The organism is Comamonas sp. C24C, assembly GCF_053345995.1.
On record NZ_JBKFBC010000005.1, the window covers coordinates 247449 to 292808 of the forward strand.

Below are 45360 nucleotides of genomic sequence, written 5' to 3' on the forward strand. Positions count from 1 at the left end.
CCATCAGTCCCATGACCGTATGGAACAGGTTGTCATGCGAGAGGGGCTGATCCAGTGTCTTGCTCAGGCAGCTCTGATTCAGGCCGGTACGAGCACCCAGCGTTCCCAGCCAGGCAATCATGGGCACATGTTTCTGATCATCGGGTGCCATGGCATAGGGCATGCCATGCAGATAGACACCGAGTTCGCCCAACGACTCGCCGTGGTCGGACATGTAGAACATGCCGGTTTCAAACTGGCTTTGCTGAGTCTTGAGCCAGTCTATGGTCTGGGCCAGGAAATGGTCGGTATAGCGAATGGAGTTGTCGTAGACATTGACGACGTTTTGCTGTGGGCAGCTGGACAGGGCATTGGTGGCGCATTCGGGCTTGAAGGCCTTGAGGTCCGGGGTGGAGCGCTTGAAGTACTCGGGGCCATGACTGCCCATCTGGTGCATGACCAGAACCAGACCCTTGGCGCGGCGCGCGGGGTCCAGTTTGGCGATGCGCTCGTCCAGGCCGGCGAGCAGCAGGGCATCCAAGCACTCGCCATCCTGGGCGCACAAGGCCTTGCCGGCAGGCGTGTTCACACTGTCGGCGGTGTCGGCCATGGGAATGCGTTTGCACACGCCTTTGCAGCCGGCCTGGTTGTCCACCCAAAGCACGGCCAGTCCGGCGGCCTGCAGCACGTCGAGAAGGTTGTCATGCTCGACCTTGGAGGCGTAAAAGCCTTCTCGGCCCAGGTTGGAGAACATGCAGGGCACCGATTCGCGGGTGCTGGTGCCGCAGGAGCGGGCGTTGCGCCAGCTCAGCACATCGCGCTTGGCCAGTTCGGGGTTGGTGTCCCGCCCATAGCCGTTGAGGCTGAAGTTTTTGGCGCGCGCCGTCTCGCCCACCACCAGCACCAGCAGCGGCGGCTTCTGGGCCGCAGCATAGCTGGCACCCAGGGCAGCGCCGCCCGTGATGCTGACAAAAGGCCTGGGCTTGTTGATCAGGGGATCCAGTGCCACCGAGGCTGCGGACAGCACGGGGTTGATCGGGTTGATCATGTAGCGCAGCCAAAGATTGTTGCGTACCACCGGGGCCAGATCGCGGTAGGACACGGCCAGGGAGGCGGCTATCAGGGCAACGCCGCCCAGCAGCAGCAAGGCGGTGCGCAGCATATTGCGCCAGGCGCTGCTGGCGCGTTTGAGCGGGGTTTTCCACAGCCAGATGGCAGGCAGTACGGCGATGATCAGCACCTCGGCCAGCAGCTTGATGCTGAAAAGGTCTGAGCTTTCGCGGGCATCGGTCTGCAGAATGTTGTGGATCATGCCCTTGTCCATCACGGTGCCGTAGCTGACCATGAAGTACTGGGAGCTGGCAGCCACCAGCAGCAGTGCAACCCAGAACGGCTTGGTAAAGCGCGGCCAGGCGAACAAGGAGGTCAGCAACAGGCTGGCGCCCAGCACCAGCGGCGCAACCCGCATGGCCAGCATGAGCAGGCTGCCTTGATAGCCATCCAGAGAGGGCAGGCGCAGCCACAGGGCCCAGTTGGCGGTCAGCGTCAGCCATATGGCCAATGCCAGAGCGATGAACTGAGGGGTGCGAGGTTGAAAAAGCCCCTTGAAAAAGGGTGCAGAAACAGAGTCTTGGGTAGCCACGGCAGACGGCAAAAAAAGGTATCGGATAAGTCTGGCGGGACTTTCTTAAAAAGCGCTGAAGCCTCCTACATGGTTAACCCTTGTAAATAATTGTTTTATGTCAGTCTGAAGTGTTTATTGGCACTGAGCAGCTGTTTTCGCCGTTTCTCCCCATTGGGCACATAGCCGCAGCTTGCGTTCTTCAGCGGGCAGGACCGACAGATCGCGCATCTGCGCATAGAAGCTGCGCCAGGTTTCTCGCGTGGCCGGGCCATCGCCGCGCAGCTGCAGCCACCAGCTGGTCATGGCAGGGACCCAGTCATCGTAGGCAGCCAGGGCACCGAAGCTGGCGTTATTGGCCTGCGCCACCCATTCATCGGTCTGGGCCAGGCGCCGCTCATACTGCTCGCGCAGGGCTGGGCTGGTCAGCAGGGGCTTGTCAGTGGCGATCCATTGCGCTCTGAGCTGTGCATAAGTGCTGCGAAATTCTTCAAAGACCTTGCTTTTGATGGCGGGCAGCGATTGTGCATCAACCGGCTGGGTGCCCTCAGTCTCGTAGACCTGTTGCAGGCGTTGGCGGGCCTCGCGTGTCAGCTGCTGCCAGTGCTCGCGTCGCTGCAGGCCTTGCTGCCAGCGTTGCTGTGTGGCTGCGCTGGCATGGCCCTGCAGCCATAAAGGCGTGGCCATGCGTTCCACCGTGGTGGCAAAGGACTCGTTGAAGGCCGTGTCGTTCTTCATATACAGCAGCTGGTGGGCCAGCTCATGGAACAGCAGACCGGCGAAGTCGCCTTCCTGCCAGAAGGTGAAGGTGCTGAGCAGGGGGTCGCCGCCCAGCCAGTTCAGATAGCCAAGCGTTGAGTAGGCCGGCACGCCATAGACGCTGGTCTCCAGCCCTTGGGCCTGAAGCCTGAGCGCTTCTGCCTGCGCGCCTTCCTTGCTGAAATAGCCTCGGTAGGCAATGCAGCCGGTGATTGGAAAGCACCACTGGTGCATCTCCAGGCTGTAGGCCGGGGCTGCCACCACGTTCCAGACTGCAAACGGACGTTGCAGCTGGGCATAGCGGGTGTAGCTGGCGTTGTCGGGCAGTGCCAGCTCCTGGCTGGCAAAGCGGCGCATCTGCTGCGCGGTCTGCAGGCGCTGACGCAGCGCCGCAGAGGTGCTGTCCTCGCTCAGCCAGTCTTCGACGGGCCGCGCGGCCTGAAGAATCTGCATCTGGCCCTTGAAGCCCTGCCAGTAATAGCCGGCGCTGCTGCAACCCGTCAGGCCTGCAATTGCGACGCTAATTCCCAGCAAAGCCCTCAGGCTGACTACACTCATCCTTTCTCTCATTGCGCTTGTCCGCCTGTCTGGTTTCGCTTCATGGATTTTCTAACGCTCGCCATCATTGTCACCACCGTGCTCTACGTGCTCAAGAAGCAGGAGCAGCGCCAGCACACCCAGCTTCTGGCCCAGCACCTGGCACGCTTTCAGATCGAGAAGCTCATGGCCAACCTGATGGAAGGGTATCTGCGGGTCATCGGCGAGAAGGATGCCCAGCGACGTGAACAGATCTGGCCCGTGCTGGCCAATACCGAGAGCAGCCTGGTGAGCCAGTTTCAGCGCTTTGCGGAAGAATTCGCCACCTTGCCGGCCGAGCAGACACGTGCCAGCACCCTGCCGCTGGCGCTGCCCTATATGACCCGCGTTCTGCCATCGGCCACCATGGATGTGCGCGAGGCCATGAAGCTGCACGCCCAGGCGCTGGCGGCTGCGCGTGTGGGTGATGCGGCCGACGAGGAAGAGCGCAAGCGCCGTGCCTTCACCATGACGGCCGAGCTGATGCTGATGCAACACACTTGCCACTGGTTCTGCCGCAGCCGCACCGTTGCCTCCATGCGCTTGCTGGCGCGGCACAAGACGGCCTATGAGCAGGTGCTGCAGTCCGTGGCCCCCGGCACTCTCAAAGCCTACGAAAAACTGATGCAGACCAGCAACTGAGGTCCTGTCAGACCCAGGGCCGTTCGGGGTTTGGAGAAGTTTCCCGTCTTGACCCTGCCATAGTCGATGTGAACAATGGTTTTCATGAAAAACCTGTTGAGCACATTGGAGCCGCTGCTAGCAAGACTTCCTGTGACGGCATCGGTAGAACTTCCATCGGGCGAGCGCATCGGGACTGAACACAGTGCGGTGCAGCTCATTTTCCGCTCCCCCAAGGCCCTGGCGGCTTTGCTGGACGGCCAGATCGGATCGATCGGCTCGGCCATCGTCGAGGGGTGGGTGGAGGTCAAGGGCAGCTCCCGCGACATCATGGCTGCTGCGGCCGGGCTGCTGCGCGGCGATCCGGTCAGCCACGCACCCTCATGGCTGGGCCAGACGGTTTCCAAGGCCAGGTCGCTGGCCATGCACACGCTGACGCGCGATGCCGAGCAGATTCAGTTTCACTACGATCTCTCCGACGACTTCTACGCGCTGTGGCTGGATCCGCGCCGTGTCTATTCCTGTGCCTACTACAAGGAGCAGGGCATGAGTCTGGCCCAGGCGCAGGAGGCCAAGCTCGATCACATCTGCAAAAAGCTCAAGCTCCAGCCTGGCGAGCGCTTCTGGGACATTGGCTCCGGATGGGGCGGGCTGATCTTCTGGGCGGCAGAGCATTACGATGTTCAGGCCCATGGCATCACGCTGTCGCGCAACCAGTTCGATCATGTGCAGCGCCTGATTGCCGAGAAGGGTCTGCAGGGCAAGGTTCAGGTCGAGCTGCGCGACTACCGGCAGATGGGTGATGTGGAGCCGTTCGACAAGATCGGCTCGGTCGGCATGTTCGAACATGTGGGCAGCGCCAATCTGCAGGAATACTTCGAAACCATTTACTCCATGCTCAGGCCTGGCGGACTGGCATTGGTCCATGGCATCACGGCGGGCGGGGTCAGCAATGTGGAGCTGGGCGCCGGCATGGGCGAGTTCATCAACCGCTACATCTTTCCCGGTGGCGAGCTCATGCATGTCAGCCGCGTGCTGCATGACCTGGCTGCCAGCGGGCTGGAGATGGTGGACACCGAGAACCTGCGCCCGCACTATGCGCGCACGCTCTGGGCCTGGTCGGATGCGCTGGAGGCCCGGCTGGGTGAGGCACAGGCACTTTTGCAGGCCCAGTATGACGAGGAGAAGGCCGTCAAGGCGCTGCGTGCCTACCGCCTCTATCTGGCGGGGTCGGCCATGGGCTTCGAGCATGGCTGGATTGCGCTGCATCAGATGCTGTGCTGCAAACCCGATGGCGATCTGCGCAGCGGCGCGATGACCGGGGCGCAGAGCGGCTATCCTTTTAACCGCGAATACATCTACCGCTGAAGGAACCGCTCATGCCCTACAAATTCAAATCGCGTGCCACGGCAGACCTCATCATGCTGGACGCCAATGGCCGCAAGCTGCTGGAAATCATCGGCAAGTCGCCTGACGAGGTGCACGGCATCATCACCGTGGAGCAGATTCCGGCCGCCATTGCCGCGCTGGAGGCTGCTGCTGCCGAAGAGGCCGCCAGGCGCAAGCAGCCGGAGGACGACGCGCAGGACGAGGATGCGGCGCCTGCGAGCCAGGACAGCGTGGCCCTGGGCCAGCGCATCGTGCCTTTTGTCGACATGCTCAGGCGCAGCGCGGCCGATGGCAAGGAAGTGACCTGGTAAGTCCCGCCACCTTCCGGCCGCCCCAAAAAAAAAGCCTGCATCTGCAGGCTTTTTTTTTGTTTTGACGAGCTCGCGCCCTATCAGTCGGCGTAGATGCCGGCGGCCTTGATGACCTTGCCCCACTTGGCGATTTCGGATTCCACAAACTTCTTGTGGCCGGCAGGGTTGGTGCGGTCATCCGTGGCAATCACGGCACCCAGGGCTTCCTGGCGCTTGATGAACTCGGGGTCCTTGAGCGAAGCCTTCATGGCCTCGTTGATCTTCTGCACCACATCGGCAGGCGTGCCCTTGGGTGCGTACAGACCGTGCCAGATGGTCACGTTGAAGTCCTTCAGGCCCAGGGACTGCAGTGTAGGCAGGTCCTTGAGTGCAGGCGTGGTCAGCGGCTTGGCTGTGGTCACGGCATAGGCCTGAACCTTCTTGGCAGCAATCTGCGAAGTGGTGTTGGTGGTCTGGTCGCACAGCAGGTCCACCTGGTTGCCCATCAGATCGGCAATCGCAGGAGCCGCACCCTTGTAGGGCACAGGCGTCATATCCTGCTGCAGCGAGGCCTGGAACATCAGGCCGCACAGGTGCGAGGCAGAGCCCACGCCGGCGTTGGCCAGATTCACCTTGCCCTGGTTCTTGCTGACCCAGTCCTTGACTTCGGCGAAGTTCTTGGCGGGCAGGGTGGGGCGGCCGATCAGTGTCATGGGCACATCGTTGATGATGCCGGCGTACTCAAAGTCGTTGAGCACGTTGAAGGACAGCTTGCGGTACAGCGTCGGGATGGTGGACATGCCGATATGCGTCAGCAGCAGCGTGTAGCCGTCATTGCGTGCACGTGCGGCCTTTGCCGTGCCAATCGTGCTGCCGGCACCGTCGGCGTTGTCGATCACGATGGTGGCGTTGTTCAGCTGCTTGCGCATGGATTCGGCGAGGTCGCGTGCCACCTTGTCGGTGGGGCCGCCTGCCGTGAAAGGCACGATGATCGTGATCGTCTTGCCAGCTGCTGGGTAGCTGTCGGCATGGCTGCTGATGGCGGCGGTGGCGGCCAGAGCGATGGTGGCGATCTTGAAAATAGTTTTCACAGTGTCTCCCTAAAAATAATGTGCAAGCAGACCAGGACGGTTGGCTTGTCGTGACGTAAAGCCGGATTCTAGGGAGCGCTAATCTGTGGGGTTTTTGTTATTTTCTAAGTGTTATCCCTTGATGGAGCTGGGGATCACATTGCATTTGCGCTAAAGCAAGCCGGTGAGGTGTCGCGAATTGGCGACAGCTGCGGCGGAGTTTTGCATCAGGCCGTAGCCGTCGCGCAAAAGCCTGACGGCCGCAGAGCCGGCTGTCAGCCGCTCTGCGGAGCTTCATTGGTAGGAGCGTGCGTCCTCGATCACCTTGCCGTCGTTGGGCAGGCTGCCGGGGGCCACCATCTGTACCTCGCCGCGCAGCTTGGTGACCTCGCGCAAGGCATCGATCACCTGCAAGGCAAAGCCCGGCGAGGTCTCCGTGGTTTCCACGAGCAGCTGCATCTGGTCGTTGGCCATCTCGCCCGTCACCACCAGTCTGGCCCTGGCGATCTGTGGGAAGCGCTTGACGACCTCGGCCACCTGTTTGGCATGCACGAACATGCCGCGTACCTTGGTGGTCTGGTCGGCGCGGCCCATCCAGCCCTTGATGCGGGCATTGGTGCGGCCCGTAGGGCAGGTTCCCGGCAGATAGGCCGAGAGGTCGCCCGTGCCGAAGCGGATCAGCGGATAGTCGGGGTTGAGCGTGGTGATGACCAGCTCGCCCACCTCGCCTTCGGCCACGGGGTCGCCGGTGCCAGGACGCACGATCTCCACGATCACGCCTTCATCCAGCACCAGGCCTTCGCGGGCGCTGGTTTCATAGGCAATCAGGCCCAGATCAGCGGTGCCATAGCTCTGGTAGGCATCGATGCCATGTTCGCGCATCCATTGGCTGAGCGAGGGCGGGAAGGCTTCGCCGCTGACCATGGCCTTGGTCAGGCTGGGCAGCTTCACCCCCATCTCCTGGGCTTTTTCCACAATGATTTTCAGAAAGCTGGGCGTGCCCACATAGGCGGCTGGTCGCAGATCGGCCATGGCCTGCACCTGCTGCTCGGTCTGGCCCGTGCCGCCCGCAAACACCGTGCAGCCCAGGGCCTGGGCTCCGGTTTCCATCATCGAGCCTGCGGGCACAAAGTGATAGCTGAAGCAGTTGTGCACCAGCTCGCCCGATCGGAAGCCTGCAGCGTACATGGAACGGGCCATGCGCCAGTAATCGGTGCGACGGCTTTCGGGTTCGTAGATGGGGCCGGGGCTGGCAAACAGTCTGGGCATGTCGTGGCCCAGGCCAATGGCATTGAAGCCTCCGAATATCTGGCGCGGTCGCTGCGCAGCCTGGCGTTCCAGCAGTTCGCTCTTGCGGGTGACGGGCAGCTGGGTCAGTGCGCTGCGGTTCGTGATGCTTGTCGCATCCACGCCCTTGAGGATCTCGGCAAACGCAGCCGAGCGCTGCTGGGCATGGGCGATCTGCGCGGGCAATGCAGCCATCAATGTCGCTTCGCGCTCATCAGGGCTGCGTATTTCCAGGGAGTCGTAGAAGTCACTCATGGCAAATCCTGTAGGGAAAATTCAAGCGGTAAGGGTGTAGCCTTTGAAACTGGCGAAATCTATGAAAGAGGCAACGAGCAAGAGCCTTGGCGGCCCCGCCGCCTCACGGCGAGGTTCTCGTTCCCTCTGGGGAAGTGGCGAAACCGCTCAGGGGGAGTTTTTCAGGCCAGCCAGCGCTTGCGGCGCTTGTAGCTTTTCACGTCCTTGAAGCTCTTGCGTTCGCCGCCGCCCACGCCCAGGTAGAACTCCTTGACGTCCTCGTTGCTGGCCAGATCCTTGGCGGAGCCGTCCATGACGATGCGTCCGCTCTCCATGATGTAGCCGTAGTCGGCGTACTTGAGCGCCATGTTGGTGTTCTGCTCGGCCAGCAGGAAGGTGACTTTTTCCTTGCTGTTGAGGTCTTTGACGATGTGGAACACCTCATCCACGATCTGCGGGGCCAGGCCCATGGAGGGCTCGTCAAGCAGCACCATGCGCGGGTTGCTCATCAGCGCGCGCCCGATGGCGCACATCTGCTGCTCGCCGCCCGAGGTGTAGGCGGCCTGGCTGGTGCGCCGGGTCTTGAGACGCGGGAAGTAGTTGTAGACCTTCTCGAGATTGGCGGCAATCTCGCCCTTGTCGGTGCGTGTGTAGCTGCCGGTGAGCAGGTTCTCCTCGATCGTCAGGTGGGCAAAGCAGTGACGCCCTTCCATGACCTGTACCACGCCACGCTTGACGAGTTCGGCCGGCGAGAGGTTGGCGATCTGCTCGCCTTCCAGGGTGATGCCGCCCTTGGTGACTTCACCGCGTTCACCCTTGAGCAGATTGGAGATGGCGCGCAGCGTGGTGGTCTTGCCCGCGCCGTTGCCACCCAGCAGGGCCACGATGCTCTGGTGCGGCACTTGCAGAGAGACGCCCTTGAGCACCAGGATCACATGGTTGTAGATGACCTCGATGCCATTGACTTCCACCAGGGGCGTGGCCTGAGGGGAAGTGGAAACTGTGTGCGCGTTATCGGTCATGCGGTCACCTGGTAACTCAAAATAGATAGCTGTAAGCGCTTTGTAGGTAAGCGATTGAGGCTGATTTTTAATCCGGTTGCGGCGAGGCGAGCCTTGGCCGGAGACATCAGGCAGGGCCGATGCCGGCCGCTTGCCTCGCAGCGAGGATGTCGCCCCCTCAGGCGCTAGGCGCCAGTGAGGGGGAAGGCGCGAACCGCACTCAGGGAGTGCAGGTCCTTACCTTGACGTTCTTTTCCTTGGCGTACTTGTCCGCGAACTCCTTGTAGAGTGGATCGACCATGGACTTGTCGGCCTGGTACCAGTCGGAAGTCACCTTGAACTTGGCGCCGTCCCAGGTGGCAATACGCGCCCAGTCGGCGCCCAGGTGGTTTTCGCAGCTGGTCTTGAAGGGGCGGATGATCTTGCCGAAGCCCAGCTCGTTCAGGCGCTCCTGCGTCATGTTCAGGTTCTCCAGGCCCCAGCGCACCTGTTCGGGTGTCATGACCTTGCCCTTGCCGAACTTCTCCTGTGCGGTGCGGATGGCTTCGACCTGCAGCATGGAGATCACCATGCCGCGGGTATGTGCCAGCTGCCCCAGCTCCTTGGCGTCCTTGGCAGTGCCCTGACCCTTGTCGTAGAGCATGGACTTGATGTCGCCATGCACCTTGTCGCTTTCGGCCGTGTTGTGGATGGTCACCGTGTTGTAGCCCTTGGCGCCGGCACCGATGTCCTTGACGTCATGGTCGGAGCCACCCCACCACACGGCATACATCTTCTCGCGGGGGTAGCCTGTGGCCTGCGCCTCACGCACGGCCGTGGGTGTCATCACGCCGGCCGACCACAGCAGCACATAGTCGGGGCGGTTCTGGCGAATCTGCAGCCAGGTGGATTTCTGCTCCACACCGGGCGCGGTCACAGGCAGCTTGATCAGCTCGAAACCTTCCTTGGCAGCGCGCTTTTCCAGCAGCGGAATGGGTTCCTTTCCGTAAGGCGAGTCGTGATAGACGAGAGCAATCTTCTTGCCCTTGAGGCTGCCTTTTTCCTTCTTCAGAATGTCCTGCACGATGGAGTCCGCGGCGGTCCAGTAGTTGCCCAGCAGCGGGAAGTTCCACTCGAAGACCTTGCCATCCACGGACTGGGACAGGCCATAGCCCGGAGTGACCACCGGCACCTTGTCCCCAGGGGCCTTGTCGGTCACGGCAAAGGTGATGCCGGTGGACTGGGTGTCAAAGCCTGAGGCACCGCCGTCCTTGTTCTTCAGGCGCTCGTAGCATTCCACGCCCTTGGCCGTGTCGTAGGCGGTTTCGCATTCCTCGAACTTGATCTTCACGCCGTTGATGCCGCCCTTGGCGTTGACCAGCTTGAGGTAATCCTGCTTGCCGTCTGCCCATGGAATGCCCAGGGGTGCGAACTGGCCTGTGCGATACACCAGCAGGGGCACAAACTGCTCCTGAGCCTGAGCGGCCGGCGAAGCCATCAAGGCTCCCATGCCTGCAGCAACAGCAGCGGCAGCAATCGCAACTTTCTTGAACATCATCGACTGTCTCCTTGGGTTGTATGGGACGCTGTCCCGGTTGCAGGCACTCTGCGGTGTCTTGAAGAAAAGAATACTGAGGTAGCTCAACGGTCCATGAACCTGCATGACTCGCTGCGCGGCATCGAGCAAGGATGCCGGCTCGCAGCGTTTCGGCAGATGCTTCATGCTCAATGCGGGAACGGCCAGACACGCAGCTTCTGACGGGCCGTGGCCCAGAGCTTGGCCAATCCGTGGGGTTCCACAATCAGGAAGAACACGATGAGTGCACCAAAAATCATGTGCTCGAGATAGGTTGCCGTGGCCGTGGACAGTGGCAGCCCCAGCCAGTGGGGCACCTGGTTGAGCAGCAGGGGCAGCAGCACGAAGAAGGCGGCGCCGAAGATGCTGCCCACCACAGAGCCCAGGCCGCCGATGATGATCATGAACAGCAGTTGCAGCGAACGATCCAGGCTGAAGGCAGCGGGTTCCCAGGCACCAAGGTGGACAAAGCCCCAGAGCGCACCGGCCACGCCGACGATGAAGCTGCTCACGGCAAAGGCCGAGAGCTTGGCGTAGGTGGGGCGGATGCCGATCACGGCAGCCGCCACGTCCATGTCGCGCATGGCCATCCATTCACGCCCTACCGAGCTGCGCACCAGATTCTTGGCGGCTAGGCCGAGCAGGCACAGGATTGCCAGGCAGAGCAGGTATTTCTCCATGGGCGTGTCGATGGCCCAGCCCAGAATGGCCAGCGGCTTGGCGCTGACGGAGCCGGACGAGGAGTTGTTCGTCACCCAGGCCGCACGGGTCGCCAGCCAGTCCACAAAGAACTGGGCGGCCAGCGTGGCCACGGCCAGATACAGGCCGCGAATGCGCAGGCTGGGCAGGCCGAACACCACGCCGAACACCATGGCCACCACGCCGCCGCCGATCAGCGCCACCAGCAAGGGCATGCCTTCGATGCGGGCCTGGAGGTTGTAGGCCGCATAGGCTCCTACGGCCATGAAGGCGGCCGTGCCCAGTGAAATCTGGCCGCAGTAGCCGACGAGGATGTTGAGACCCAGCGCCGCCAGCGACATGATGACAAAGGGAATCAGAATCGCCTGGAAGGTGTAGTCGCTGGCAATGAAGGGGATGGCCAGGAAGGCAAAGGCCAGGATCAGCAAGATGACCCAGCGGTCCTGGGCGACGCCGAAGATCTGCTGGTCTGCCGCATAGCTGGTCTTGAACTGGCCGTTTTCACGATAAAACATCTGTCAGTCCTCCGGCCTTAAACGCGGTCAATGATTTTGTCGCCGAACAGACCCTGGGGCCGTACCAGCAGGAAGCAAAGGGCCAGGCCATAGGCAAACCAGGTCTCGATGCCGCCGCCCACCATGGGGCCGATATAGACCTCGGAGAGTTTCTCGCCCACGCCGATGATCAGGCCGCCGATGATGGCGCCGGGCAGCGAGGTCAGGCCGCCCAGAATCACCACGGGCAAAGCCTTCAGGGCCACCAGCGACAGCGAATACTGAACGCCCAGCTTGCTGCCCCAGATGATGCCGACGACCAGAGCCACGCCGCCGGCCACCGACCAGACGATGACCCAGATGCGCGACAGCGGAATGCCGATGGACTGCGCGGCCTGGTGGTCGTCGGCCACGGCACGCAGGGCGCGCCCGGTCTTGGTTTTCTGAAAGAAGATGCTCAGGCAGATCACCAGAATGGCGGCGATGCAGGCCGCATACAGGTCTTCCAGGCTGATCATCACACCGCCCTGAAACAGGCTGTCCATGATGAAGACAGGGTCCTTGGGCATGCCGACGTCAATCTTGTAGACCTCGCTGCCAAAGACCATGGGGCCCAGGCCGTCGAGCAGATAGGCAATGCCCAGCGTGGCCATCAGCAAGGTGATGGGCTCCTGATTGACCAGATGGCGCAGGGCCAGCCGCTCGATCACCCAGGCCACGCCCACCATCAGGGTCAGAGTGACGACGATGGCCAGCAGGTTGCCGACGAGACCGGGCTCCATGCCCAGCCAGCCGGGAATCCATTGCGAGAAGCGCGCCATGGCCAGGGCCGAAAACAGCACCATGGCGCCTTGCGCAAAGTTGAAGACGCCCGAGGCCTTGAAGATCAGCACGAAACCGATGGCGATCAGTGCGTACAGCGTGCCCACCATGAGGCCACCGAACAATGTCTCTAAGAAAAATCCCATGACTACTCCTTCAGTGGCCAGCGCCCAGATAGGCGCGGATCACGTCTTCGTTGTTCCGTACTTCATCGGGAGCGCCGTCGCCGATCTTCTTGCCGTAGTCCAGCACCACGACACGGTCTGAGATGTCCATGACCACGCCCATATCGTGTTCGATGAGCACGATGGTGGTGCCGAACTCTTCGTTCACATCGAGGATGAAGCGGCACATGTCCTGCTTCTCTTCCACGTTCATGCCGGCCATGGGCTCGTCCAGCAGCAGCACCTGCGGCTCCATGGCCAGGGCCCGGCCCAGGTCCACGCGCTTTTGCAGGCCGTAGGGCAGCTGGCCCACGGGAGTCTTGCGATAGGCCTGGATCTCGAGGAAGTCGATGATGTGTTCGACGAACTCGCGGTGCTGCATTTCCTCGCGTTGTGCAGGGCCGATACGCAGGGCCTGCATGAGGATGTTGCTCCTGATCTTGAGGTTGCGGCCGGTCATGATGTTGTCGATCACGCTCATGCCCTTGAACAGCGCCAGGTTCTGGAAGGTGCGGGCCACACCCATCTCGGCCACCTGGCGGCTGTTCATGTGGCTGAAGGTCTGGCCGCGAAAGGTGATGGAGCCTTCGGACGGCGTGTAGACGCCGTTGATGCAGTTGAGCATGGAGCTCTTGCCTGCGCCGTTGGGGCCGATGATGGAGCGGATCTCGTGCTCCTTGACATTGAACGAGATGTCGGTCAATGCCTTGACGCCGCCGAAGCGCAGGCTGATGTTCTTGATATCCAGGATCACGTCGCCGCTGGTTCTTGTAGTCATGAAAATTCCTCTCAGGCGGCAGCCTTGGCCGAAGCCGGGTGGCGCTTGGCGTCGACGATGGTCAGCGTGGCGCTGACGCTGCCGGTGCGACCGTCCTCGAACTTCACCAGGGTCTCGATGAACTGTTGCTGCTTGCCGGTGTAGAGCGCCTCCACCAGCACGCCGTACTTGTCTGCGATGAAGTTGCGGCGCACCTTGCGGGTGCGGGTCAGCTCGTCGTCATCGGGGTCCAGTTCCTTGTGCAGCACGAGAAAGCGCGCCACCTGGGTGTCGGCCATGCCGGGCTCGCTGGCCAGATCGGCATTGACCTTGTCTATGCATTCGGCCACCAGCTCCAGCACCTTGGCCTTGCTGGCCAGGTCCACATAGCCGCCATAGGGCAGGCCCTGGCGCTCGGCCCAGTTGCCCACGGCTTCGTAGTCGATGTTGATGAAGGCGCAGACCTCGTCCTTGCCATGGCCGAAGCACACGGCCTCCTTGATATGCGGGAAGAACTTGAGCTTGTTTTCTATGTAGTTGGGCGCAAACATGGCGCCGCGGCTGGTCTTGCCCACGTCCTTGGCGCGGTCGATGATGCGCAGCTGGCCGTTGGCGTCGATCACGCCGGCATCGCCGGTATGGAAGTAGCCGCTGGCGTCGATCACCTCTGCCGTGGCATCGGGGCGTTTGTAGTATTCCTTGAGCACGGACACGCCCTTGACCAGCACCTCGCCGTTGTCGGCAATCTTGAGCTCGATGCCCGGCGCCGCCTGGCCCACGCTGGAGAGTTCCACCTGACGGTCGCGCTGCAGGCAGACATAGGCGCAGGTCTCGGTTTGCCCATAGAGCTGCTTGAGGTTGATGCCGATGGAGCGAAAGAAGCGGAACAGCTCCGGTCCGATGGCGGCACCTGCCGTATAGGCCACGCGGATGCGCGACAGACCCATGGCGTTGCGCAACGGTCCATAGATGAACAGGCTGCCCAGCTGGTATTTGAGGCGATCCAGGGCTGCGACGTTCTTGCCGTCCAGAATGTCCGAGCCTACGCGGCGCGCGACTTCCATGGCCTTGGCATACATCCACTGCTTGAGCGGCGACGCATCTTCCATGCGGATCGAGACCGAGGTCAGCATGCCTTCGAAAATGCGTGGCGGCGCAAAGTAGTAGCTGGGTCCGATTTCGCGCAGATCGATGGCGATAGTCGAGGCGGATTCGGGGCAGTTGATGGTGAAGCCCGCCACCAGCCATTGCGCAAACGAGAACAGATGGTCTCCCACCCAGGCCGGCGGCAGATAGCAGATCACATTGTCCGAAGCATTCAGGCCATCGGTCTGCACGCCGCCGCGGGCGGATTCGCCAAAGCTGGCATGGGTCTGGCACACCCCCTTGGGCTTGCCCGTGGTGCCCGAGGTATAGAGGATGACCGAGACATCGTCTGGCGAGACGGCCTGGACCATGGCCTCATAGGCTCCCGCGTGCTGCGCATCCCACTCCTTGCCCTTGGCCAGCAGTTCCTCGGTGCTGATGAGCCCTGGCTGCTCGTATTTGCGCAGGCCGCGCGGGTCGTCATAGATGATGTGGCGAATGCCAGGCACGCTCTCGCGCACTTCAAGCAGCTTGTCCACCTGTTCCTGGTTCTCGGCGAAGGCAAAAGCAATCTCCGCGTCTTCCATCACAAAGCGCATCTCGGCGGCCACGGCATCCTGGTACAGCGGAATGGGCACGGCGCCGCAAGCCTGAACGGCCAGAAAGCCCATGTAGACATGGGGCCGGTTGTCGCTGATGAAGGCCAGGTTCTGGCCGCGTTCAAGCCCCAGCGCGCGCAGGCCGCAGGCCATGTGGCGCACGGTCTGCGCGGCTTCGCGCCAGCTCCAGCTTTGCCAGATGCCGTATTCCTTCTCGCGCAGGGCGGGCGCATCGGGGCGTTCTGTCGCGTGCTTGAGCAGCAGTTGCGGGAACGTGGTTGTCATGCCTGATCCTCTTGGTTGGGGGCGGAGCCGCAGCGGCTACCCTTCACGAAAGTCTTGCAGGCATGCTATGGGTGACTTTGACGTCAGGATGTCTGTTTGATGACAATTTGAGGGAAAGTCTGCATAGTGGAAATCCGCTGTAACAAATGCTGCTGAAAATGGCGCATTTGCTGCCTCGTGGAAATCCCGCTGTTGCGCCAGCGCGGGTTTGGCAATGCTGCTGGGCATGAGTCAAGAACTGTCCCTGCACCAAAGGCGGCGCAAGCCTTTGAGCTCAGAACTCGATGGAATTCCCTGGTGGCCTGTCCTGCTGCCGCTGGAGCGTGAAAATGTGGCGCGCGTGCTGCTTGTCGGCGATGCCGAGCCCGGTGACTATGTCTGCCGCACCGGTCGCCCACCTACCTACTGGTTTGGGGTGGTCGACGGTTTGCTCAAGATGAACACCGAAAGCGCCGACGGCGTCAGCATGACACTGGCCGGGTTGCCGCCCGGAGGCTGGTTTGGCGAAGGCACGGTCATCAAGCGCGAGCCCTATCGCTACAACGTGCAGGCCATCCGAAGGAGCGTGGTGGGCGGTCTGCCCATAGACATGTTCCACTGGCTGCTCGACCACTCCATAGGCTTTAACCGGTTTGTGATGAATCAGCTCAACGAGCGACTGGGGCAGTTCATCGCGGCGCGCGAGATCGACCGCATGAGCAATCCCGATCTGCGCGTGGCGCGCACCCTGGCCGCCTTGTTCAACCCCTTGCTCTACCCCGGTGTGGGGCAGATTCTGCGCATCACCCAGCAGGAGCTGGCCAATCTGGTCGGCCTCTCGCGGCAGCGTGTGAACGAGGCCTTGTCCGTGCTGCAGCGCGAGCGCGTGATCCAGATCGAATATGGCGGCCTGCGCGTGCTGGACCTGGAGGCGCTACGCCATGGCGAGTTCTGCGCGTCGCGCAAGGCGCTTGCCTGAGGCCCGTCCTATAACCTAGCCCCGCGCTGGAATTGTGGATAACTCTCGCCTCGCGCCCGCGCGTCGCGAGACAATTACGCCCAAATGTCAGTCAAACCTCCTAAAGAGTCCGGCGCCCCAGGTTCCGGCAATTCCTCCGCGCCCTCCGATGCATCGTCGGCGCGCCCTGTTTTGCGTGCACCGGCCAAGCCTGCCAAGGCGGAAAAGCCGGCGGCAGCCCGTGGCCCCCGGCCCGCAGGCGGCTTCGATCGCGGCTCGCGCGGCGAAGGCGCTCGCGGTGAGCGTGGCGCACGCCCTCAGCGTGAGCGCGACGAGCGCCCCCGTGCTTCCGGCTTTGGTCGCCCCGATGGCGGCCGCCCTGCTCGTGACGACGGTGAACGCCGTGGCGGCTTCTCGCAGCGCGACGAGCGTCGCCCCCGCGTTGATCGCGATGACCGCTTTGCCGAAGGCGGCGAGCGTCGCTTTGGCGGCGGTGATCGCGGCTTCAGGCCCTACGGCGAGTCGCGTGATGGTGATCGCGGTGGCGAGCGCCGCGAGTTCCGTCCCCGTGACGACCGCCGTGATGACCGTCCGCAAGGCGGCCGTGACTTTGGTGACCGTCCACGTTCGTCCGGTTTTGGCCGCCCCGACCAGGGCCGCTTTGAGCGCTCCGAAGGTGCAGAGCGTCGTGAATTCCGTCCGCGTGGCGACCGCCGTGATGACCGTCCGCAAGGCGGCCGTGACTTTGGTGACCGTCCACGTTCGACCGGTTTTGGCCGTCCCGACCAGGGCCGCTTTGAGCGCTCCGAAGGTGGCGAGCGCCGTGAATTCCGTCCTCGTGACGGCGAACGTCGTGGCGGTGATCGCTTTGAAGGCCGTCGTGATGAGCGTCCTCAAGGCCGTGACTTTGGTGACCGTCCGCAAAACCGCAGTTCTGGTCGCCCAGATCGCTCCGAAGGTGGCGAACGCCGCGAATACCAGTCCCGTGATGGCGAGCGCCGTGGTGGCGATCGCCCGCAAGGCCGCGACTTTGGTGATCGTCCACAGAACCGTGGCTATGGTGACCGTCCCGAAGGCCGCTCATTTGATCGTGGTGACCGTCGCGGTGATGACCGCCGCAACGACGAGCGCCGTGGCGAACGCCGCGACGAGCGTGGTGGCGAGCCTGAAAAGCGTCATATCCCCGGCTCGTTTGTGTCGGAGGCCACACGCCGCCCGACGACCGGCATCCGCACCTACCGTCCCGCTGCCGATGGCTCGGACCGCGCAATTCCCGTCAAGCGCGCACCCGAAGCCGAAGCGCGCCAGGACGACCGTCCCGGTGCTGTGCGCATCAACAAGCGCATTGCCGATATGGGCCTGTGCTCGCGTCGCGAAGCCGATGAATGGGTGGAAAACGGCTGGGTCACGGTCAACGGCGAAGTCGCAACCATGGGTCAGAACGTGGTGCCCGGCGACAGGATCGAGATCGACCAGAAGGCTCAGGACCGCCAGGACCAGCAGGTCACCATCCTGCTGAACAAACCCATGGGCTATGTCAGCGGTCAGGCCGAGGACGGCCATGAGCCCGCCGTGGTGCTGATCACCAACGAGAACCGCTGGAACGAAGACCGCAGCAAGACGCGCTTCAACTTCAGCCAGCTCAAGGGCCTGGCTCCCTGCGGCCGTCTGGACATCGACTCCGTGGGTCTGCTGGTGCTGACGCAGGACGGCCGCGTGGCGCGCCAGATCATTGGCGAGGACTCTGAAGTCGACAAGGAATACCTGGTGCGAGTGACCTTTGGCGACCGCGACGTGGATGTGCAGTCCGTCTTCCCCGAAGAGAAACTGGCCTTGCTGCGTCACGGCCTGTCGCTGGACGAGCAGCCGCTCAAGCCGGCCCAGGTGGACTGGCAGAACCCCGAGCAACTGCGCTTCGTGTTGACCGAAGGCAAGAAGCGCCAGATTCGCCGTATGTGCGAGCAGGTCGGCCTCAAGGTCGTGGGCCTCAAGCGCATCCGTATCGGCGGCGTGACTCTGGGTAATCTGCCCACCGGCCAATGGCGCTATCTGGCTGCGCATGAGAGCTTTTGATACCCCCTGAGCGGCTCCGCCGCTTCCCCCAAGGGGGACGGGCAGCTTCGCCGCAAGGCGGCTTTTGCTCGCTGCCCCCCAGATAAGGGTGATGCTATTTTAAGTAAAAATGGCCTCTAACCCTTTTCTGATAAGCGCAAGTAGCTATTCTTTTTGAATAAGCGCTTGCGCTTTTTTCATGGCGATATGAACGGGGACTGGTCCTCAATAAAGGACGTTGACAAGCACGTTGTCGGTGTACGAGCCGGGCCTGACATTGCCATTGTTGATGCGCCCGTAAATGTTGATGGGGTTGGCGGCGTACGAGCCCGTACCGGTGCCACCGAGGGTATTGCTGTTGCTGACATTGCCCCAAGGCAGGCTGCGTCCGGCGTCGCGATATAGCCCGTAGCTGACATAGGTGTCCGGGTTATTGCTTGCCGTGCCGGCATTGCGCAGCATGCCTTTGCCATCGGTGGGCGTCGGTGTTCCGCCGGGTTCCAGCGCGATGTTGTAGGGCGTGGTGCTGGTGCAGCGGGCATTCAGGCTGCTGCTGGTGTCAAAGGGGCCCGTAGTCAGCGGATTGATATTGCCAAAGTCCATGCTGCTGGCGCCGCTGATCTGGATCTGGCAGGTTTTTTGCACCGTCGCCGTGACACTGAATGGCAAGGTGGTCTGGCTCAGCGTGACGTTGGCACTGCTACTGGATTGGCCTGTGCAGGTCACCGTGTTGCTGCTGCCCGTGCGAACAATGATGCTGGCTTGGGTTCCGCTGAAATCGCTGCGGTAGTCCCCGGGAATCGTGGTGCTCTGGCCGGAACCGATGCTTGCCGTAAACGGCAGGGTGGCTGATTTGTAATTGTATGAACCAAAGACACCATTAACCAGCCAGGCTGACGGTAGTTCCAGCACGATCTGAGGGGGCGACGAGCCCGCCAGGTTGTAGGAGCCCCAGACGGCGCCATCGCTGCGGTAGATCTGGTACTGCAGCGGCGTCAAGTTTCCTGTCGTGCTCATGCTGCGTGCAGCAGCCGTTCCACCTGCACTGCCAGCACCAAAATTGATGCAAATGGCCGCATAGATGGAGGTGATTCCCAAGAGGCTAATAGTGGTGTTGTAGCACTGAAAGGAAAGCTGCCCGCTGGTGCTGGCGGGCGCATCAAATGGCGTAAAGCTGCCGAAATTCACATTCGGCATGCTGAAGGTATTGCACACCACGTTCTGCGCCCTGGCGGTTGTTGGCACAAGCAGCCAGGCCATGCAGATGACCGGAAGGCTGAGAAGCATGCGAACGGTGGTCTGCTTCAGCAGAGAGGTAAGGAATGCCATGGCGCAACCTTTATCGGCAGGTGATCGGGCCTATCACGGGAATTTCATTCACTGACTCAGCGGTATCGGGCCAGCGGGCATGGGCAGTGCATTGACCTCCATCGGGCAGGTTGACCGTGATACGGTTGTCGGCAGCCAGTTGCTCGAAGTACACCATGCCGTCATAGCCCACGATGCTGCTGATCGTTGCTGCGTCCCTGCTGTGATCTTGTACGACGGCACGGCTGCCGGTGACAACCGGCTGACCTGAAGCATCGTGCAGCACGATGCTGGCTGAGCGAATGCGCTGCAGATCGAACTTGACCAGTGTTCCCGCCCTGTCTGTCGGGACGATGTTGAGTTCGGGCTGGGGCACTTTGAACTGCGCGGGAAGCTGCATGGGGTCAATGGAAATCTTGTTGTTGCGATAGGCCCCGAGCTGCGTGACCAGCAGCAAGCCTTGCTCGCTGGTCTGCCCTGCAGAATTGTTTTCCCGCCTGATGGGGACGTTTGCAAGTCCATTGGTGCTGACGAGAGCAAAGCCGTCGTAGATGCGACGACTGGCCAGCAGATGCCCGTCCATCAGTACGAGCGATCCGGATGCTCCGGCGGAGGCGCTGCTGATGCCTCGGTTGCTGGCGATGGATGCGTTGGCTTCGAAATGCTGGGCCAGATAATCGGCTCGTGCCTGGCCAGAAGTGCCATCGCCGTGCTGGGCGGCAACACTCCAGCCCCAGCCGCCATCGTTGGGGCGGGATTGGCTGGCATAGGCACTCAGCAGGTTCTGCTGGTTCTGGCGGCTGGCAGTGGCGCCCAGGTTGAGCCTGCCATCGAGAAACCAGCTCAAGGCCAGTTGCACATTGCTCTGGCGGCTGTCGTCCAGATCGTGATTGACGCTCAGGCTGATGGCGCCTTGGCCTCCCAGGTTACGGCTCCACCCTGCAGTGGCATAGCGCTGTGTCTTGTTGCCATAGCTGGACAGGTACAGCAGCCCGATATTGAACGCTCCCAGCTTTTTATCGTTGTACCCAAACATGGCACGCCCGGATGCCTTGGGTCGGACCACGTCATACAAGGATGCTGCATCACGGAAGCTGCGGTTGGCGCGCATGCCTTGCAGTGCGGTGAAAAACGATTGGTTGTTCCAGGTGTGTCCCAGCTGGACGAGAGTTCCCGCCTCGCCATGATTGCGGCTGAAGGCGCTGGCCGCAGAAAAAACGCCAAGGCCCCCAGCCTGCCAATGCGCACCAGCACCAAGATTCAGCAAGCCCGAGGTGGCCTCCGCATGCGTGAGCACGGTCAATTGGTTGCTTACACCCCTGCTCCAGGAGCCGCTGACCACCGGGGTGCGGCCATAGCTGAAGGACTCGTAGCCATAGTTCTTGCGTACCCAGCCAGCCTCCACAGACCAGTCGCTCAAACCCTCGGCCAGCAATTGCGTGCTGCCGTAGAGGCTGTATTGCAAGGTGGTGTTGCGGCCCATGGCATCGGTCAGAACAATCTGCGCATTTCCCATTCCCGAGATGCCCACCGGTGTGTTCAAAGTGAAGGGCCCCGCATTCACCGTGCCCTGGTATTGCTTGATCCCGTTGATGTACAGCGCAATATCTGACGGCAACGCGCTGGTGCCCATCAGCGCCGGCATGGGTGATGTGATGCGATAAGGCTGCAGTGAAAAATTGCGCGAAATCTGGATGCCGCCAATGCGCGTGGCGCGCGACCAGGGCTGCATGCTAGTCAGCGTGTCGCCGATGCGAAAGGTCAGCATCTGGTTGGGAAAGGATTGGCTGAAGGTCGTATCCAGCCGTACCTGGCGAAATTGATCATGGCTCGTGCCCAACTGGCTGGTGCTCGAAAATTGGGACAGCATGGTCGTCGCAAGCACCTTGTCCGCCATGAAGGCACGCCACTCGGTAATAGCACTCAGCGCGCGCGATCCCTTGCTATCAAAGCCGTAGACATCGTAGTTCAGCAGCAGGCCGTGAGAGCTATGGGATGGCTGGCCTTGGAGGCCGTTGGCGTTCAGCTGGGCGCTGGCCCATTGCAGCTGTGTGAAGGGGATGTTCAGCGTCAAACTCTGCATCGCCATATTGAGCTGAATTTGCAGCTCTTCGATGGCATCCAGTTCAATCCATGGATTGCCTGGGCTGGAGGTCTGCGTTGCAAGCGAGGGTAGGGATTCGTTTCTCAGGCCCAGTACGGCAAGCGTGTCCCGGCGCATGGACAAACGCTTGCCTCGCAGCAAGGCCGGTTGCAGGCCGAAGTCCCGGGTGTTGAGCTGTACGGAAAGCATCAGCTCGATGCCTTCCTCTCTGAAGGCAAGAGATGCCCTAGGCGCAAGCGGTGCGAGGTCCGACAGGCGAAAGGGTTGATTGCTGCTCGGGGCTGGCTCGCTCTCGCTCTGTGTCTGGGCCCAGCCACAGGTTATGCCCAGCAAACTCGCTGTGCCAAGGATTAGTGCAGTGTTTCTGCTAAATGCCATGGTGCCCGCGCATGGCACAAGCTCACGGCTGAAGCTTGATCATCTGGGTGTCCGAGTTGATCTGTGCCTGAAAACCTTTGAGAGATTGCGCCCGGGGCACTGCCGCGAGCGTCCATTGCCGGGTGCTTCCAGGGAGCACATAGCCGAGCATGCCGCTGATCAAAGGACGTGTCTGTCCCTCCGTGGTGACTGCACTGAGATCGGCAAGCTGGGCGCGTACAGCGGCGTGATTGGTGACACGCACGATCCACTGTCCTGTGGAGTCATCTTTATGGGAAGACCACTCAAGCTGGGGGCCGATATCTTTGATGGAGTCGTCTGTGGAGTCACCGATAAACACCGGGACGGAGTAGCGCATCAAGAAATTCATGCCAAAGGTTCGCCTGGAGGCGGTGGGTGTTGGCGGCCTCAGGGCTTCTGGCACTTCGGCCGGCAACTCGTCAACGATGAGCCTGTAAGCCGTTTCCGTGCCGATGGCGGGTGCAGCACCGGTGCGGATGATGCGCACAAGCTGCTTGCCTCCCGCCGGGATTTCCACCACCGGAGGGCTGATCGTGAGCTGAGCGGTTGAGGACATGAGATCTTCCCCGTCTGCTTGTGACCACTTGAAGACCCGAATCTGGGCCGTCAAAGGAGAAGAGTTGGTGTTGCTCAGCCAGATGCCTGCGGCATTGTTGTTGATGGGCATCTGTATGGAGGCGGGTGCCACCTGCAATCCGCCTGCATATGCCAATGGCATATGACAAAGCATGCATGCCGCCAGCGAGGCTACGAAGCCCTGTTTTTGAAGCATGAAACGCATGGAGTCCCTCGCACCTTCTCATTTTTTTGAGCGCCGAATATGTCCTTGACGCGCTGCCGGTTCGCCTTGTGCGGGCCAGTGCTTCGTCTCGTTCAACTTTCGGCTTTGTGATTCGTGTTGCAAGCGCCTTGTAGAAGCGGCTCGCAAAGCCGTCAACCATGGCGCAGCAGAAAAGACAGGGCCTCAGTCAGTCCTGAGACAAGCGGACTCCGCGTGCATCCTGCCAAGGCCTTTGAGCTGTTTTTTGCCGTATGCCAGGCTTGATCAGTAGGTCACGGTCACCGTGACAATGTCTGCATAGTTTCCAGGCTCGACATTCCAGACCGTGCCTGCCACTGCTGCAGTTGCGACATAGGTTTGTACTGCGCCATTGCCGGTACCGGTGACGGTATTGCCTCCAGCACCGGTCTTGTTGCCCCAGGCGCTGTTTGCCGGAGAATTGATTTGGTAGGCAATCCTTTGGTCCGGCGTGGGCGATGCGGCCCCGACCTTGGTCATGGTCCCTGTGCCTGTGGTGTTGGCGTTGGAGGGCGTGAGGCCGATTTCGTAAGGTGTGCTCTTCGAGCAATGAACCGCAATCGACGTGGTTTTGGTTTGGGCTGCAGTGCTCGTGGTGTCTACAGTGTCAAAAACGATATCGGCAGGGTTGGTGGGCGTGATTGAGCAGGCTTTGAGCACCTGGACCTTGACATTGAACGAGCCGGTGACGGTATCGGCAAAAGTGGCAGTGCTGGCTATGCCCAGCAGAATGGCTGCGATGCCTGACAGAACGGGGCTTTGACTACGCATAAAGACTCCTTCAAACCGAAGAGGGACCTCTGCTGTGCCAACTCAGTGCGTCAAGGCAAGGTACGGAGAAGGTAGTTGAGAAAGCTCATGAATCGCTTCAAGGAAGATTTGAAAATCAAAATTCAATTCGAATATTTGAATATCACCCAAAAACATTCTTGAGAAGAACTACCTTTTATTTTTTAGCAAAGAGCTGGTGTTTCAAAATTCTCGTAAGGATGAAATAGATCGACTTGTAGGAAGATGGCCCTAGCAAATGTAGGAAATTGTAACTTTGCTCTGAATTTGTCGAGGCGAAAGGCAATTCTCAACCTTGCTTTGATTAGCGCTTCTTGGTGATCTGGTTTTTTAAAATCTTTTGTTGTCTAAAAATGAATCATGTATTCAATATTGATTTTGAAAATCAATATTGAATTCTTCATTGGAATGCGTTGATTGACTGTTGGTTTATTTCTGACGCGTTTGATAGGTGTCCGTCAATGGCTCTCATGCAAGCTGAGAATGCGTCGAAGAAGCGTTATGGCGTGGCGGTCAGACCCCTAGGCAACCCGATCGGGCAATGGATACCCGCAGACAGATGACGAGCTCTTGAATTTGCGCACTTCTGCACTACTTGTATAAACGACAGTTTTTGTGTTCAACGACATCCGTATCCCGAGAACGATGACAAAGCAAACCCATTCCTTCCAGGCCGAAGTGGCCCAGCTGCTGCACCTGGTCACGCATTCGCTGTATTCCAACCAGGAAATCTTCCTGCGCGAGCTGATCTCCAATGCTTCGGATGCCTGCGACAAGCTGCGCTTTGAAGCGCTGGGCGACGCCAGTCTCTACGGCGATCAGCCCGAGCTGGAAGTGCGCGTTTCCTTTGACAAGGCTGCCCGCACGCTGACCATCACCGATACCGGCATCGGCATGAGCGAGCAGGAAGCCATTGACAATCTGGGCACCATTGCCAAGAGCGGTACCAAGGCTTTCATGGAAAAGCTCAGCGGCGACCAGAAGGCCGACTCGCAGCTGATCGGCCAGTTCGGCGTGGGCTTCTACTCGGGCTTCATCGTGGCCGACAAGATCACCGTGGAAACCCGCCGCGCCGGTGCGCCGGCATCGGCCGGCGTGCGCTGGATCAGCGGCGGCACGGGCGACTTCGAGATCGAGCAGATCGAACGTGCCCAGCGCGGCACCAGCATCATCCTGCATCTGCGTGACGACGCCGAGGAGTTTCTCAACGGCTACAAGCTCAAGCAGGTCATCTCCAAATACTCCGACCACATCAGCCTGCCCATCCTGATGGAAAAGGAAGAGTGGAAGGAAGGCGAGAACGATCAGCCCGGCGAGATGGTCAAGACCGGTGAATGGGAAACCGTGAACAAGGCCAGCGCCCTGTGGACCCGCGCCAAGAAGGACATCACGGAAGAGCAGTACAAGGAGTTCTACAAGGCCATCAGCCATGACTTCGAGGACCCGCTGACCTGGAGCCACAACCGCGTCGAAGGCAATACCGAGTACACGCAGCTGCTCTATATCCCCGCCAAGGCCCCGTTCGACCTGTACCAGCGTGACAAGCATGCCGGCATCAAGCTCTATGTGAAGCGCGTCTTCATCATGGACGACGCCGAGGCGCTGATGCCCCAGTACCTGCGCTTTGTGAAGGGCGTGATCGACTCTGCCGATCTGCCGCTGAACGTGAGCCGCGAGCTGCTGCAGGAAAGCCGCGATGTGCGCCTGATCCGCGATGGCTCGGCCAAGCGCGTGCTGTCGATGCTGGAAGACCTGGCACGGCATGACAGGCATGAAGCCGCAGCTGAGACTGCGGATGGCGTGCAGGATGTCGTCAGCGAAGAGGACAAGGCCAAGGAAGGCAAGTTCACCCAGTTCTACAACGAGTTCGGCGCCGTGCTCAAGGAGGGGCTGGGCGAGGACTTCGGCAACAAGGAACGCATTGCCAAGCTGCTGCGCTTCGCCACCACCACGCATGAAGGTCTGAACACCTCGTTTGCCGACTACAAGGCACGCATGAAAGAAGGTCAGGACGCGATCTACTACATCACGGCCGACACCCTGGCTGCGGCCAAGAACAGCCCGCAGCTCGAAGTGTTCAAGAAGAAGGGCATCGAAGTCCTGCTGATGACCGATCGCGTGGACGAGTGGGCGCTCAACTATCTGCACGACTTTGACGGCACGCCGCTGCAGTCCGTGGCCAAGGGTGCCGTGGATCTGGGCAAGCTGCAGAACGAGGAAGAGAAGAAGGCCGCCGAGGAAGCCGCCGAAGCCTTCAAGCCCGTGCTGGCCAAGCTCAAGGAAGCACTCAAGGACCGTGCCGAAGACGTGCGCGCCACCAGCCGCCTGGTCGACTCGCCCGCCTGCCTGGTGGTCAGCGACGGCGGCATGAGCCTGCAACTGGCCCGCCTGCTCAAGCAGGCCGGCCAGGCAGCGCCCGAGTCCAAGCCGGTGCTGGAAGTGAACCCCGATCACGCCCTGGTCAAGAAGCTGGACGGCTCCGTCCACTTCAACGATCTGGCCCAGATTCTGTTCGACCAGGCCGTGTTGGCCGAAGGCGGCATGCCCGAGGATCCGGCTGCTTATGTCAAGCGTGTGAACGCGCTGCTGGCCTGAGCGGTTCGTTCTCCCCGATAAGAATCCCCGCAGAGTGGTGGCTCTGCGGGGATTTTTTCATGATTTCTGGCTGTATCGATTATGGGTAGGGCGCTAGCAGCTATCAAAATTGATTAGTTGCGTGAACGTGCAAGCAGGCTGCGATCCCAGAGCACCATGGTCAAGGTGAGCAGTCCCAGCAGGCCGCCCATGAGACTGGTGCCGGTCCAGCCATGTGCCAGCCATGCCCACGAGCCCAGCGCCGAGCCTAGGGAGGCGCCGAGGAAGTACGTAGTCATATAGACGGCATTGATGCGCGATCTGGCCTCGGGCGCCAATGCATAGACCACGTTCTGGTTGCTGATGTGCAGGGCCTGAAGGGCGCCGTCGACCACCAGCAGACCCAGCAGAAACCACCAGATGCTGCTGCCGCCCAGCCACAGGCACAGCCAGCCCAGCAGCATCAGAATGGCGCCGGCCAGCGTGGCGGACTGCTCCAGTCCCTTGTCGGCCATGCGTCCGGCCACATTGGCCATCAGTGCACCGGCAATGCCCACGATGCCGATCAGGCCGATCATCAGATCCGAGAGTTCAAAGCCAGGCCCGGCCAGCAGCAGCGCCATGATGGAAAACAGCACGCTCACGGTGGCAAAGCCGGTGCCGCCGATCAGCGCACGGCTGCGCAGGCGCGGATGTCGGCGCAGCAAGTCTCCCAGGGACTTCATGACTTCGCCATAGCTGACGGGAGCGGCGGGAGCCGCCCTGGGCAGGGCCCGTGCCAGCAGCACGGCCATGAAGGCGGTGCTGATGGCCCCCACCCAGTAGACGGTGCTCCAGCCGCCCAGATCGGACAGAATCCCCGCCACACTGCGCGAGGCCAGAATGCCGATCAGCAGGCCGCTCATGACCAGGCCGACGGCACGCCCGCTGGCGCCAGGTGCGGCAAAGGTGGCGGCCATGGGCACCAGCACCTGGGCGGCCACCGAGAACACGCCGGCCATCAGGGTGCCGGCGGCGAGCAGCGCGAAGCTGCCCGCCATACCGCTGATGCCCGACAGCAGCATGCCGCAGGCGGCCAGCAGCATCAGGATCAGAACCAGGCGGCGGCGCTCCAGCATATCGCCCAGCGGCACCAGAAACAGCAGTCCCAGGCCATAGGAGACCTGGGCCATGGTCACGGTGCTGGAGGCCTGGGCATCGCTGATCTGCAAATGCTGGACCATGGAGTTGAGCAAGGGCTGATTGAAATAATTGGCTCCGGCGCACAGACCGCAGGCCGTTGCCATGAGCAGCAGGGTGGTTCTGGAGAGGACTGGGGTGGCCGCTGGTGTTGTGGTTTTCATGAGGCGCTCAGGTGCAGGGGTCAGGCGGGAATGGCGGCTTTGGCGTCCATCGCCATGGGCAGGGCCGCCGTGGCCTCGACCTCGATCAGCATGCCGGGCAGGGCCAGCTTGGGCACGGGAATCAGCGTGCAGGCCGGAAAGCGCGGCCGCTTGTCGCCGAGCTCGCCGCTGCCCCAATGCTGTCTCACGGCGCTTTGCCAGTGCTCGAATCGCTCCAGCGAATGATCGACGATGAGCACGGTGAGCTTGAGCACATGGCCCATGTCCGCGCCACCGGAGGCGAGGGCGGTCTTGATATTGGCAAGAGCCTGCGCAGCCTGCAGGGCAAAGCTGTCTGGCAGCTCGGCCAGGGCGTTTTCTCCGCCCTGGCCCGAGACGAAGAGCCAGCGCAGCGGCTCCTGGACGGTAACCACATGGGTGTATCCATTGGGCAGGCTGTCATAAAGACCGGCGGGCTGCAGGAAACGCGGTTGAGGGGCGGGGGCTTGGGCAATGAAACTGGGCTTGGCGTCCATGAAAGTCTTTCAGGCAAGGCTTGTCCGGCAGGGCCCGCCAGCAGCAGGCCTTTGTTCCGGAAGCTGCTGGAATTGTTCAACCTCAACTAAGCTTGAGGTCAAGAGGTTTGTATGACCACACAGGATTGCGGTCATGGCAGCCAGGCAGGGACAAAGGGAAAGCAGCGGGAGATGACTGTGCAGTGTGAAGAGACTGGCGATATGAATGGATGCGGAAGCGGCCTGGTGGCCGAGGCTGAGGGAATGCCGGATCTCAGTGTGGGAGAGGTCGCCAGCCGCAGCGGAGTGGCGGTATCGGCCCTGCATTTCTATGAGAAGCAGGGCTTGATCGAGAGTGCGCGCACTGCGGGCAACCAGCGCCGCTATGCGCGAGCGGTGCTGAGACGGGTGGCCGTGATCAAGGTGGCCCAGCGCATGGGCGTGCCCCTGGCCGAGATCGCGCAGGCACTGGCCCATCTGCCGGCCAACCGCGTACCCGGCAAGGCCGACTGGAGTCGCCTGTCCTTGCATTGGCAGGCACAGCTCGATGCACGCATTGCCATGCTGACCCAGCTCAGGGATCAGCTCGACTCCTGCATAGGCTGCGGCTGCCTGTCTCTGCAGGGCTGCCCGCTGCGCAACGACCATGACTGTCTGGCGGCGCAAGGGGCCGGCCCGCATTTCAGATAGCCGGGCTTACTGGCGCGGAACGGGCAGCACGCGTGCCCTTGCGCTGATGACGCCCAGCAGTGCTGACAGCAGGCCCAGACAGGCACAGAAGGCTATCAGTGACCCCGTTAGCCCGATATGGTCGGACAGCCAGCCCATCCCCAGGATGGGGACGATGGTGCCTACATAGCCCACGACCAGATAGGTGGAAAGCAGGCCTGTGCGGTTGGCGGGCTTGGAGACCTTGTTGACCACGGCCATGCCCGAGAGGTTGCACAGTGCATGACCGCAGGACATGCTCAGCACACTCAGTGCGAACAGCCATGGCGAGCCTGCAAACAGATTGAGAACCAGCAGGGCATTGGTCGCCGCCAGGGCGAAGAAGCCGATGATGATCAGCCGCTTGGTGGGATAGGGCCGGGCGATGAGCTGGATGCCGGCCGACAGAAACAGGATGACGCCGATGGACAGGCCCGAGACCGCAGGTCCATGCCAGGGCAGCATCTGGGCCATGAAGCTGGGGGCCATGGCAGCAAACAGGCTGAACATGCCGAAGGCGGAAAACGCCGCCATGCAGCCCAGCGCATAGTGGTAGAGAAAAGGCTTGCGCGGCTGGGAGATGCTGGGCAGAACATCTTTCAGCGTCAGGCCGGGCGCGCTATGGACGGGCGTAGTGGCCGTCGGTAGCTGGACCTTGAACAGCGCATGGATGCCCAGAAAGCTCAGGGCGATGGGCGGCAGATAGCTGCTGACCAGGGGAAATGGCACCCATTGCGCCATCAGGCCGCCAACCACGGGCCCCAGGCCGAAGCCGAAGGCAATCGTCAGGCTGGTGGTTGCAGCCGCACGCTGCAGGTCCCCCTTGTTGTTGAGCTGGGTCATGCCTATGGAGGCCGAGGTGGTGATCAACCCCGATGCCAGGCCGATGATGAAGCGGGAGGCACCCAGGCTCCAGGCATTCCAGGACAGGGCCGAGCCGATGACGCCCACGGTCATCACCATCAGCCCCAGGCGCAGCACTTTGAGAAAACCGAAGAGGTTGGTCAGACGGCCCAGAAACAGCAGGCTGATCAAGGCGCCCAGCATATAGGTCACGAAAATCTGCGTGATATGGCTGGGCTGCAGCCCCCAGGCCTGCTGATAGAGTGGGTAGAGCGGGCTGGCAAGAGCCGTTCCCATGACGCCGACGCACATGGAAAAGCACACCCAGGCATAGGGACTCAGACGGGATTGCATTGGGAAAGCATGGGTGGAGCAGTCATCCGCATGTCCGGTGTGGGCAAGTCGGCTTGACCTAGAATTATTAAAAATGACTATTTGGTCAATTTTATGAATTCTAGAAAAGGATTTCAGCGCATGGCGGATGGCCCAGCGGCTGCCCCTTGCGCAGACCCGGATATCGGAACGCAGGCAAAGCGTCAGCGGCGCACGCGTGGCCCGAGTCTCGACAAGACGGCGCAGACGCGTCAGCAGATTGCCGAGGCCGCGTTGGCCGAGTTCGTGGAGTGCGGCGTGGCCCGCAGCACCATGGAGCGTATTGCCTGCCGCGCGCAGGTGGCCAAGGGCACGCTGTATCTCTACTACCCCTCCAAGGACGAGTTGCTGCGGGGCGTGGTGGAGCATGCGCTGCGGCATTCGGCCGTCTATCAGCCGCTCCGGCGCCGTAAGGGCGAGACGGTGCGTGCCCTTCTGCGCCGCAGTCTGCTGCCGACGCTGGAGGCCGTGGACAGCAGTGAGCGTGGCATGCTGGCACGCCTGGTGCTCAGCGAGGCACGGCATGCGCCCGAGCTGGCCAGACTGTACAAAGAGCTGGCTTTTGATGCCTGGCAGAACTATGTGCAGGATCTGCTGGCGCTGGCCGTGAAAGAGGGGGAGCTCAGGACCCGCTCGGTCAGCCGCAGTGCCCAGCTGCTGGCCAGCCCGTTCTGGATGGCGCTGGTGCACAACAACCTGCTGGCCTCCGAGGGCTCGCAGAAGCTGGCCCTCAAGCCGCTGGTCGAGCTACTGATTGATAACCTTTTTGCGGGCACGGCCGGTGACAATGCGGCTGTCAAACGTCAGTGAGAGTCAGTGAGAGTCAGTGAGAGTCAGTGAGAGTCAGTGAGATGAATTCCATGCCAGACACCATCAAGCCCGGTCATCACAGAATCCTGAGCACGGTCTGCGCCGCTGCTCTGGTGCTGGCCTTGCCCGCCTGCGGCTCCGTCGGGGCCGGAGTGGGCGTCGGGATTCCGGTGGGGCCGTTTTCCGTGGGCGTGGGTCTGGGCAGCGGTAGTCTCAGCGCAGGCGTCGGCACGGGTGTCGGGCCTGTCGGTGTGGGCGTAGGCGTCAACCAGCGCGGGCAGGTGCTGGGCAGTGCCGGCGTCGGCGCATCCACCGGCGTGGGCGGTGCCAGCGTGGGTGTCGGGGTGGGGTCCTCCACCGTGCTGCATGATCCCAATCGCCCGCAGGCACCAGAGGCGCAACCCGCGCCGCCGCCGGCCCCCGCGCAGGGCGGCGATGCCGTGCAATGGCGCGATGCACGAGGGCAACTCCGTTTGCAGGGGCGCTGCTAGCTCTTTGCAGGCATGGAGCGCCCTAGGCATAGAGCGGCTCCTGCTGCATGGCTTCGATCTGTTCGTTCAGCATGCCCACCTGGCCCTGCCAGTAGTCGGTGCTGCCGAACCAGGGGAAGTTGATGGCAAAGATCGGGTCCTGCCAGCGGCGCGCCAGCCAGGCGCTGTAATGCAGCAGGCGCAAGGTGCGCAGCGGCTCGATCAAAGCCAGCTCGCGCCGGTCGAAGCTGCGGAACTGCTCATAGCCTTCGAGCAGGGCCGACAGCTGCTGGGTCTGCTGGCCTCGGTCGCCCGAGAGCAGCATCCACAGATCCTGCACGGCGGGGCCGCTGCGTGCATCGTCCAGATCGACAAAATGCGGGCCGCCATGGCCTTCGTCATCCAGCGGCGTCCAGAGAATGTTTCCCGGGTGGCAGTCGCCATGCAACCGAATCTGCGTCGCAGAATGCAAGCCAAAATGGCCTGCAGCGCTTAATCCATCAGCGGATGGTGCTATCAATGAAAGAGCTTTGTCGCAAGCCTGCTGCCAGCGGCTGCGTACTTCGAGCGCGACGACCTCGTGTTCGAGCAGGTAGTGCATGGATTCGTAGCCAAAGCTTTTCAGGTTCAGCGCCGGGCGATGGGTGAAGGGCTGGGCGGCCCCCACGGTGTGGATGCGGGCCAGAAAACGGCCTATCCATTCCAGCACCTCCCAGTCGTCCAGCTCGGGGCGACGCCCGCCGCGCCAGGGGCTGATGCTGAACAGAAAGCCCGCATGCTCATGCACGGTCTGCCCTTGCAGCGCCAGCGGCGCCACCACGGGAACCTCGCCAGCCGCCAGCTCCTGGGAGAAGGCATGTTCTTCCTCGATCTGGGCGCGGCTCCAGCGGCCTGGGCGGTAGAACTTGGCGACGACCTTGTCGCCCTCGTCCTGGTGGGCCAGATAGACGCGGTTTTCATAGGAGCTCAGCGCGGTCAGCCGCCCGTCCGGCACAAGGCCCGTGCTGCACAGTGCATCGATCACGCAGTCCGGCGTGAGGTCTGCATAAGGGTGAGAAGGGTCTTGGGTATCGCTCATCCTCGCATTGTCAGGCTCAAACAGGCTCTTGCGAACCGGATGGCATGGCACATGCGTGGGCAAAATTGCTTTTGATTTGATAGCTGTTGCCGTTTCTCTGATGGATGTTGGCAGCCGGAAATCCTGGGAAAACTGACCGGAATGCCGTGCATGTCGCCCGCGCTGGCACACTGCCTGCATGCAAGAGAGCGAAGCATTTTCACAGCCCTGGAAGGACCGGGATTTTGCCGAGTGGCATCAAGGCTGCCCCTGGTGTGCGGTCTGGGTGGTGATGCTGCAAGGTCATGGTCTGGAGTCCGTGCTGCAGCAGGCCAGATTCAGGCTCGGTGATGCCCTGCTGCCGCGCCATGCGCGCCAGCCGCATATCACGCTGGCCTATAGAGGGCTGTGCGGGGTAGGGGACGAGCATGCGGCGCGGGAATATGACCGCCTGGCGCTGCGCGCCGATGTCGCCATGCTGCAAAGCCTGCGGCCGCGCCCTTTTGCCATGCAGATCGCGGGGGCTGGCAGCTTTACCACCGTGCCTTATCTGGGCGTAGGCGAGGGGCAGGAATGCCTGCAGCAGCTGCATGCAGCACTGGTGCCTGCAGAGCCCGCGCCGGGCTGGCGCTATGTGCCCCATGTAACCCTGGGCCACTATGCGAGAAGGCTGCCGCTGAGAGAGGTTGTGGACAAGTTGCTGGCACTGACCCGGGACTTGCCGGTTATCGAGGTGAGGCAGTTGGCACTGGTCCGCTATGCGGCGGCCGATATTGCGGGGCCGCTGCAGCTGGAGGGCGTCTTCGAACTGGACACCGGGCGCTATGTGGCTGCGCCCGGTGCCCTGTGGTCTGAGCCGCTTTAAGCGATGGTCAGCGTCACGCCGATATTGCCGCGTGTGGCGTTGGAGTAGGGGCAGACCTGGTGAGCGGTGTCCACCAGTTGCTGGGCCGCAGCCTTGTCCATGCCGGGCAGGCTGATCTTCATGCGCACAGCGATGCCGAACACTTCGCCCACTGGGCCCAGATCGACTTCGGCATCCACCGACAGGTCTGCGGGCAGGGTGATCTTCTGGCGAGCGGCGACGGCCTTCATGGCGCCGATAAAGCAGGCGGAATAGCCGGCGGCAAACAGCTGCTCGGGGTTGGTGCCCTTGCCGGCGCCGCCGGGCGAGCTCAGCTGGATGTCCAGGCGGCCATCATCGGTGCGCGAAGCGCCTTCGCGGCCGCCGGTGGTGTGGGCGTGGGCGGTGTACAGAACCTTGTCGAGTTGGGCCATGGTGTCTTCCTTTGCGAGATTGCCCGGCAATGCGGGCGGGTGGAGGAAATCGTCAGGAGTGGCTGCGGCGCGGCGCCAGCCGTGCGCGCAGTGTGCCGAGCTGGCCCGTGAGGGCCTGCAGTTCGGGCAGGGTGCACTGCGTGCTCTGAAGCACGCAGGCAGGTATCTTTTCGGCTTCGGCGCGCAGTGCCCGGCCGGTATCCGTGAGGGCGATGCGCACGCGGCGCTCGTCCTGTGCATCGCGCTGGCGTGCCAGCAGGCCTGCGCTCTCCAGTCGCTTGAGCAAGGGCGTCAGCGTGCCTGAATCCAGGTAAAGACGTTCGCCCAGTTCCGAGACCGTGAGCTGGTCGCCTTCCCAGAGCACCAGCATGACCAGGTACTGAGGGTAAGTCAGGCCTATGGCATCCAGCAAGGGTTTGTAGAGCTTGGTCATGGCCAGCGATGCCGAGTACAGCGCAAAGCAGACCTGGTTGTCCAGGCGCAGCAGCTCGGAGCTGTCGGGGAGAAGGTTGTCATCGGATCGCATGGATTGAATTATTGCAGACAATTAAATTGTGTGCAATTTAATTTGGATAATTAGGCCGTAGGGGACAGTGCAGAGGTCCGGAGCAATGCAAACAGGCTCCGTGAGCGGAGCCTGTCACGGCTGAAACGTCCTGTGCCTAACGGGCGGTCAGTGCATCGGCCAGGGCCTGGTACATGGGCAGGCTGGTCGGGTCTATGCCTGCATTGCCCGCAATCGGGTGAGAGGCATAGCGCACCACCACCATCTGGGCCTTGGGGTCGATGTAGATGGCCTGACCGTGAATGCCGCGCGCCATATAGGCTCCATTGGGGTTGTGCGAGACCCACCACATATTCCGATACGACCAGCCGGGCAGCGTGGCATAGCCGGCCTTCACAAACTTGGCCGGGTCGGCGCCGCGGCGGATGTCCTGAACCACGGCCCTGGGCAGCACCTGCTGGCCGCTGGCGGCGCGGCCTTCGTTGCGCATCAGCTCGCCGAAGCGGGCCAGGTCGCGCAGCGTGGTGTTGAGGCCGCCGCCGCCCGATTCCGTACCTATGCGATCCACCATGAAGTAGGCGTCCTGCTCGGCCCCGATGCGGCTCCAGATGCGTTCGGACAGCAGCTGGGCCAGAGGCTTGCCGCTGGCGCGGCGCACGATCCAGGCCAGAACCTCGGCGTTGGCCGTCTTGTAGGCAAAGCCCTGGTCATGCTCGCCCTCTTTCTGCAGGGTCTGCAGAAATTCGTAGAAGCTCCTGGGGCCGGCATAGTCCTTGCCCTGCGGCATCATGCCGCCGGCGCGGGCGTAGTCCCAGACCTCGGCCTTGGGGTCGGCGTAGTTCTCGGAGTACTTCACGCCGATCGTCATGTCCATCACCTGGCGCACCGTGGCGTCGCCATAGGCGGTGTTCTTCATCTCGGGCAGATAGTCGGTCACCGGTGCCTCGGGCTTGATGAGGCCCTCGTGGGCCAGCAGGGCGGCCAGGGTGCCGACAAAGGACTTGGTGACCGACATGGCCAGGTGCGGGCGCTGCGGCTCCAGCGCACCCAGATATTTCTCATAGATCACGCGGCCCTTGTGCATGACCAGAATGCCGTCGGTGTAGTTGCGATCCAGTGCCTGGACAAAGGTCAGCTCCTCGCCGGTGCCCATGACCTTGAAGCGCACTTGCTCGATGTCGACCGGAGCCGAGCGCAAGGCGCTGGGAGCGCCCGGGCCGCGCCAGACATTGGCCGTGGGCGTGATTTCTCGGATATGCGAGAAGGTCCAGCGTATGCGGGGAAAGGTATTGCCCACGGGGTTGTCGAAGGTGATGAGCTTGTCGGCAGCGGGCGGAAAGCCCTGCATCCAGCCCATGGCCTGCACGCTGGTGCTGGCCGGGTCGGGCAACGCGGGTGCAGCAGCCTGTGCATGGACTGCAGAAACCATAGCTGTCAGCGCAAGTGGCACAAGCGTTCTGCGCGTAAAAGACTTCAAACTCATCATCACCTCTTGAACTTGGGATCAACGACCGGTAAAACGGGCTGGGCGTTTCTCGATGAAGGAGCGCACGCCTTCGGCGGCGTCCTCGCTGTTGGCCAGGCGCTGCTGCACGGGAATGAAGTCGGCCACGGCGGCGGCCTGGCCCAGCTCTATGGCCTTGAGAACATTGAGGCGCGTGGCCACCACGGCCTGCGGTGCCTGGGCGGCAATGCGCTCGGCAATGCGAAAAGCCTCGTCCAGTTCCTGCCCTGCGGGCACGACCTTTTGCACAAAGTGGCAGCGCAGGGCCTCGGCCGCGTCGAAGGCGTCGCCGGTCAGCAGATGCAGCATGGCATTGCCCACGCCAGCGCGCTCGGGCATGCGCAGCGTGGCGCCGCCCGTGGGCATGATGCAGCGCTGCACTTCCATCTGTGCAAAGCGGCTGCTGTCGGCCGCGACGACGATATCGGCGCCCAGCATCAGTTCTATGCCGACGGTAAAGCAGATGCCTTTGACGGCAGCAACCATGGGCTTGGTGCGGCGGCGGTAGCCGGGCAGGCCATAGTCGTGCGGTTCCACGAGGCCGGCAGGGATGGCTTTCTGGCCAGTCTTCATGAATTCGGCAATGACGGGCAGATCCAGCCCCGCCGTGAAATGATCGCCGAAAGCATGGAGCAGGCCCACGCGCAACTCAGGCTCGTCGTCGAGCCGGGTATAGGCCTCTGCCAGCTGCTGGAACATGGCCGGCGTCCAGCCATTGCGCTTGGCCGGGCGGTTGATGCCGATCAGCAGCACATGGCCGCGGACTTCACAAGAAATGCAGCCCTCGGGCGGAGGGCTGGGATGGTCGATTTGCATGGCAGGTCTCCTGCTGCAACCTTAGACGGCTGTCGCAGCTGCCGCAGTCGCGCACAAGACCTGAAGGCCGGCGATTTAGTAGGTGTAAACACCCTGGCCGGTCTTGCGGCCCAGACGACCGGCAGCCACCATTTCGCGCAGCAGGAAGCAGGGGCGGTACTTGCTGTCGCCGAATTCCTTGAGGTAGACCTCCATCACGGCCAGGCAGACGTCCAGACCGATCATGTCGGCCAGGGCCAGCGGGCCAATCGGCTGGTTGCAGCCCAGCTTCATGCCGGCGTCGATGTCCTCGGCCGAGGCCGTGCCTTCGCTGAGCACCTGGAAGGCCTCGTTGATCATGGGCACCAGAATGCGGTTGACCACAAAGCCGGGAGCGTTCTTGACGGTGATGGGCGACTTGCCCAGTTTTTCCGACAGAGCCTTGACCGCATCGTGGGTGGCATCGCTGGTCTGCAGGCCGCGGATGATCTCCACCAGGGCCATCATGGGCACGGGGTTGAAGAAATGCATGCCGATGAACTTGTCGGCGCGCTGGGTGGCGGCCGCCAGCTGGGTGATGGAGATGGACGAGGTGTTGGTGGCAACGATCACGTCCTGTGCCAGCAGGGTATCGAGCTGCTTGAGGATCTTGACCTTGAGCTCGTAGTTCTCGGTGGCGGCTTCGATCACCAGCTGTGCCGACTTCAGATCGTCGTAGCTGGTCGAGGTCTTGATGCGTGCCAGTGCTGCGTTCTTGTCGGCTTCGCTGATCTTTTCCTTCTTGATCAGGCGGTCCAGACTGCCGGCCACGGTGGCCAGGCCTTTTTGCACGGCGGCCTCGGAGATGTCCACCATCACCACGTCGATGCCCGACACGGCGCAAGCCTGCGCGATGCCGTTGCCCATGGTGCCGGCGCCGATGATGCCTACGGTTTGGATTGCCATATTTTTTGTCTCCATTCAGATAAGTGCGTTTGAACGGGAAAATGTTATCCCGGTTCTGACCGGGTTTGACCCTAGTCGGGCATGGTTGGCGTGTTAGGAGTCATCACGATGACAGTGTTTCTTCTGCACGACCGTGTTTTTCCGCGTTTCGCCGCTGCAGACCTCTGGTCAGAATTTGCAGCAAAAGGAGTGCGGACATGCGTGACTATCTGGTGGTGGGAGGCGGCTCCGCTGGTGCGGTTCTGGCAGCCAGGCTCAGCGAGAACCCACAGGTCAGCGTGACCTTGCTGGAGGCGGGTGGCGAAGACACAAGCGTGCTTATCCACTGCCCCGCAGGGCTGGCGCTGATGGCCAAGCAGAAAAACTACAACTGGGCCATGAGCACGGTGCCGCAGCCCGGGCTTGGTGGCCGGCGGGGCTACCAGCCGCGCGGCAAGGTGATGGGCGGCTCCAGTTCCATCAATGCCATGATCTATCTGCGTGGCCAGCCCGGGGACTATGAATATTGGAGCGCTCAGGGCAATACAGGCTGGGGCTGGAGCGATGTTCTTCCCTATTTTCTGAAGGCCGAATGCAATACGCGCGGCGCGGACGCGCTGCATGGTGCCAGCGGTCCCTTGCATGTCTCCGATCTCTGCGACCCGAATCCGCTGGCCCAGGCCTTTGTGCGCGCAGGCGTGCAGGCCGGTCATGCACACAACCTCGACTTCAACGGCACTGCTCAGGAAGGCGTGGGTCTGTATCAGGTCACGCACCACAATGGCGAGCGCTGCAGTGCTGCCAAGGCTTATCTGACGCCGGTGCGTGGCAGCCGGTCCAATCTGGAAATCATCACCGGTGCCCAGGTGCGGCGGGTTCTGATGGACGGACGCAAGGCCGTCGGCGTGGAATATGTGCAGGGAGGGCATGTCAGGCAACTGCTCTGCCGGCGCGAGGTTCTGCTCTGCGCCGGCGCACTGCAGTCGCCGCAGCTGCTGATGCTCTCGGGCATAGGTCCGGGTGAGCATCTGCAGCAGCTGGGCATCGATGTCGTCCACCACCTGCCTGGCGTGGGCGAGCATCTGCACGACCATCCCGATGTGGTCCAGGTGGTGGATGGCCCTCAGCTCAAGGACAGCTTCGGCATCTCGCTTGCCGGTCTCAGGAATGTCTGGCAGGGCATGGGCCGCTGGCGCCGTGAGCGCCGGGGCATGCTGACCAGCAATTTCGCCGAAGCCGGCGGCTTTATCCGCAGCCGGCCCCAGGAGCCGGTGCCCGATCTGCAGCTGCATTTTGTGGTGGGCAAGCTGGTCGACCATGGCCGCAAGACCTTGCTGGGCCATGGCTACTCCTGCCATGTCTGCCTGCTCCAGCCCAAGAGCCGGGGGCGCGTGAGGCTGGCATCTGCCGACGCGGGCACCATGCCGCTCATAGACCCGGCGTTTTTTGCCGAGGCTGACGATATGCAGCGCATGGTGCGCGGCGTGCACCGTATGCGCGACATTCTCGATCAGCCCGCGCTGGCCCGTTTCGAGGGGCGGGAGCTGGAGCATTCGGCGCAGGCGCGCAGTGATGAGGAGATTGAGCAGTTCATCCGCAGTTACGCGGACACCATCTATCACCCCGTGGGCAGCTGCCGCATGGGCCCGGGCGCTCTGGACGTGGTCGATGCCCGCTTGCTGGTGCATGGGGTGCAGGGGTTGCGAGTGGTCGATGCCTCGGTCATGCCGCGCATCGTGAGCGGCAACACGAATGCGCCGACCATCATGATTGCCGAAAAGGCGGCCGATCTGATCAAGGTAGCCTGCTGACTCAGGCCAGCGGAGCCAGGTCGGATTCGACAGGGTTCTCGTCGGGTGGAGGAGTCAGGGTGGTGTACTCCACCCGCCCCCGGCCCTGCTTCTTGGCTTGCTGCAAGGCAGCATTGGCGTGGCTGGACAGCTCGTTGAGGCTCAGGCCCTTCCAGGCCGCAGGGACCAGTGCGCAACCCGCGCTGAAGTCCAGCTCCACCTGCAGCTCGTATTGCGCGCCAATCTGCAGCGTGGATTTGATGCGCGTCAGCAGCGATCTGACGCCCTGCTGGTCTGCATGAATCAGCAGGCAAAAGGACTCCCCCTGCCAGCGGGCCACGACCTCGTCGCCGCGCATCTGCTTTCTCAGCGTGCGTGACATCAGCTGCAAGGCCTCGTCTCCGGTCTGATAGCCATGGCGGCGATTGATTTGCGAGAAATGATCCATGTCGATCAGGATCAAGGCCAGCGGCAGGTCTTCGCGTTGTGCCCGGTTGAGCATGTGGCGGGCCTGGTTGCGGATGGCCTGGCGCAGTGGCAGGCCGGTCAGGCTGTCTTCGGGCTTGTCCGCTTGCTGCCGGCGGTGTTCCTCGTCACGCCAGGCCATCAGGATCGCCACAAACAGGATGGCGGTGAACAGGGGCACCAGCCAGGACGGCGACAGGCCTGGATCGAGCTCTTGTTCAAAGCTGTAGACCCGATGCGCATGCAGAGCCAGATAGCTGCGAGCGAGCAGGGCCAGGGCTGTGCACAGACCGGTGCCGAAGAACAGATAGCGCCAGGTCCTGGCCGCCGGGGTACGCGGAAACAAGGCCAGGCTGGCCAGCGAGGCAATCGCCAGGCCATAGCAGATGTTGAACCAGAAAAGCCGGTAAGGCTGGCTTTGAATCAGTATCAGCTCGCCGGCCAGGGCAAGCAGGCAGAGCACGGCGAGAGCGCGCACCAGCGACTGTCTTCTGGGGCCCAGCCAGCCCTTGAGCGCCTTTTGCAGCTGCCACAGAGCGCTTGTCGAGGCGGCGGTCGCCGCCACCGACAGCAGCGTGTTCCAGGTCAGCGAGGTGGAGCGCGTGGCGCTGAGCACCAGCAGCCAGGCCAGGCCTTGCAGCAACAGGAAATGCTGCGCATTGCGGGCTGCCCGGCTCAGCTGGGGGCCCATGAACCATGGCAGGGAGAAGGCGACCAGCATCAAATTGACGGCGACCATCAATGTCATGGAGAACTGGTCGACCTCGAGCATGGCAAGGCCTTACTGGAAGGCCACCTCGTCAAAGCTGCGCAGCTTGCGACTGTGCAGGCGGTCGGAGCCGCCTTCGCGCAGTATGTCCACGGCACGCATGCCGATGCGCAGATGCTGGTCCACGCGCTCGCGATAGAAATGGTTGGCCATGCCGGGCAGCTTGATTTCGCCATGTAGCGGCTTGTCGCTGACGCACAGCAAGGTGCCATAGGGCACGCGGAAGCGGAAGCCGTTGGCGGCAATGGTGGCAGATTCCATGTCCAGCGCTACGGCGCGGCTCTGGCTGAAGCGGCGCTGGGGCAGGTTGTCGGGCAGCAGTTCCCAGTTGCGGTTGTCGGTGCTGGCCACGGTGCCGGTGCGCATGATGCGCTTGAGATCGGCACGCTCCATCTGCGTCACGTCGGCCACGGCCTGCTGAAGCGCGACCTGGATTTCAGCCAGCGCCGGAATCGGCACCCACAGCGGCAGCTCTTCGTCCAGCACATGGTCCTCGCGCACATAGGCATGAGCGAGTACATAGTCGCCCAGTTGCTGGCTGTTGCGCAGACCCGCGCAGTGGCCCAGCATCATCCAGGCATGGGGGCGCAGCACGGCGATATGGTCGGTAATGGTCTTGGCATTGGCCGGGCCCACCCCGATATTGACCATGGTGATGCCGCTGTTGTCCGCGCGCACCAGGTGGTAGCCCGGCATCTGCGGCAGGCGCGGCGGCGCATTTCCGAGTTCGTCGACGGCTTCTGCGGGCAGGCCGGCGCGGCGGGTCACCACATTGCCGGGCTCGACAAAGGCGATGTATTCGCTGTCCTCCTTGGCCATTTCGGCATGGCCCAGACGGATGAATTCGTCGATATAGAACTGGTAGTTGGTGAACAGCACGAAGTTCTGGAACCAGTCCGGGGCCGTGCCCGTGTAGTGGCGCAGGCGGTGCAGCGAGTAATCCACGCGCGGCGCGGTAAACAGCGACAGAGGCAGGGCCTCGCCGGCTGCCGCGCGCCAGGTGCCGTTGGCGATTCCGTCGTCCATGGATTCAAGATCCGGCAGATCGAACACATCGCGCATCAGCATGCGGCGCTCCGGCGAGAGCGAGCCTTCGATATGGTCGTTGTCGGCGAACGAGAAATGGATGGGGATGGGCTTGTCGCTGAGGCCCACTTCGATGGGCACCTGGTGGTGCAGGATCAGCAGGCGCAGCTGCTCGCCGAAATAGCTGGCAAACAGGTCGGGCCGGGTCAGCGTGGCCTCATAGGTGCCGGGGCCCTCCACAAAGCCGTAGGTCAGCTTGGTATCGGCCTGCGCCACCGTGGTGGTCTTGATACGCACAAACGGGTAGTAGGCGTGAATCGGCGCTGCCGGGGTTTCTCCCGCCACGAAGCGCTGCATGGCAGCTCGCAGATGATCGATCTGCTCGCGGTACAACTGCTGCACATGGGCTAGCGCCTGGAGGGCGTCCGTATGGAACATGCTGCTGTTCTTATGAGAGGGTGTCGGTGTATTCGAGGCCATGCACTATTGTCTTTGTAGCAGTTGACAGTGTTGCGACATCCATGCCGAAGCCTGCTCGGCAGGTAATGGCGCTGACACGAGAAACCCTTGCATCATGGCACAGCCCATCTCTCTGAGCATGTCCAGCTGTTCAGTGCTTTCCACACCTTCGGCCAGAATCTCCAGATGCAGACTCTGGCCCATCTGCACGATGGCATTGACGATGGCGGCGGCATCCGGGTTGTGGGGCAGATCGGTCACGAATGAGCGGTCGATCTTGAGCCGGTCTATGGGGTGCTTGCGCAGATAGGCCAGAGACGAGTAGCCGGTGCCGAAATCGTCGATGGCCAGGCCCACCCCCAGTGCCTTGAGGGCATGCAGGGTCTGCTGCATCTGGTTGCCCGAGAGCATCAGCGTGGTTTCTGTCACTTCGATATGCAGATAGCAGGCTTCCAGCCCCGTGTCGGCCAGAGCCTGGGCCACTTCCTTGACGACATCGCGCTGGCGGAATTCCTGTGCCGACAGGTTGACGGCCACGGGGATGGCGGGAAAACCCTGTTGCTGCCAGGCATGGGCCTGATGGCAGGCCTGATTGAGCACCCAGCGATCCACGGCCGCGATCAGCCCCCGGTTTTCGGCAAAGCCGATGAATTCGTCGGGCGAGACCAGGCCACGGTGCGGGTGCCTCCAGCGCACCAGGGCCTCGAAGCCTGCAAGCTCGCCGGTCTGCATCAGGGTCTGCGGCTGGTAATGCAGCTCGAACTCGCCGCGTTCCACGGCGTTGCGCAGCATCTGCTCCTGCATCAGCATGCGTGTTGCGCGGCTCTCGAGCGCCGGTGTGTAGAACTGGGAGAAACTGCGGCCGCGGCTCTTGGCCATCTGCATGGCGGCCTCGGCATTGCTCAGCAGGGATGCCGGGCATTTCCCGTCCTTGGGATACATGGCGACGCCGACACTGACGGAAATCACCAGCTGGGTGCCCTCTATCAGATAGGGCGCCTCTGCCGTGGCGCGCAGTCGCGCAAGCAGGGCCTCGGTCTCCAGCAGGCTTGGGTTGTCGGGGAGCACGATGACAAAGTCGTCACTGCCGGTGCGGGCCACGATATCCTGAGTGCCGACGGTGCTTCTGAGCCGCTGCGCCAGCTCGCACAGCAGCAGATCTCCTGCCTGATGACTGAGCGAATCGTTCACCGACTTGAACTGGTCCAGGTCCAGCGACAGCACTGCCAGGCGCGACTGCTCGCCGGCTGCCCTGGCGATGGCATCGGCCAGCAAATGATTGAGACGGGCCCGGTTGGGCAGATGCGTCAGCAGGTCATGCTGGGTCAGATAGTCCATGCGCTGCCGGGTCTGGAGGTTTGCGGTCAGGTCGCGCAGCAGGACGATGCGGTGCCGGTCTTTTTCCCCGGGCATGGTGCTGGCTTCTATCTCCACCGGGACGAGCTGGCCGTTCTTGTGCACGACCACGGACTCAAGACGATCTTCACGCTCGCTGCGCATGTTCTGCAGCGCCCGCAGACGTGCCTCGGGTGCCACGTAATCGAGCACCGGCGTGCCGCGCAGCTCGTCGAGCGAATAGCCAACCAGCCGGGAAAGCGCATCATTGCCGTCCATGATGACGCCATCGCGGTGCAGCACGATGGCTTCGGTGGTGATGGCGGCGAACTTGCGCATGCGCTCTTCGCTGTCGCGTATCTGCTGTGTCGCCAGATGATGATGGCTGACGTCGGTCATCAGCGCCACGACCCCCTTGAGCACGCCTTTTTCCTCATGCGGGCGCAGCACCGCCTCGATGTGCTGCAGTCGGCCGGTCTCGTTTTCGACCTGGCGCGTATAGCGCAGCGTCTGGGTGCTGTCCACCGCCACGGAGTTCAGATAAGGTTCGATCTGTGTCCAGACCGGCTCGCCCACGATGTCGCGCACATCCATGCCCACGATGCTTTGCATGGTGTGACCGAAGTGCTCTGCGTAGCGCGCGTTGGCAAAGCGGCAGGCACGGGTTTCGGCATCAAAATAAGCCAGCATTGCGGGTGCTGTATCGGCCACCAGTCGAAGAATGGCGTCCTCATCCCTCGCTTGCTGTGCTGTCGACGTATCAGGCATGCGCCTCCCTTTTTTCTGGGAGTATTTATATAGGAATCAGGCCGGCCTCGACCATGACATGTCCATCACGGGAGGGATTGTGAATTGCTTTTCAGACAACTTGCAAAGACTATTGATGTATCAGAACACTTGGTGATATAGAGGCCCAGGAACCCGAATATGCTCAATTCCGACCTCTCAAGCTCTTCAAAATGGCTGCAGCCGCACAATTTGCTGCGCCTGTCCGTGGTGGTGGCGCTGCTCACCATCGTGCTCAAGACCCTGGCCTGGTGGCTGACCGGCTCGGTGGGCCTGCTGTCCGATGCGCTGGAATCTTTCGTGAATCTGGCCGGTGCCATGTTTGCACTGACCATGGTGACCGTGGCCAAGCGACCAGCGGACACCGAACATCCCTATGGACATTACAAGGCGGAGTACTTCTCGGCCGGTTTCGAAGGCGTGCTGGTCATAGGCGCCAGCCTGGCGATTGCCTGGGCAGCGCTGTCGCGGCTGTGGAACCCGCAGCCCCTGGAGCAACTGAGCTGGGGCCTGATGCTTTCGCTGCTCAGCACGGTCTTCAACGGGCTGCTGGCATGGGTCATGCTGCGCTCCTCGCGCAAATACCGTTCGATGGCGCTGGAGGGCGATGCACGGCATCTGCTCACCGATGTCTGGACTTCGGTGGGCGTGGTGGTCGGCCTGCTGGCTGCAGCCCTGACGGGCTGGCTGTGGGTGGATGCCGTGGTGGCTCTGGCCGTGGCGGTGCATATCTGCGTGCAGGGTGTGCAACTGGTCTGGCAGTCCTCGCAAGGCCTGATGGATCAGGCGCTGGATGCGCCGCAGCGCCTCAGGATAGACACCTTGCTGGACAGCTTCGCCAGGCGCAGCGAAGGCGTGAGCTTTGACAATATCTCCAGCCGCCAGGCGGGGGAACGCAGCTTTGTGGACTTTCACATGCATGTTCCCGGCCAGTGGAGCGTCCAGCGGGCGGCACAATTGCGCTCCGAGATTGAAGCCGCGCTGCTGCAGGCCATACCAGGCCTGTATGCCCGCATCGAGCTGCTGCCCATGGGCATGAACACGGTCAGTGAAGTGGCCGATGGAGAGCAGGGCGGCGAAGCACAGGGCGCGGCCAGGGAAGGTTTCAGTACATGATGAGTGTGATTCAGCGCGTCAAGCAGGCGCGCGTGGAGGTCGACGGCCGCATTACCGGTCAGATCGGCCAGGGTCTGCTGGCGCTGGTCTGTGCCGAGCGCGGCGATACCGAGGCCGAGGCCGACAAGCTGCTGGCCAAGATGCTCAAGCTGCGCATCTTCAGCGACGAGGCCGGCAAGATGAACAAAAGCCTGCAGGACGTTGGCGGCGGGCTGCTGGTGGTCAGCCAGTTCACGCTGGCGGCCGACACCAGGGGCGGCA

General features: G+C 62.1%; 39 protein-coding genes. 13 read left to right on the top strand and 26 right to left on the bottom strand.

The features are described from left to right. The coding region (locus ACLBXN_RS11780) for a phosphoethanolamine transferase (RefSeq protein WP_447612246.1) at positions 1-1633 on the bottom strand (1633 nt) is incomplete at its 3' end. A 102-nt stretch (positions 1634-1735) separates the two neighbouring features. After that, positions 1736-2917: an aminopeptidase gene (locus tag ACLBXN_RS11785; RefSeq protein WP_447612247.1), complete on the bottom strand. Its 1182-nt coding sequence runs from the start codon at positions 2915-2917 to the stop codon at positions 1736-1738. Between the two features lie 42 nt (positions 2918-2959). Here ACLBXN_RS11785 and ACLBXN_RS11790 point away from each other — a divergent pair, with 42 nt between their 5' ends. The 3 genes from ACLBXN_RS11790 to ACLBXN_RS11800 all read left to right on the top strand — a co-directional run bounded on the left by ACLBXN_RS11790 (position 2960) and on the right by ACLBXN_RS11800 (position 5256). Continuing rightward, on the top strand, positions 2960-3577 hold the full coding sequence (locus ACLBXN_RS11790) for a hypothetical protein (protein WP_447612248.1): 618 nt from the start codon (positions 2960-2962) through the stop codon (positions 3575-3577). Between the two features lie 75 nt (positions 3578-3652). After that, positions 3653-4924, top strand: a complete 1272-nt coding sequence (locus ACLBXN_RS11795; RefSeq protein WP_447612249.1) for a class I SAM-dependent methyltransferase — start codon at positions 3653-3655, stop codon at positions 4922-4924. 11 nt (positions 4925-4935) lie between these two features. Next, positions 4936-5256: a DUF1840 domain-containing protein gene (locus tag ACLBXN_RS11800; RefSeq protein ID WP_034373624.1), complete on the top strand. Its 321-nt coding sequence runs from the start codon at positions 4936-4938 to the stop codon at positions 5254-5256. An 80-nt stretch (positions 5257-5336) separates the two neighbouring features. On the opposite strand, the gene ACLBXN_RS11805 is transcribed toward ACLBXN_RS11800, so the two are convergent. From ACLBXN_RS11805 to ACLBXN_RS11840, 8 genes are all read right to left on the bottom strand, one after another. Further along, on the bottom strand, positions 5337-6326 hold the full coding sequence (locus ACLBXN_RS11805) for a tripartite tricarboxylate transporter substrate-binding protein (protein WP_003073641.1): 990 nt from the start codon (positions 6324-6326) through the stop codon (positions 5337-5339). A gap of 273 nt (positions 6327-6599) precedes the next feature. Next, on the bottom strand, positions 6600-7847 hold the full coding sequence (locus tag ACLBXN_RS11810) for a phenylacetate--CoA ligase family protein (RefSeq protein ID WP_447612250.1): 1248 nt from the start codon (positions 7845-7847) through the stop codon (positions 6600-6602). Positions 7848-8008: 161 nt separating this feature from the next. Beyond that, positions 8009-8848, bottom strand: coding sequence for an ABC transporter ATP-binding protein (locus ACLBXN_RS11815; RefSeq protein WP_003050780.1), 840 nt, complete (start codon positions 8846-8848; stop codon positions 8009-8011). 199 nt (positions 8849-9047) lie between these two features. Beyond that, the gene (locus ACLBXN_RS11820; protein WP_211457237.1) at positions 9048-10364 is read right to left on the bottom strand and encodes an ABC transporter substrate-binding protein; all 1317 of its coding nucleotides are present in this window, start codon (positions 10362-10364) and stop codon (positions 9048-9050) included. Between the two features lie 167 nt (positions 10365-10531). Continuing rightward, positions 10532-11596, bottom strand: a complete 1065-nt coding sequence (locus tag ACLBXN_RS11825; RefSeq protein WP_447612251.1) for a branched-chain amino acid ABC transporter permease — start codon at positions 11594-11596, stop codon at positions 10532-10534. A gap of 17 nt (positions 11597-11613) precedes the next feature. Continuing rightward, the gene (locus tag ACLBXN_RS11830; RefSeq protein ID WP_211457235.1) at positions 11614-12543 is read right to left on the bottom strand and encodes a branched-chain amino acid ABC transporter permease; all 930 of its coding nucleotides are present in this window, start codon (positions 12541-12543) and stop codon (positions 11614-11616) included. A gap of 10 nt (positions 12544-12553) precedes the next feature. Continuing rightward, positions 12554-13339: an ABC transporter ATP-binding protein gene (locus ACLBXN_RS11835; RefSeq protein ID WP_003050788.1), complete on the bottom strand. Its 786-nt coding sequence runs from the start codon at positions 13337-13339 to the stop codon at positions 12554-12556. Positions 13340-13350: 11 nt separating this feature from the next. After that, the gene (locus tag ACLBXN_RS11840; protein ID WP_447612252.1) at positions 13351-15288 is read right to left on the bottom strand and encodes an AMP-dependent synthetase/ligase; all 1938 of its coding nucleotides are present in this window, start codon (positions 15286-15288) and stop codon (positions 13351-13353) included. Between the two features lie 226 nt (positions 15289-15514). Here ACLBXN_RS11840 and ACLBXN_RS11845 point away from each other — a divergent pair, with 226 nt between their 5' ends. Both ACLBXN_RS11845 and ACLBXN_RS11850 read left to right on the top strand, forming a co-directional pair. Further along, positions 15515-16246 (top strand): Crp/Fnr family transcriptional regulator, encoded by a 732-nt coding sequence (locus ACLBXN_RS11845; protein WP_029158367.1) that lies wholly within the window; start codon positions 15515-15517, stop codon positions 16244-16246. An 84-nt stretch (positions 16247-16330) separates the two neighbouring features. Then, entirely contained in the window at positions 16331-18298 is a 1968-nt protein-coding gene (locus ACLBXN_RS11850) for a pseudouridine synthase (RefSeq protein WP_447612253.1), read from the top strand. 204 nt (positions 18299-18502) lie between these two features. On the opposite strand, the gene ACLBXN_RS11855 is transcribed toward ACLBXN_RS11850, so the two are convergent. The 4 genes from ACLBXN_RS11855 to ACLBXN_RS11870 all read right to left on the bottom strand — a co-directional run bounded on the left by ACLBXN_RS11855 (position 18503) and on the right by ACLBXN_RS11870 (position 23658). Continuing rightward, entirely contained in the window at positions 18503-19606 is a 1104-nt protein-coding gene (locus ACLBXN_RS11855; protein ID WP_447612254.1) for a Csu type fimbrial protein, read from the bottom strand. A 10-nt stretch (positions 19607-19616) separates the two neighbouring features. Continuing rightward, entirely contained in the window at positions 19617-21878 is a 2262-nt protein-coding gene (locus ACLBXN_RS11860; RefSeq protein ID WP_447612255.1) for a fimbria/pilus outer membrane usher protein, read from the bottom strand. Between the two features lie 211 nt (positions 21879-22089). After that, positions 22090-22869, bottom strand: a complete 780-nt coding sequence (locus ACLBXN_RS11865) for a fimbrial biogenesis chaperone (RefSeq protein WP_447612256.1) — start codon at positions 22867-22869, stop codon at positions 22090-22092. 264 nt (positions 22870-23133) lie between these two features. Then, a complete protein-coding gene (locus ACLBXN_RS11870) occupies positions 23134-23658 on the bottom strand; it encodes a Csu type fimbrial protein (protein WP_447612257.1) in 525 nt (174 codons plus the stop codon). 663 nt (positions 23659-24321) lie between these two features. Between ACLBXN_RS11870 and htpG the strand changes: the two genes are divergently transcribed. Beyond that, positions 24322-26271 carry a molecular chaperone HtpG gene (gene htpG / locus ACLBXN_RS11875; RefSeq protein ID WP_447612258.1) on the top strand — a complete coding sequence of 650 codons (1950 nt, stop codon included), beginning with the start codon at positions 24322-24324 and terminating at the stop codon, positions 26269-26271. Positions 26272-26384: 113 nt separating this feature from the next. On the opposite strand, the gene ACLBXN_RS11880 is transcribed toward htpG, so the two are convergent. Then, the gene (locus ACLBXN_RS11880; protein WP_447612259.1) at positions 26385-27593 is read right to left on the bottom strand and encodes an MFS transporter; all 1209 of its coding nucleotides are present in this window, start codon (positions 27591-27593) and stop codon (positions 26385-26387) included. Between the two features lie 20 nt (positions 27594-27613). Continuing rightward, positions 27614-28108: a RidA family protein gene (locus ACLBXN_RS11885; protein WP_447612260.1), complete on the bottom strand. Its 495-nt coding sequence runs from the start codon at positions 28106-28108 to the stop codon at positions 27614-27616. 201 nt (positions 28109-28309) lie between these two features. Between ACLBXN_RS11885 and soxR the strand changes: the two genes are divergently transcribed. After that, positions 28310-28777 carry a redox-sensitive transcriptional activator SoxR gene (gene soxR, locus ACLBXN_RS11890; RefSeq protein WP_447612261.1) on the top strand — a complete coding sequence of 156 codons (468 nt, stop codon included), beginning with the start codon at positions 28310-28312 and terminating at the stop codon, positions 28775-28777. A gap of 6 nt (positions 28778-28783) precedes the next feature. On the opposite strand, the gene ACLBXN_RS11895 is transcribed toward soxR, so the two are convergent. Then, positions 28784-29992, bottom strand: a complete 1209-nt coding sequence (locus ACLBXN_RS11895) for an MFS transporter (protein ID WP_447612262.1) — start codon at positions 29990-29992, stop codon at positions 28784-28786. A 120-nt stretch (positions 29993-30112) separates the two neighbouring features. Between ACLBXN_RS11895 and ACLBXN_RS11900 the strand changes: the two genes are divergently transcribed. Together ACLBXN_RS11900 and ACLBXN_RS11905 are read left to right on the top strand one after the other, a co-directional pair. Beyond that, positions 30113-30820, top strand: coding sequence for a TetR/AcrR family transcriptional regulator (locus ACLBXN_RS11900; protein WP_447612263.1), 708 nt, complete (start codon positions 30113-30115; stop codon positions 30818-30820). A 41-nt stretch (positions 30821-30861) separates the two neighbouring features. After that, a complete protein-coding gene (locus tag ACLBXN_RS11905) occupies positions 30862-31311 on the top strand; it encodes a hypothetical protein (protein ID WP_447612264.1) in 450 nt (149 codons plus the stop codon). A gap of 22 nt (positions 31312-31333) precedes the next feature. On the opposite strand, the gene ACLBXN_RS11910 is transcribed toward ACLBXN_RS11905, so the two are convergent. Next, positions 31334-32368: a serine/threonine protein kinase gene (locus ACLBXN_RS11910; RefSeq protein WP_211457227.1), complete on the bottom strand. Its 1035-nt coding sequence runs from the start codon at positions 32366-32368 to the stop codon at positions 31334-31336. A gap of 178 nt (positions 32369-32546) precedes the next feature. On the opposite strand from ACLBXN_RS11910, the gene ACLBXN_RS11915 reads away from it, so the two are divergent. After that, a complete protein-coding gene (locus tag ACLBXN_RS11915; protein ID WP_447612265.1) occupies positions 32547-33212 on the top strand; it encodes a 2'-5' RNA ligase family protein in 666 nt (221 codons plus the stop codon). On the opposite strand, the gene ACLBXN_RS11920 is transcribed toward ACLBXN_RS11915, so the two are convergent. The 5 genes from ACLBXN_RS11920 to ACLBXN_RS11940 form a co-directional block, all read right to left on the bottom strand. Further along, a complete protein-coding gene (locus tag ACLBXN_RS11920; protein WP_057093717.1) occupies positions 33209-33625 on the bottom strand; it encodes an organic hydroperoxide resistance protein in 417 nt (138 codons plus the stop codon). The two genes, ACLBXN_RS11915 and ACLBXN_RS11920, sit on opposite strands and share 4 nt — an antisense overlap. Positions 33626-33677: 52 nt before the next feature. After that, positions 33678-34151 carry a MarR family winged helix-turn-helix transcriptional regulator gene (locus ACLBXN_RS11925; protein WP_003050815.1) on the bottom strand — a complete coding sequence of 158 codons (474 nt, stop codon included), beginning with the start codon at positions 34149-34151 and terminating at the stop codon, positions 33678-33680. A gap of 136 nt (positions 34152-34287) precedes the next feature. After that, on the bottom strand, positions 34288-35613 hold the full coding sequence (locus tag ACLBXN_RS11930; RefSeq protein WP_343677273.1) for a serine hydrolase: 1326 nt from the start codon (positions 35611-35613) through the stop codon (positions 34288-34290). 21 nt (positions 35614-35634) lie between these two features. Further along, the gene (locus ACLBXN_RS11935; protein ID WP_211457223.1) at positions 35635-36450 is read right to left on the bottom strand and encodes a crotonase/enoyl-CoA hydratase family protein; all 816 of its coding nucleotides are present in this window, start codon (positions 36448-36450) and stop codon (positions 35635-35637) included. Between the two features lie 75 nt (positions 36451-36525). Then, positions 36526-37374 (bottom strand): 3-hydroxybutyryl-CoA dehydrogenase, encoded by an 849-nt coding sequence (locus tag ACLBXN_RS11940; RefSeq protein ID WP_003068696.1) that lies wholly within the window; start codon positions 37372-37374, stop codon positions 36526-36528. Positions 37375-37571: 197 nt separating this feature from the next. Here ACLBXN_RS11940 and ACLBXN_RS11945 point away from each other — a divergent pair, with 197 nt between their 5' ends. After that, a complete protein-coding gene (locus ACLBXN_RS11945) occupies positions 37572-39164 on the top strand; it encodes a GMC family oxidoreductase (RefSeq protein WP_447612266.1) in 1593 nt (530 codons plus the stop codon). Between the two features lies 1 nt (position 39165). On the opposite strand, the gene ACLBXN_RS11950 is transcribed toward ACLBXN_RS11945, so the two are convergent. The 3 genes from ACLBXN_RS11950 to ACLBXN_RS11960 are packed head-to-tail and all read right to left on the bottom strand — an operon-like array spanning position 39166 to position 43965. Then, positions 39166-40380 carry a diguanylate cyclase domain-containing protein gene (locus tag ACLBXN_RS11950; RefSeq protein WP_447612267.1) on the bottom strand — a complete coding sequence of 405 codons (1215 nt, stop codon included), beginning with the start codon at positions 40378-40380 and terminating at the stop codon, positions 39166-39168. 9 nt (positions 40381-40389) lie between these two features. Then, positions 40390-41841 (bottom strand): AMP nucleosidase, encoded by a 1452-nt coding sequence (locus ACLBXN_RS11955; RefSeq protein WP_034399332.1) that lies wholly within the window; start codon positions 41839-41841, stop codon positions 40390-40392. Between the two features lie 45 nt (positions 41842-41886). After that, the gene (locus ACLBXN_RS11960; RefSeq protein WP_447612268.1) at positions 41887-43965 is read right to left on the bottom strand and encodes a putative bifunctional diguanylate cyclase/phosphodiesterase; all 2079 of its coding nucleotides are present in this window, start codon (positions 43963-43965) and stop codon (positions 41887-41889) included. A 159-nt stretch (positions 43966-44124) separates the two neighbouring features. Between ACLBXN_RS11960 and ACLBXN_RS11965 the strand changes: the two genes are divergently transcribed. Beyond that, positions 44125-45099, top strand: a complete 975-nt coding sequence (locus ACLBXN_RS11965; protein ID WP_343677269.1) for a cation diffusion facilitator family transporter — start codon at positions 44125-44127, stop codon at positions 45097-45099. Continuing rightward, positions 45096-45360 (top strand): D-aminoacyl-tRNA deacylase (gene dtd, locus ACLBXN_RS11970; RefSeq protein ID WP_447612269.1); only part of this gene is annotated, 265 nt, incomplete at its 3' end. The genes ACLBXN_RS11965 and dtd, both read left to right, overlap by 4 nt.

Coding starts and splice junctions, on each gene's coding strand:
- ACLBXN_RS11935 (WP_211457223.1), bottom strand. CDS start 36,450: ATGCAAATCGACCATCCCAGCCCTCCGCCCGAGGGCTGCATTTCTTGT.
- ACLBXN_RS11900 (WP_447612263.1), top strand. CDS start 30,113: ATGGCGGATGGCCCAGCGGCTGCCCCTTGCGCAGACCCGGATATCGGA.
- ACLBXN_RS11840 (WP_447612252.1), bottom strand. CDS start 15,288: ATGACAACCACGTTCCCGCAACTGCTGCTCAAGCACGCGACAGAACGC.
- ACLBXN_RS11785 (WP_447612247.1), bottom strand. CDS start 2,917: ATGAGTGTAGTCAGCCTGAGGGCTTTGCTGGGAATTAGCGTCGCAATT.
- ACLBXN_RS11895 (WP_447612262.1), bottom strand. CDS start 29,992: ATGCAATCCCGTCTGAGTCCCTATGCCTGGGTGTGCTTTTCCATGTGC.
- ACLBXN_RS11790 (WP_447612248.1), top strand. CDS start 2,960: ATGGATTTTCTAACGCTCGCCATCATTGTCACCACCGTGCTCTACGTG.
- ACLBXN_RS11915 (WP_447612265.1), top strand. CDS start 32,547: ATGCAAGAGAGCGAAGCATTTTCACAGCCCTGGAAGGACCGGGATTTT.
- ACLBXN_RS11940 (WP_003068696.1), bottom strand. CDS start 37,374: ATGGCAATCCAAACCGTAGGCATCATCGGCGCCGGCACCATGGGCAAC.
- ACLBXN_RS11815 (WP_003050780.1), bottom strand. CDS start 8,848: ATGACCGATAACGCGCACACAGTTTCCACTTCCCCTCAGGCCACGCCC.
- soxR (WP_447612261.1), top strand. CDS start 28,310: ATGAATGGATGCGGAAGCGGCCTGGTGGCCGAGGCTGAGGGAATGCCG.
- ACLBXN_RS11870 (WP_447612257.1), bottom strand. CDS start 23,658: ATGCGTAGTCAAAGCCCCGTTCTGTCAGGCATCGCAGCCATTCTGCTG.
- ACLBXN_RS11885 (WP_447612260.1), bottom strand. CDS start 28,108: ATGGACGCCAAGCCCAGTTTCATTGCCCAAGCCCCCGCCCCTCAACCG.
- htpG (WP_447612258.1), top strand. CDS start 24,322: ATGACAAAGCAAACCCATTCCTTCCAGGCCGAAGTGGCCCAGCTGCTG.
- ACLBXN_RS11830 (WP_211457235.1), bottom strand. CDS start 12,543: ATGGGATTTTTCTTAGAGACATTGTTCGGTGGCCTCATGGTGGGCACG.
- ACLBXN_RS11925 (WP_003050815.1), bottom strand. CDS start 34,151: ATGCGATCCGATGACAACCTTCTCCCCGACAGCTCCGAGCTGCTGCGC.
- ACLBXN_RS11860 (WP_447612255.1), bottom strand. CDS start 21,878: ATGCTTTCCGTACAGCTCAACACCCGGGACTTCGGCCTGCAACCGGCC.
- ACLBXN_RS11905 (WP_447612264.1), top strand. CDS start 30,862: ATGAATTCCATGCCAGACACCATCAAGCCCGGTCATCACAGAATCCTG.
- ACLBXN_RS11825 (WP_447612251.1), bottom strand. CDS start 11,596: ATGTTTTATCGTGAAAACGGCCAGTTCAAGACCAGCTATGCGGCAGAC.
- ACLBXN_RS11855 (WP_447612254.1), bottom strand. CDS start 19,606: ATGGCATTCCTTACCTCTCTGCTGAAGCAGACCACCGTTCGCATGCTT.
- ACLBXN_RS11865 (WP_447612256.1), bottom strand. CDS start 22,869: ATGCGTTTCATGCTTCAAAAACAGGGCTTCGTAGCCTCGCTGGCGGCA.
- ACLBXN_RS11880 (WP_447612259.1), bottom strand. CDS start 27,593: ATGAAAACCACAACACCAGCGGCCACCCCAGTCCTCTCCAGAACCACC.
- ACLBXN_RS11965 (WP_343677269.1), top strand. CDS start 44,125: ATGCTCAATTCCGACCTCTCAAGCTCTTCAAAATGGCTGCAGCCGCAC.
- ACLBXN_RS11960 (WP_447612268.1), bottom strand. CDS start 43,965: ATGCCTGATACGTCGACAGCACAGCAAGCGAGGGATGAGGACGCCATT.
- ACLBXN_RS11950 (WP_447612267.1), bottom strand. CDS start 40,380: ATGCTCGAGGTCGACCAGTTCTCCATGACATTGATGGTCGCCGTCAAT.
- ACLBXN_RS11930 (WP_343677273.1), bottom strand. CDS start 35,613: ATGAGTTTGAAGTCTTTTACGCGCAGAACGCTTGTGCCACTTGCGCTG.
- ACLBXN_RS11845 (WP_029158367.1), top strand. CDS start 15,515: ATGAGTCAAGAACTGTCCCTGCACCAAAGGCGGCGCAAGCCTTTGAGC.
- ACLBXN_RS11945 (WP_447612266.1), top strand. CDS start 37,572: ATGCGTGACTATCTGGTGGTGGGAGGCGGCTCCGCTGGTGCGGTTCTG.
- ACLBXN_RS11800 (WP_034373624.1), top strand. CDS start 4,936: ATGCCCTACAAATTCAAATCGCGTGCCACGGCAGACCTCATCATGCTG.
- ACLBXN_RS11835 (WP_003050788.1), bottom strand. CDS start 13,339: ATGACTACAAGAACCAGCGGCGACGTGATCCTGGATATCAAGAACATC.
- ACLBXN_RS11910 (WP_211457227.1), bottom strand. CDS start 32,368: ATGAGCGATACCCAAGACCCTTCTCACCCTTATGCAGACCTCACGCCG.
- ACLBXN_RS11820 (WP_211457237.1), bottom strand. CDS start 10,364: ATGATGTTCAAGAAAGTTGCGATTGCTGCCGCTGCTGTTGCTGCAGGC.
- ACLBXN_RS11850 (WP_447612253.1), top strand. CDS start 16,331: ATGTCAGTCAAACCTCCTAAAGAGTCCGGCGCCCCAGGTTCCGGCAAT.
- ACLBXN_RS11810 (WP_447612250.1), bottom strand. CDS start 7,847: ATGAGTGACTTCTACGACTCCCTGGAAATACGCAGCCCTGATGAGCGC.
- ACLBXN_RS11920 (WP_057093717.1), bottom strand. CDS start 33,625: ATGGCCCAACTCGACAAGGTTCTGTACACCGCCCACGCCCACACCACC.
- ACLBXN_RS11955 (WP_034399332.1), bottom strand. CDS start 41,841: ATGTTCCATACGGACGCCCTCCAGGCGCTAGCCCATGTGCAGCAGTTG.
- ACLBXN_RS11795 (WP_447612249.1), top strand. CDS start 3,653: ATGGTTTTCATGAAAAACCTGTTGAGCACATTGGAGCCGCTGCTAGCA.